The following is a 57671-nucleotide window of genomic DNA, read 5'->3' as shown; positions in this document are numbered from 1 at the left end:
AGTAATACTTTAGCAAATACATGGAAAGCAAATGGTGGATTAAATATTGAAAACCTTAAGAATTTTGGAATAGGAAATATAAAGGGATTAGAAAAGTTAAATATAGATACTAAAAAACCAATGGCTTCTTTCGGAAGAGCTATGGAAGCTTCAAAGGGAAAAGATACAGTAACAGGTCATTGGGAAATTGCAGGGGTAATATTAGATAAACCTTTAAATACGTATCCACAAGGTTTTCCTAAAGAAATAATGGAAGAATTTGAAGAAAAGATAGGAAGAAAGACTTTAGGTAACATCGTTGCATCAGGAACTCAAATAATAGAAGATTTGGGAGATGAACATGTTAAAACTGGATATCCAATAATTTATACTTCAGCAGATAGTGTTTTTCAAATAGCTGCCCATGAAGAAGTTATACCACTAGAAGAATTATATAAAATGTGTGAAATAGCAAGAGGATTATTAGTTGGTGAAAAGGCTGTTGGAAGAGTTATAGCAAGACCTTTTCTTGGTGAAAATGGCAAGTATACAAGAACATCTAATAGACATGATTATGCTTTAGATCCTTTTAATAAGACTATATTAGAATACATAAAAGAAAACAATATAAAAGTTAAAGCAGTAGGAAAAATTGAAGATATATATAATAAAAATGGTGTTACAGATGCTATTCATACAAAAAACAATATGGATGGAGTAGATAAAACTCTAGAATATATGAATGAAAATGAAGATGCATTTATATTTACAAACCTTGTTGATTTTGATATGTTATATGGACATAGAAATAATCCAGAAGGATATGGTAAAGCACTAGAAGATTTTGATAATAGATTAAATGAAATAATAGGTAAAATGAATGATGAAGATATGCTTATTTTGACAGCAGATCATGGATGTGATCCAACTACAGAAAGCACAGACCATTCAAGAGAATATATTCCAATATTAGTTTATGGAAAAAATCTTAAAAGTGGTGTTGATATAGGAACAAGAAAATGTTTCTGTGATATAGGAAAAACTATATTAGACTTCTTTAATATAGATAATGATTTAAATGGAGAAAGTTTTTACAACAAAATTAAATAATATATATTACACAGATATTTAGGAGGAAAAGCAGAATGGATTTAAAAAAGTTATATGAAAGTGTTGATTTTATTAAGGGAAAAATAAAGGATATGCCTGAGATAGGTCTTATATTAGGATCAGGTCTTGGAGATATGGCAAATGATATTGAAAATAAGGTTATAGTAAAATATTCAGAGGTTCCTAATCTACCAGTATCTACAGTAAAGGGTCATGCAGGACAATTTGTTTTTGGTGAATACAATGGTAAGAAAGTAGTAATGATGCAAGGAAGATTCCATTATTATGAAGGAAATAGAATGGATGAATTAGTGCTTCCAGTATATATAATGAAAAAACTTGGAGTAGAAAATATAATTGTTACTAATGCAGCTGGCGGAGTAAATGAAAGCTTTGTTCCAGGAGATTTAATGATTATAGAAGATCATATAAACTTTTCAGGATTTAACCCATTAATAGGTGAAAATTATGAAGAAATAGGAGCAAGATTCCCAGATATGTCTGAGGGATATAACAAGGAATTAAGAAAAGTAGCTTTTGAAGTAGCTGAAAAACTAAATATAAATGTAAAAAAAGGTGTTTATATAATGGCAACAGGACCATCTTATGAAACACCAGCAGAAATAAGAATGATGAGAAATTTAGGTGGAGATGCAGTTGGAATGTCAACAGTTCCAGAAGTTATAGCAGCTAATCATTGTGGAATGAAAGTTTTAGGTATTTCATGTATAACAAATATGGCAGCAGGTATTTTAGATCAGCCATTGAATCATGAAGAAGTAATAGAGACTTCTAATAAAGTTAAAAATGAGTTTATATCATTAGTAGGGGAAATATTAAAAAACATAAAATAATATAAAGGCAGGTAAACTCTATGAGAATGTATGACTTAATATTAAGAAAAAGAAACGGTGAGGAATTGACTACAGAAGAGATAAACTTTTTTGTTAATGGATACACAAAGGGAGAAATTCCGGATTATCAAGTATCCGCTTTATTAATGTCAATATTCTTCAAAAAAATGAATAGTAGAGAAACAGCAGATTTAACTATGGCTATGGTTAATTCTGGAGATATATTAGATTTATCTATGATAGATGGTGTAAAAGTAGATAAACATAGTACAGGTGGAGTTGGGGATAGTACAACATTAGTATTAACACCTATGGTTGCTTCCCTTGGAATTCCAGTAGCTAAAATGTCAGGAAGAGGATTGGGTCATACTGGTGGAACAATAGATAAGTTAGAATCCTTTAAAGGATTTTCAGTTGAGATGCCAAAAGAAAAATTTATGAATAATGTAAATACAATAAAGATAGCTTTAGCAGGTCAAACTGGAGATTTAGCACCGGCTGATAAAAAGTTATATGCTTTAAGAGATGTTACAGGAACAGTAGACAATGTTTCTTTAATAGCATCTAGTATAATGAGTAAAAAAATAGCTGCAGGAGCAGATTCTATAGTATTAGACGTAAAAGTTGGAGATGGAGCTTTTATGAAAACTAAAGAGGCTGCGTTTGAATTAGCTCATGAGATGGTTGAAATAGGAAAGAATGTAGGAAGAAACACTATTGCAGTTATTTCTGATATGGACCAACCTCTAGGATTAGCTATAGGTAATATATTAGAGGTAGAAGAAGCTATAAACACTTTAAAAGGTCAAGGGCCTGAAGATTTATTGGAGCTTTGTTTAACTCTAGGAAGTCAAATGGTAATTTTAGCAGGTAAAGCTAAAAATCCAGAGGAAGCTAGAGATATGCTTTTAAATACAATAAAATCAGGAGAAGCCTTAGAGAAGTTTAAAGAATTTATAAAAGCTCAAGGTGGAGAAACTGATGTAATAGATGATACTAATAAATTTGAGAAAGCTAAATATATTGTTCCAGTGAAAGCTGAAAATTCTGGAGTAGTTGAAAGAATAAATTCTCAGAAAATAGGCCTTATTGCTATGGAACTTGGAGCAGGAAGAGCTACAAAAGAAAGCATAATAGATTTAGCAGTAGGAATTGTGTTAAATAAAAAAAGAGGAGATCATGTTGAAGAAGGTGACATAATTGCTTATATACATTCAAATGATGAAACAAAAGCAGAAAAAGCTAAAAATGATATATTAGATAATTATGTTATTACTAAAGAATATAATAATGAGATTCCTCTTATATATGGTATTGTTAGATAGTATTTTATATAAGGCACATTCGACTTGTTGTTTTCTTTCATGTGCCTAAAGTGATTATTAGGTTCACATGGAATTTAATTAGATAATAAAGAAGTTATTACAATGTTTAAAGTATATTGTAATAACTTCTTTTTATTTTTTATGAAATTATGAGGTTATTCTTAGTTTCAGATGGAGTTTGCTTAAGAAAAGTACATCGTTTCAACTAAAGATTAGAGGAACTTATTTAGGGTCGTGATGGTACTTATATCCTAAAGAGCACACATCTATAGCTTGTAGAAGATTGGAGTGTTAGTGATACGTAATTTTTAAGTGCCAGCTAGTTTGCGTTGATTAGACATCACTTTTCGGTTTAAATTAATTCTCTTGTGTAGAGAATTATAGAAATTTTAAGTTGAAAAATTAAAGCTTTAATCAAAGATAAGTTAAAATGGGTATAATGTAAATATAATAATGAAATTTGTCATAATTTAATGAAAAATGGAAAAGATATATTTGAGAGGAGTGTATGATATGAAAGAATGTTTTAAAAGAAAAATTTCATTATTTTTAGTAGTAATTTTCATTATTTCATTAATAACTGGTGTTAAAGTAAATGCAGAGGAAAATAAAGGATTAGATGTTGAGGCTAGATCCGCTTTATTAATTGAACCTATTAGTGGAAATATACTTTATGAAAAAAATTCACATGAAAAATTTGCACCTGCATCTGTAACTAAAATAATGACTATGTTATTAACAATGGAAGCAGTAGATAGTGGCAAAATAAAATTAGAGGATAAGGTAACATGCAGTGAAAATGCAAAAAAAATGGGTGGTAGCACTATGTTACTTGATATTGGGGAAATAAGAACTGTAGAGGAACTGTTAAAAGGTGTTGGTATAGCTTCTGGAAATGATGCTGCAGTAGCTTTAGCAGAATATTTAGGTGGAAGTGAAGAAGCATTTGTTCAAATAATGAATAAACGTTGTGAAGAACTAGGAATGAAGGATACAATTTTTAAGAATTGTAATGGACTTCCAGCATCAGGACATGTAAGTACAGCTTATGATATAGGAATTATGTCTATGGAATTGCTTAAACATCCTACAATATTAAAATATACAGGTACATATATGGAAACCATATCTGAAGGAAGAAAAAGTCCAATAGAGTTGGTGAATCATAACAAGCTAGTAAGATTTTTTAAGGGCTGTGATGGATTAAAAACAGGATATACAGAAGAAGCTAAATATTGTATATCAGCCACTGCTGTAAGAGATAATGTAAGAATGTTAAGCGTAATTATGGGAGCACCAACATATAAAATAAGAAATAGAGATGCGAGCATGTTATTAAACCATGGTTTCTCTAAGTTTTATAGCAAAAAGTTAGCTACTAAGGATGAGGAAGTAGAAAAAGTTGTATTAGATAAAAGCGGAGAAAAATTCTTCATGGCTAAAGCTAATGGAGATTTAAATGTAACTTTAGAAAAAGGCAAAGAAGAAGAAGTAACTTCAAAAATAGAACTTAATGCTGATAGAAAATCCTATAAAGAAGGAGAAACAGTAGGCTCATGTAAGTTTTATATAGGAGATAAAGAAGTTGGGCAAGTTGAAATATATACTGATAGAGATATTAAAAAGGGCGGAGTTATAGATAATCTAAAGTATAACATAAAAAATATGTTTAACAATTAAATAAATATAATGTCTTTTTAACAATTTGTAATAAAAAACCTTTCTAAAGCATAATTAAAATGCTCTGGAAAGGTTTTTTATTGTTGATAACTAAATGTTATATTGATATTATATTTATGTAGCTAATATATATTAGGAGAGATAAAATAAATGCAACATCTAAACATAAAAATATCTAATTTCGAGGGGCCATTTGATTTATTATTACATCTCATAAAGAAAAATGAAATGGATATTTATAATATAAAAATATATGATATAACCAACCAATATTTACAATACATAGATGGAATGAAAGAATTAGATCTTGAAATTACTTCTGAGTTTATAGTAATGGCAGCTACTCTTTTAGAAATTAAATCTAAAACATTACTTCCTAAAGAAAAGAAAGAAGATGATGAGGAAGATGAAGAAGATTTAAAAAAAATACTTATGAATAAACTTATAGAATATAAGAAATTTAAAAAAGCTGCAGAGTATTTAGGAATAAAAAAAGGAGATGCTGGATTTATTTTTTCTAAAAAGCCAGAAATCATAGAAGATAAGAAGATTTTAACCAACGAAGAACTACTTAAAAATGTAACCATGCTTAAGTTATATAATTTATATAATGAATTAATAAATAGATATAATAATAAAAAAAATACTTCGAATGTTATATCAAGGGAAATTCCAGTTGATAAATATAAAATTGAAGATAAAATGAAAGAGATAAAAGAAAAGCTATATAGGACAGGCAGTACTAAGTTTTCAGATATTATGATGGAATGTGAGTGTAAGATTGAAATAGTTGTAACATTCTTGGCAATATTAGAGCTTATAAAAGACAGAATTATAAAAGTTGTACAAGAAGGGAACTTCCAAAAAATATACATTGAAGGGGTTTGGGAAGAAGATGAAAATTAAAGACAAGCAGTGCGAATTTGAAAGTTTATCAAGAAAAAAAGTATATATATCAGCAGTTGAATCATTACTGTTTGTAAGTGGAGAACCTATGAAGCTTAAGGATATTTCTAACATAATAGAATGTAGTACTTCTTATACTAAAGAAGTACTAGAAGAATTAAGTGTAGAATATAGTAAAGAAAAAAGGGGAATTAAACTAATACATATAAATGGCTCTTATCAACTTGTTACAAAGCCAGAAAATAGTCAATTTATACAAAAGATTTTAAAAACTAATGTAAGACAATCACTATCTCAAGCTGCACTAGAGACATTAGCTATAGTAGCATATAAACAACCTATTACAAGAATTGATATTGATGAAATAAGGGGAGTTAAAAGCGAAAGTGCAGTACAAAAGCTTATAGAAAGACAATTAATCAAGGAATGTGGAAGGCTAGATGTTATAGGAAGACCAATATTATATGGAACAACTAAAGAATTTTTAAAACAATTTGATATGGAAACATTAAATGAACTTCCTAATATAGATAATTTAATAGATGAAAATATAAGTTTAGAATTAGAAGATGATATTAAAGACATAGAGATTATTGAGGAATCTTCAAAAAAATAATAGACCAGTATTGTCGTCTATTTGGCATAATACCTAATCGTCAAAAGTCACACATAGCACTACTATGAGTAACTTTTAACTATTTGTCTTATACCAAATATACTTGTAATCTGTTGCCTATTATTTTTTAGATGCCTAACAAAGAAAAAGAACAGTAATTACTGTTCTTTTTCTTTTGCGTTTTTATTAAATATGGATGATACCATATCAATAACTTGAGGTACGGAATCTACAATTTTATCATAAGTATTGTCTGCATCAACAGAAAGCATTCGTATTGAATCTTTGCCTATAACTAAAAAGCCCACTGGTTTTACAGTTACGCCAGCTCCAGATCCTCCACCAAATGGTACTTTTAGGTTGCCTAGATTATTAGAAGAATTATGTTTTGTTAAAAATTCACTACCACCAGATGCAAATCCAAAGGAAACCTTTGAAATAGGTACAATAGTTGTACCTTCACCAGTTACTACAGGCTCGCCAACTATAGTATTAACATCTATCATATCTTTGATGTTTTCCATAGTACATTTCATTAAATTTTCAATAGGATGATTTTCCATAAGTTATGCCTCCTTAAATTTATTAGATTTTATTTTATTAAATTTATTATGCATAAGAAAAATAGAAATAATAGCTCCTATATATATAATGTTTGCAATACTTGCATAAATTATACTTTTAATTTCAACATTTAAGATTTTTTGGTTAAAATGAGGAGTTATTATAAAATTATAATCCTTTATGTTAAAGAATGAATTGAGTATTGCATAGATAATAGGAGAAAAATTATATAAACTTCCATATAGTAAAGCTAAAGTACAAGAATCTTCTAGTCCTAAGTGTAAAGATAGATAGTGTTTAATAGAAGGTTTAAACTTATTTGAAGAAATTCTTTGGAATATTTCTTGTATTTCAGGCAAAGATATATTTGAAGTATTTTTTCTTTTACTATTTTTATTTTTAATATTCTTAGAAACTTTAGGTTTATTTAATGTATCAAATAAAGTAAAGTTATATAATTTTATAACAATATGAGTATTTTCTATAAGAATTTTAAAGCTAATTGGAATCTTTAAAAATATTATTAAAGAAATTATGGAAATAACAACTAAAAAAACCATACTTATACCTCCAGTTATATTATTGACTTATAAATTTTGAAATATACTAATAATAAGGAGAAGATAACAATGAAAAGAATAATTTCTATGATGGTTACTATTTTCATAGTTATAAATTTACTCACTTTAAATTGTGTTGCAGATGAAAAAAAAGAAAAACAATTTGATGTAAGTGCACATTATGCTATAGCTATAGATAGTAAGACGAGAAGAGTATTGTATGAAAAAAAGGGAACAGCAATTGTTCCAATGGCTAGTACTACCAAAATAATAACATCTTTAGTAGCAATAAAATATGGAGATTTAGATAAGGAATTTGAGATAAGTAAAAATGCAGCATCAGTTAGAGGTTCAACGGTTGGATATAAAAAAGGTGAAAAAGTAACTTTAAGAGAACTCTTGGTTGGGTTAATGTTTAAATCAGGAAATGATGCAGCTATTGCAATAGCTGAAGGAGTAAGTGGAAGTGTAGAGGAGTATTGTAAAGTTATGAATGAGTATGCCATAGAGATTGGACTTATGGATTCTAACTTTGAATCTCCACATGGACTAGATAGCAATAGGCATTACTCAACTGCATATGATCTAGCTATGGCAACTGCTAAAGCTAAAGAGGATAAATTTTTTAATGACATTGTTGGAAAAAAAGAAATACCTCAAGGAGAATATAACTTTACTAGAAGTTATAACAATATAAATAAAATATTATGGCAAATACCAGGAGCTAATGGTGTTAAAACAGGGTATACAGGAGGAGCCGGTAAATGTCTTGTAACATCAGTTAAAAATGGACCTAGTGATGTAATAATAGTTGTATTAAATTGTCCAGAAAGATGGAAGGAAACAAGCAAAATTTTTAATTATGTACAAGATAAATATGAATATAAAAATATAAAAGATTTAAATAATATGGATGAAGAAAGTGATATGAATATATTTAATGAGGATATATTTGTACCAATAAAGAAGGGGTCAAACTCAATGTTTAAATTAGAAGTTAATGATAAAACTTCTGACAATGGAATAGTAGGAGAAATAAAAGTTTTTGAAGACGAAAATATAATTTATAAGCATGAAATTTATAAATAGTGTTGCTTATGTAGTGGGGAAAATCAAATTTAAAATAATAAAGGCTATGAAATTGTTTGTAATAATTTCATAGCCTTTAAATTTTAATATTTTAAAGATGAAAGTTGAACTTCTCTAGAAGATTTTTTGGAAGGAGAGATTCCTTTAGTTATAAATTTAAGCAGATCACTTTTATCTATTAAATACTTATTTATTATTAATGAAGATGTTAATCCAATTATTAAAAATGATACAGGTCCAACAAAATAACGTTGTACAAAGAAAGAACCTATAGGGTTATGGAGATACATTATAACTAATGAATTTTTACCAATATAACTTAAATTTTTATATTTACCCCAAAGAGTTATTCTATAGCTTAAACTTAAAATTAAAATAATAAATAGAAGTGGAACCACTAAGTCAAGTACAGGTTCCTTGTAATAAGAAAATTTCATATTCAAATAGTAGTAAAATTCCATTTCCCAATTTAAATAAGTGAAAATTAATACTCCTAAGATAGATAGAAATAAAGTAATTTTGCTTTCTACAAATGATATTATAGGTTTAGCGTAATATCCAATTATATAATAAGGGAGGGACATGAATATAACATCAAAATCCCATAATTTATAATTATCTAATGTAATATCTACAATATGCTCTGGAATATTATTAATAGAATATCTATGAGCCATTAAATAACTAATAACACCAATTAAAATGATAAAAAAGTTATTAAAATTCTTTTTAAGAAAATCAAATATAAGTTTTGTAAAAAATAATACTGGAATAAACCAAAATACTCCACCCGTTGCCTTACCACTATATAGATGCTTTGAAAAGTATGAAATAAAATTACTTAAAGATAGAGTTTCAGGAGATGTTAAAAAACAAAGAAGTATATCTACAAAAGAAAATGCCATATAAGGCAAGAAAAATTTTGTAAATTGAGTTTTGAAATCAAAATTATTTTTATATAATAAACCGCTTATAAAAAAGAATGCAGGCATATGAAACCAGTACATGTATTGTGCAAGTTCTGTTGGTGCATGAGATATTATTACAGTTAATATAAGGATACCTTTAGCGACATCAATATAATTTAATCTTTTGTTTGTGTGACCCAAATTTGCACCTCCTAAATTTATATGTTTAAATTTTACATTTAATGATAAATCTAACCATTAAATATAGTGTTTAATACTTTATATTATAACAATTTATCATTAATATTTAAATTGATAATAAGAAAACTTTTTATTAAATATTTTGTCGAAAACTTTTAAAGGATTGTTTAAATAGTATTAAATACAATTAATTATTTTAAAATATAAGACTCAATATAATAAAATTTTAGGTTTATAAATATAGGATATCCAATAATATATTTAAATATATTATTGGATATCCTATATTATAATTTAGAGTTAAAATATTAATATATGTATAAGGCACATTCAAAAAATAACAAGTCAGTATGCTAGTCTATTTTGTGCCATACTGTGTCAGCGATAGTAGCCCATAGCCTTATGCTATGAACTAATATCACTTCCTTGTTTGATATAAAATATACATGTCATCTTGGACTTGTTATTTTCTTTCATGTGCCTAATATAAAAAATAGTAAGTTAAGATGTTATACTTAGGATATGATAAAGTTTGATGAAAAAATGAGTATAAGTTTGACATTGATATATATAAAGAATAAAATTTAATTAATATAAAATTATGAATGGAGATATAAATTATGGATGATATTAATTTTTATACAAAAGGAGAGGAAATTGCTAATGCAATTACGCATGGAATAGGTACGTTACTTGCAATAGCAGCAGCAGTTTTGCTTATAGTATTTTCAGCACAATCTCATGATACTTATAAAATAGTAGGATTCACAATATTTGGCATAGCTTTAATAGAACTTTATTTAGGGTCAACCCTTTATCACAGCATAACAAATAAAAAGGCGAAAAAAATCTTTAGAATAATAGATCATTCATCAATATACTTTCTAATAGCAGGAACATATACGCCTTTTACACTGACAGTTTTACGTCCAACCGTAGGATGGTGGATATTTGGAGTAGTATGGGGACTTACTATAGTAGGGATAGTACTAAAGGCAGTTTGGTTTGAAAAATTAGATAAGGTAGCCACACTTCTTTATAATGTTATGGGATGGTCAATAATATTTGCGATTAAATATCTTGTTGCAGCCATAGCTACTCCAGGTATAGTCTTATTGGTTGCTGGTGGTTTGTTTTATAGTTTGGGATGTATATTCTTTATTAAAGATAATTGGTCATATAATCATGCTATATGGCATTTGTTTGTTATAGCGGGAAGTGTTTGTCATTTTTTCTGTATACTATTATATATATAGATTTTTTATTAGTTAATGATATAGAAAAACATACATGGTAAAGCATGTATGTTTTTCTATATGTGATTATATACTTTGGATATGATTAATTTAATAGTATATTAAGAAGTTTTTCAATTTTAATATTATTCTTTAGGGATTGTATAATAGAGGTTCACAGAGAGAATATAATAAAATCTTAAAATATTAGTTTTCATTAAATATCATAGTAATACTAATATTAAATAAGAAGTTTAAGGTTTAAAGAGAAAAAAATATATGGTAGAGTATATTTATATGAATTGAGTGTAGAAAAGAGGGGATATTTAGTGACAACATTATATTTAACAAGACATGGAGAAACTATTTGGAATATAGAAAAAAGACTTCAGGGATGGGGAAATTCACCACTTACAGAGCTTGGAAAGAAACAAGCTGAAAGTTTAAGAGATAGACTTAAAGATATGAAAATAGATATTATATATTCAAGCCCAATAGAGAGAGCGTATAATACTGCAACAATAGTAAAGGGAGAAAAAGAAATACAATTATTAACTCATGATGGACTTAAAGAGGTGAATTTTGGTTCTTGGGAAGGCATGACATTAGATGAGATTGGAGAACACAGAGAATATAAAGATCAACTTTATAACTTGTTTAATAACCCTAAAAAATATACTCCCTTTGATGGAGAAAAACTTAATGATGTAAAAGAAAGATGCCACAATGCAATTAAAGAAATTTTAGAAAACAATAAGGGCAAAAACATACTTGTTGTAACTCATGGTATGACATTAAAGCTTTTAATGTTATTATTTGAAGAAGTAAATGAGGATAAAGAGTTTTTGCAGAATGTTATGGGACAAGCTACATTAACAAAAATAGAAGTTAGTGATGAGGGGATGTATAAGGTTATATTAAGAGACGATAGAAGTCACTATAAAAAAGATTTTATTATAAAAGGATGGTAAAAATAATACACTTGGTATAAACCAAGTGTATTATCTTATAGTTATGTATTTAATTACATAATATGAGATGCAGATTTTACATTAGATAATTCAGTTTGGTTTTCTACAAGCTCTAATGCGTCGTCAGTAAATTTATATACTTCCATATGAGAAGTATCATTTTCAGGACACATTATAACGTAGTCGCTTTTATTAACTAAAAGATGTTCTTTAACAGTGTAATTAACTAGATTTCCATCCTCATCTCTAAAAGAATAAACCTTTCCTTTCATAATAAACACTCCTTAATTAAGATTACCCTAATATATTGTGTAATGTAGAAAGATTTTATTAATAATTAAGCACATTAAAAAAAATAACAAGTCAGTATGCTAGTACATTTGACTTGTTATTTTCTTTAATGTGTTTTATCTTTTCTCAATTGGCTTACAAATTATCTCATCTATTTTAGTTTCAAGTATAGATGAAGCATGGCTTGGTCTTATAATTATAGCAGTATCAGCACCATATGAGCTACCACCTATTGCTATAATTGGTTCGTTATAAGGTATTAAATTGCTATCTAAAGCCATAATAGAAATTTCTGTACAAACCTTAACGCCTTGACCAAACATTCTTAATGTATAAGCTATTATTTCAACTGGAGATATTCCACCAAATTTTTTGCTTAATCCTCTTTCAGCTCCACTTAAAACATGAGTGGTAGTTAAAACCTTAATGCCTTTTTCCTTTAACAAAGTTATAGATTCTTCTGGCATATCCATAGAACCATTTTCACGAAAACCATTTGAGTGGGATACACAAACTATATCTAAGTCCTTTTCATTAGAAAGTTTTAATGCTGTGTTTCCAGAAGAAGAGGCAACAACTATATTTTTAATATTTTTTTCCTTAGCAGTTTTAATTGCTAATTCTAGAGTTTTATCTGTATTATCTTTTCCAACTTTATCAAAATACATAAAATGTCCTCCTAAAATATATTATCTTTAATAATATATTTCTTAAGAGTAGAATAAAAATCCTTTAAAACATATAAATTTAATAAATATTTTATAAAAGTTGGATATTGTTTTCATTACATAAACTTAAAATTTCTTCTCCCCAAAATGATGATTGAACTTCTCCTATATGGGCTTTTCTTAAAAAGAACATACATATTCTTGATTGACCTATTCCACCACCTATTGTGTAAGGTAGTTTACCTTGTAATAACATTTGGTGAAAATTAAGATCTTTTCTTTTTTCTAATCCTCTAACTTTTAATTGTTTTAATAAAGCATCTTCATCAACTCTTATTCCCATAGATGATAGCTCCATAGATCTATCTAAAATAGGGTAGTGGAAAAGAATATCACCATTTAAAGTCCAATCATCATAGTCAGGAGATCTTCCATCATGAGGTTTTCCTGAAGTTAAACTTCCACCTATTTCCATTAAAAACACAGCACCTTTATCTTTACAGATTGCATCTTCTCTTTCTTTAGGAGTAAGGTATGGATATAGATTTTCTAATTCTTGAGAAGTTATAAAATGTATATTTTCAGGAAGAATTGGTTTAATGTCTTCATATTCACTATGAATATATTTTTCAGTATTTTTAAATACTTCATATATTGATGTCACTATACTTTTTAAGGTGTCTTTCTTTCTGTCTTCTTTAGAAATTATTTTTTCCCAATCCCATTGATCAACATATATAGAATGAAGATTATCTAAGTCTTCATCACGTCTTATAGCATTCATATCTGTATATAATCCTTCTCCAATATTAAAACCATATGTTGAAAGAGCAATTCTTTTCCATTTAGCTAGAGAATGAATTATCTCAACTTCAGTGCTGTTATCTTCTTTTATGTCAAAGGCAACAGGTCTTTCAACTCCGTTTAAATCATCGTTTATACCACTGTTTCTTTCAACAAATAGTGGAGCTGATACTCTTATTAAATTTAACTTCTCAGATAAATCTTTCTCAAAGTAGTCCTTTAATTTTTTTATTGCTATCTCTGTATCTTTTAGTCCTAAAGTTGTTTTGTAGTTTTGTGGTATTATTTGTGGTGTCATTATTATTCCTCCATTTACTTAAATAGTATTTTAATTATTTGTTTTAATAAGGTTTTAATAAGTACTAGCTAGCTTAAAATTCTATAAAAAAAACTCCTTCATCCTATAAAAATTATAGGACGAAAGAGTGTTATAACCTTCCGTGGTACCACCTATGTTAGCAAAAATGCTCACTTTATCAGTACGGAACATAGTAATAATATATTCGATACTGTCCTAAGTATAACGGTTAGGTTCCGTCCAAGTCTACTCTGGTATTAAACCATTTTGGTTGGAAGCTCCAGGATGTTCTTCATTATAGGTTTCGTGCTAATCTCTCACCATCATTAGCTCGCTTTGACTAAACACATATAAGTACTCTTCCTATCAATGCTTTTGTATTTATATTTGTTTAAATATTATATTAAATTTATGACAAAGTCAATAGTTATTTTTGCCATTTATAAGAATTATGCAAGATTATCAAAATAAAACATCAAAAATTTCTAAATTCACAACTGGTTATATATAATATAAATTTAGCATAAAAAATATACACAATAATATGACTGTATTTTGTCAGTATATAAAAATGCCTAAAAATAAAATTGTAAAGACTTTATTAGGTGAGTTTATTTTTGAATAAATATGTGTGGTAATGTTAGATTTTTTAAAACGAAGATAAAAAGTATTTATTATATAATATTTTAACTAGAAAGTATTATATTTTCTATAAATGATATTGAAAACAGACACTTAATTATAATATGTTAAAAATCATAAGGTAGTTTAATGTCTATCTGTAAGATAACAATACATTGAAAAAAATATGTATTTATCATAAAATTAAATAAAATAAAAATTTTGGAGGCAGAGGATGAAAAGGATTTTATTAACTGGAGGAGCAGGTTTCTTTTGTACAAGATTTACTGAAAGATATAAGAATGAATACGAAATATTATCATTAGGTAGACAAGATTTAGATATAACAGATGTGGACAAGACTAAAAATATTTTCAATAGTTTTAAACCAGATTATGTAATACATGCAGCAGCTATAGCTGTGACAGACTTTTGTAATAAGAATCCAGAAATAGCTTATAAGATAAATGTTGAAGGATCTGTAAATATAGCTAAAATAACTAAGGAAGTAGGGGCAAAACTTATTTTCATAAGTTCTGAACAAGTATTTAATGGAAATAAAGAAAGAGGACCTTATGATGAAAATCATAAGCCAGTACCAAATACTGTTTATGGGGAGAATAAGTTAGAAGCTGAAAAGTTACTAAAGGAAATAATAGAAGAGTTATGGATAGTAAGATTTACATGGCTTTTTGATCTTCCACAAAAAGGCTTAAATATGGCATCAAATATAATTTGGGAAGTAGTCTCTTCTTTGATAAAGGGGGAAGAAATAAAAGCATCTCCTGATGAGTTTAGAGGGATGACATATGCTAATGAGATGGTAGAAAATTTCAAGAGAATCTTTGATATACCTTATGGAACATATCATTTAGGTAGCAAAAATGATTTTAGTAGATATGAAGTTGTAGAACATATATTAACCACTATGGGACTTCAACATAGAATAAAAGATGTTGTTATTAAAGATAGTGAAAAATATAAAGATTTACCTAGAGATGTAAGGCTAAATACAGATAAAGCAGAAAACTATGGATTGAAATTCTCCTCAACTAAAGAGGGATTAAGCAAATGTATACACGATTATAAATTGAAATTTTAGATATCATTAAGAGATAAAATGATTTTAAAAGATAAGATTCAGTAAAAGTATATTTTTGACACATATCATAGCAAAAAAATAAATATAATATAAAAACACATAGTATAGATTAAATGCTATGTGTTTTTATATTATATTTAAACTTTTAACAAAGAATCATCTATTGGAAAAGTTAAACTTTTATGAAGAAAATTGTTTGAAAATATTCAATAAAAATTAAAAATCTATTAATAAAACATAGTAGTGTTAATTACCAATATAGGAATATTAAGATTAGGTTAAAAAAGGTTATATATAATTTAACTTGAAAAAAAATTGTGATATACTCGGAATTAGGTATTACAAAATAAGACAAAAATTTTTTTGCCATAGGGAGATGGAATTATATGTTCAACTTAAATCCAAAAGAGGATAAATTTTATAAAATGTTCTCAGATGCCTCAAAAAATGTATATGATGCCGCAATACTTTTAAGAAAATCAGTTGATTTCCTAGAGAACAAAGAAATAGAAGTTAAGGATATAGAAAGGCTAGAACATAAAGGGGATTCTATGGTTCATGATATAATTCAAGAACTAAATGTCTGTTTTATTACACCAATAGATAGAGAAGATATATATGCTATTGCAAAGAATATGGATGATATATTGGATTTAATTGATTCAACTATGCATAGATTTGTTATGTTTAATGTTGATGAGGCTACTAATGAATCTAAGGTTTTGTGTGATCTTATAGTTGATGCAACAAGAGAATTAGTAGACTTAATGAATGAATTAAAATTAATGAATAAGAGTAATAATATAAACCAAAAGATAATAAGTATAAATAAAATCGAAAATGAAGGAGATACATTCTTTAGAGATACAGTTGCTAAGTTATTTAGGAGCGAAACAGATACTTTAACAATTTTAAAATGGAAAGAAATATATCAAATGTTAGAGGATACAATTGACAGCTGTGAAAGAGTTGCTAATATAGTTGAAGGAGTTGTCATGAAACATGCATAGTGCTATGGGTATAACAGTATTTATAGTAATATTAGCTTTGGCTTTTGATTTTGTTAATGGATTTCATGATACTGCAACAGCTGTTGCCACATCTATAACAACAAGAGCTTTAAAGCCTAAACCAGCTATTTTATTATGTGCAGTTTTCAATTTTATTGGAGCTTTTTTAGGTACAGAGGTTGCTAAAACTGTTGGAGATAATATAGTCAGTCATACTGTAACACCACAATGGGTTATTATGGCTGTTTTAATATCATCAGTAATTTGGAATCTATTAACTTGGTATTTTGGAATACCAAGTAGTTCTTCTCATGCTTTAATTGGAGCACTAATTGGAGGTGCTATAGCATATAACCATAGCTTAAATGTTGTAAATTGGTACAACCTCTTCCATAGTGTTGTGTTATGGCTTATTTTATCGCCTATAATAGGATTTATAGCAGGATATATTTTAATGATTCTGCTAAATTGGGTATTAAAACCTTTCAAAGTGCATGTTGTGAATAAAGTTTTTTTAAAACTTCAAGTTGTAGCAGCTGGCTTTATGGCATTGAATCACGGAGGAAACGATGCACAAAAATCTATGGGAATTATAACTATGGCGCTTTTAAGTGGAGGATTCATAAGTGAATTTAAGGTTCCAGTTTGGGTTATATTTAGTTGTGCCTTAGCTATGGCATTAGGTACATCGATAGGCGGAAAAAAAATAATAAAGACTATGGGAAGTGGAATGGCAAAGTTAACACCAGTAAATGGATTTGCAGCTCAAACAGGAGCAGCAACAGTCATTTTGGGAGCAACGTTATTTCATGCACCAGTTAGCACAACTCATATAGTTACCACAACTATAATGGGAGTTGGGGCATCAAAAAGATTTAAATCTGTAAAATGGGGAATTGCAAAGAATATAGTTTGGGCATGGGTTTTAACAATACCTATAACAGCATTGTTTGCAGCAGCAGTAGTGTTAATAGGAAAAATGTTTTTTTTATAACTATTAACTAAAATAATACTGTGTTTTATAAGAAAAAATAACAATTGATATTATACTATATTATTTAGATAAACATTTGAATTTAATAAGAAATTAATATATATAAATCTTTATGAATAAGTATTCGTAAAGATTTTTTTTTGGTATAGAAAAATAAAGAAAAAGCTATTTTGGCAGAAAATATATCTAAATGAAAAAATAGATATATTTAAAATACAAAATTTTAATAAATAAGCAAAAATTTTTGCGAAAAATAAATATAATAGTTAAAATTAAAAAAAAAATCACGATATATCTAACAAGAAACGATTCTGATAGGAGGGTTTTTATGAAAAAGAGACTTAATATAAGAAAAGAAATAATTAGATTATGTATATTTACCTCTGTGATACCATTAATAATAGTAGCTTTATTTAATTTTTATACAATTAATCAAAGCATAAAAAGAGATGTTGAAAATATAAGTAAAAGCAGTTTAAGTATAGTTGGTGAAGCATTTTATGCCGAGTATAAATCATCTATTGATGATGTTAAACTACTGTCAAATGAAGAAAATGCAATGGGGAGTTTAACAAATGCTAATAATGAAGCAGGTTGGTTTGAAAAAACATTAAATAATTATGTTAGTAAAAAAGAAACTACATTTTCAGCGTATGTAGGTTTTGAAAATAGTAGTCTAATAGTTGCTCCTAAAGAAAACAGGAGCTCTGAGGAATATGATCCAAGAAAAAGACCATGGTATAAAAATGCAGTAGCAAATAAAGATACTGTAATTGTAAGTGATCCATATGAAGATATAGCAACAAAAAATATAATTTTAACATATTCTAAAACTATTTTAGATAATAATGGGCATGTTGTAGGAGTTATGGCTTTAGATAAGAAATTAGATTCAATAGTTTCATTGGTTCAAGGATTAAAGTTAAATAATAATGCCCATGCTGCACTTATAACTGAAAATGGATTTGTTATAGCAGATAAAAATAAAGATAATATAGGAAAAACAAAAGATGATATTCCTTGGGTAAATGATGTAGTAACCCTAAAGGATGATCAAGTTCAAGATATAACAGTAGGAAATGAAAAATATTTAGTTTCAAAAAGTAAATTAAATGGAACCTCCTTAGTTATGGCCAATTTTGTTCCAAAGAGTGAAACTAATAAAATATTATATAAAACTATGACACTTCCTATAGTAGTGCTTATAATAATATTAGTAGTTGTAATGATACTAGCTAGAAAAGTATCAGCAAGTATATCTAATGGGATAAGAGATTCTGCAAATGTATTAAACAAATTAAAAGATGGAGATTTTACCGATAAGGCATTAATAAAGAATAGTTATAATGAAGAAGTTTATTTAATTGTAACATCAGTAAATTTATTAATTGATGATATGGCTAAGGTGCTTAATGGGGTAAAAGAAGCAGCAGAAATAGTACAAACAGGATCCGAGTCATTAAGTTCTATTATTGATGAATCTTCAAAGGTTGGAGAGGAAGTTGCAAACTCTGTACAACAAATAGCAGAAGGTGCAGTAGATCAAGCATCTAGATTAGATGAAAGTGTAAGAACAACAGAAGAATTAGGAAATGAAGTTAATAAATCTAAAGAAAATTCAGAAAAAATGCATGAGGTATCAATAGAAGTTGAAAATGCATCAAAAGATGGAGTTGAAGCTATTAGTACATTAATAAAAAATTATGATATTAATGAAGAGGCTAATGAACATATAGCAGAGAAGGTTTCAATATTAACACAAAAATCAGATGAAATTGGTATGATAATAGACACAATAGAGTCAATAACAGAACAGACAGGGCTTTTAGCATTAAATGCAAGTATTGAGGCAGCTAGAGCGGGTGAGGCTGGTAGAGGATTCTCAGTTGTTGCTGATGAAGTTAGAAAGCTTGCAGATGAGTCATCCAAATCAGCTAAGGAAATAGGAAGAGTAGTAAATGAAATTAAAGATAGTATAACAGGACTTTATAAGGAAACAGAAAATACTAAAAAGTTAAATGAAATAACTAATAATAGCATAAATGTTACAGAAGAGAAGTTCAAAGAAATAGTAATGAGTATAGAAAAATTAAAATATAGTATAAGTGATGTGGCAGAGTCATTACATCATATAGAGGAAAGTAGAGATAAGTTTTCTAATGAAATATCAGGAGTTGCATCAGTTGCTGAAGAGACAGCAGCAACAAGTGAAGAAGTTAGTGCAGCAACTGAAGAACAATCAGCAGGTCTTCAAAATATGTATGGAGAAGCTCAAAGGCTTAAAGAGTATGCTGATAATTTAAATGATTTAGTAAAAGGATTTAAACTGTAAAATAGATTTCAAATCAACCATTTGGGAATGGACTTAATTAAATTATGTAAAAATGAGAGGGTAATATGAACAATTACCCTCTCATTTTCATTGCTTTTATAAAATTTATAGACTAAAAATAAAAAAATACAAAAAAAATTATAAGATAAATGTTAAAAAGCAAAAAAAAATATGTTAATTAAGTTGAATTTACATAATTTATTAAATGTCCTTGAAAGCACCATATAACTATAGTATTATTTTTATAAAGAAAATATTGGATTATAAATGAATCACTTGATTTAATTGTAAAAAATACAATTGAAATTTAAATTGTGATATAGTATAAGTATAATAAAAAAACCTAATTATATAAAATATATAAATATTTTCTAACAATATTCAAATAAACGGGTAATTATAGAAAGAATTTGCAAAAGTGGGGGGATATCATGGATTATTATGTATACGATGTATTTAAGGATCTTTTTAAAAGAGGTGAAAAAACTAGTCTAGATGATGAATTTATATTTGATATAGATAATTGTAGTCATATAGACAAATTAATTAAACAATGCAAAGATCATGATGAGGGAATTAAGGGAATTAAGGGTTATATAGAAGTAGATGAAAAAACTTATAAGGCTAAAGGGCTTGAAAATTATAACATACATGCTTACTTTAATATGATTAAGGATAGTATAATGCTGAAGATTAATAATGATGAGTTTGCAATGGGAAAAAGTATAAGAATACATGTGCATGCAAATCCTAATAATGACAATTTTAAAATAGCAATATGTAAATCATAATAATAGATATTGTTATAACCTATTTCATTTAATAAGAAATTGTTTTAAAAATAAAATAAATTTTTTAATGTTGTTAAATTATAAGCACTAGATTTTTCTAGTGCTTATAATTTATTTCATAGTAAGCTTAACAATGATATCCTCATATTTAGGATAAGTTTTTAATAAATCATCTCTTTTAAATAACTCAAAATCTTTAAAATCAAATCCAGGAGATACCATACAACCAACCAAAGAAAAACCTTCATTATTCATAGCTGATCCAAAAATATAATTTTTAGGAACTAATACTTGAGGTTTTTCACCTTTTTCAATATTAAGTCCAAGTTCTTCAGTTATAAGTTCTCCAGTGGGAGTTATCATGTAAATTGTTAATGGGGAACCTCCATGATAGTACCACATTTCATCAGACTTTAACCTATGGAAGTTAGAAACTTCTCCATTTCTAAGTAAAAAGTAAATGCTAGTCCATAGAATTCGTTCACCATCAAAATCAACTTTAAGTTCAGAATCTGAAATTTTTTCTGAAGAAGCATATGGCGATTTGTAGAATCCTCCTTCAGGATGTGGAATCATATCTAAGGTTTTAATAAAATAATCTGCTGAGTACATATAAACTCTCCCTTCTTTAGTGTTTCTTATCTGATGGATAATATCTGTAACACATCCATCCTCTTGTATGGTGGCGGTTAACAGGTGCGATAACCATAGATCATTTTTATTAATATTATCACAAATATTAATAGAATTCTATTAATGTTTGTTAAAATAAGAATTTAATATGTATAAATGAGAAATACTAATTGTAAGTTTAGTAAATTAAGAATGGAAGATTGAAAATGATGGATGTTTTTTCACTTTGATAAAAACTAATAATTAACTTTCTAATATTAGGTAATAATAAAATTTACAAATGAGAAAGGATGGTATTATTTAAGATGAATAGTAGTAGTGTAAAGGTGATTCCTTTAGGAGGAATTGATGAGATAGGTAAAAATATAACTGCTATTGAATATAAAGACGAAATAATTGTTATAGATTGTGGAGCAGGATTTCCAGATGAAGAAATGTATGGGGTAGATTTGGTTATTCCGGATATATCATACTTACTTGATAACAAAGATAAGGTAAAAGGATTTTTTATAACTCATGGACATGAAGACCATATAGGAGCATTACCTTATGTATTAAAACAATTAAATGCACCTGTGTATGGAACAAAATTAACTTTAGGAATTATAGAAAATAAACTTAAAGAACATAATATAATTTCAGAGTGTAATCTTAATAGTGTGAAAAATAGAGAAATTATAGATGTAGGAACATTAAAAGTTGAATTTATAAGGAATACACATAGTATCTCAGATTCATGTTGTATAGCAGTACATACACCAGAAGGAATTATTCTTCATACAGGAGATTTTAAAATAGACTATACACCAATCGATGGATTAGTTATGGATTTAGAACGTATATCTAAATTAGGAGAAGAAGGGGTTCTTTTGCTTATGGCGGATAGCACTAATGTAGAGAGAAAGGGTCACTCTATGTCAGAGAGAACTATTGGAGAAACTTTTAATAGAATATTTGATAAAGCGGATGGAAGGATTATAGTAGCAACATTTGCCTCAAATATTCATAGAATGCAACAAATAGCAGATGCATCTATAAGTAGAGGAAGAAAAATTGTTTTTAGTGGAAGAAGCATGGAGAATATATCTAATGTAGCTATGGGATTAGGATATTTAAATATACCAGAGGATTGTATTATAAATGTAGATGACATGAAAAATTATTCAAATAATGAGATAACAATAATAACAACAGGAAGTCAAGGAGAGCCTATGGCAGCTCTTGCTAGAATAGCATTCTCAAATCATAGAAAAATTTCAATAGAAAAGGATGATTTATTCATTATATCAGCATCACCTATTCCAGGAAACGATAAGATGGTATCCAAGGTTATTAATCAACTATTCAAAAAAGGTGCTGAAGTTATATATAAGGATTTAGAAGATGTTCATGTATCAGGTCATGCATATCAAGAGGAATTAAAACTAATACATACTTTGGTGCATCCTAAGTATTTTATGCCTGTCCATGGAGAGTACAGACATTTAAAACAACATGGAGATTTAGCACATAAGTTAGGACTTAATAATGAAAATATTTTCAAATTAGATACTGGAGAAGTCCTTGAACTAGAAAAAGACAAAGCTAATGTATGTGGCAAAGTAAGAACTGGTAAGGTGTTTGTAGATGGATTAGGTGTAGGTGATGTAGGAAATATAGTACTTAGAGATAGAAGAGCACTTGCAGAAGATGGAATGCTTACAGTAGTAGTAACAATAGAGAAAGAAACATACAGCATAGCATCTGGACCAGATATAATAACAAGGGGATTCGTGTATGTAAAGGAATCAGAAGAGCTTATTAAAAAGGTAAAAGATATTGCTAGAGATGAATTAGAAAAATGTTTAGATAATAAAATTGTTGAGTGGTATGTATTAAAAACATCTATGAGAAAAGCCATAGAAAAATTTTTGTATGAAAAAACTAAGAGAAGACCTAATATTATTCCTATAATTATGGAAGTTTAAATTAAATTTATAAATACATTATTAATTAAGCTAGGCTTATTTATACTTAAATAGGTCTAGTTTTATTATTTTCAAGAAAGCTTTTAAGGTGAGGTTATTAAGGTTACAAAAAATGGGATTTGTGATAAAATTAATTTGTAATATTTGTAAGGAGGGTTATTATGGTTAATATTGCTGTATGTTACGAGAACAAAGAAGATTTATATTATATGGCTAAAGTGATTTACAATAGCTTCAAAAATAAGGGGCATAATATAGAACTAGATGTGTTTTATGAAAGTGAGAGAATAATGAAATCATATGATAATACCGAATGCATTTATGATATTATTTTTGTTGGTGTGAATATGGCTACAAATAATGGGGTTAAATTAGCTGAGCATGTAAGAAAAAAGGATAGTAAGGTTATATTAATATTTTTAGGTACTATAAATGAAGACATAGTTGAAATTTTTAAATATAAACCATTTAGATTTATACGAAAAGATCATATAAATAAAGATATAGATGAGGCCATAAGTAGAATTACAGAAGAATTACAAGAAAAAAATGAGTATTTTTATTTTAAAACAAAATATGAAAAAATTAGGGTTAGAACAGAGGATATTGTTTATCTGGAAATTTCAAATAGAAAACTTAAAATTAAAACTATGAACAATTGTTATATATCTAACTTAAGAAAACTTAAGGATATTGCAGAGAAGTTAAAGGATAAAAATTTTGTAAAAATTCACAGAGGATGCTTGGTGAATGTAAAATACATTAAAAGTATAAGTAAACAAAACATAATTTTATATGATGCAGAGGAATTAATAGCAAGTAGATACAGAATAGGAGATATAGAGATGGCATTTGGTATATAAAAATATATAACTATTAAATCAAAAAAATTAACTATTCAAACATTAAGTACCTTTTTAAATTTATATATGGTATATTTTAACAAAAGATCGTGATTATATCTAAAACATATTTTAATTATAAGGTTGGTTATGTAAGTGGTTGTATATTGATTCAACCTAAAGTGATTAACTTATTATAAGATTTAAAGGGAGGAACATAAATGAAGATATCAAAGTATAATTTCTTTTTACCTTATGAGAGTGAGAAGGAAAAGTATATTGCCTATAATTCTTTAAGTAACTCTATGGCTTTAATAAATAAAGATGACTATGAAAAATATAGAGGACTTGCTGAAAATGATATTAAGATTAATAATAATGAATTAGTAGAACAGTTAAAATTAGGAGGATTTCTAATTGATGATGAAATAGATGAAAAAAAACAAATACAATTTAATATGTATAAGAATAGATTTGAAAATGACAAATTATCTTTAACATTAGCACCAACATCTGATTGTAATTTTAGATGTATTTATTGCTATGAAAAAGATAATATAAAAAATACCTATATGAATAAAGAGACCCAAGGAAATTTAATTAAACTAGTAAAAAATTATTCAAAAAAAATTTCTCATTTAAATATAGGATGGTATGGTGGAGAGCCATTGCTAGCAATGGACATTATTGAAAATTTAAGTAAAGAATTTATATCTATATGTAGAGAAAACAATATATCATATTATGCCTCAATGGTGACTAATGGATATAATTTGACTAGAGAAAATATAGAAAAAATTAATGAATTTAAAATATCACTATTACAAATAACATTAGATGGAGATGAGAAGACCCACAATAGTAGAAGGTTCTTAAAAGGTGGACAACCAACCTACAGTAGAATAATCAATAATATAATAAGTAATAAAGAAATTTTACCTGAAACAGCTATAAGAATAAATGTTGATAGTAATAATTCAAAAAAAATTAATGATGTAATTAATATCTTGGTTGAAAATCAATTGCAATCAAAAGTCAAGCCATATTTGGGGCATGTTATCAACACAAATGATTGTTATTCAGATAATAAATGTCTTAGATTTTCAGAATATTGTGACTTGGATTATGAGTTTGAATCATATCTTATTTCAAGAGGATTTACCAAAGCAAGCACAAAGAGATATCCTCAAAGAATAGGAACAGTCTGTGCAGCTGATACATTTAGTTCTCATGTTATAGATGCAAATGGAGATTTATATAGATGTTGGTCTGATCTTGGAGATATTTCGAAAAAAGTAGGTAATGTAAATAATAAAGAAGATATTAAGGCAGATAGAAAGATAATAGACTTTATGATATATGATCCTACAGAGGATGAGAAATGTAAGGAATGTAAACATCTGCCTATATGCATGGGTGGGTGTCCTATGAAGGTTAGAGATAATATTGAAGATAGATGTTCTGATACTAAATTTAAGCTAGAGTCATATTTAAATAATGTTGTTAAAGAATTAAAGAATACAAAATAAATTGGTTAATCATTACATTTAGTATTGATTATAAATATTTTTAAATGGGAGGTACGTAAATGGAGTATTTGGTAAAAGAAAAAGACAATAATGATAACTTTGGAATGGTGATTGCATTTAGTAGCTCAAGTGCAACTGATGGAGGAGGAGGAGGAACAGATTGTCCTAGATTAGGATGTTGTCCACGTGGAGGACGTTCAATTCCAATAACAGATGGATTATAATTCATTAAAAAACACTTTAATAAGACATATAAAACAAAAAAATATAAGGAGGTAGAATATGGAGTATTTAATAAAAGAAAATGATAATAAGGATAATTTTGGCATGGTTATTACATTAGAGCATACATGCCCAACAGATAATTGTGGAGGTGGGGCAACAGAGTGCCCAAGACTAGGATGCTGTCCACGTGGGGGACGTGCAGTTCCACCATGGGAAATATAAATAGCTAGAAAATTAGGAGATGTAGCCTTTTTAAAAGGGCTATATCTCTCTTATTATATTAAGAGATTAAATTATTTCTAAAGTTGAAGGTGGGGTATAATGAAAGTATTTAAATTCTGTAAAAAATACATATTACAGTACAAGACCCAAACATTAATATATGTTTTTTTAGGATGCTTATTAAGCATTTTATCAATAGCCACACCATATATATCAGGAAAATTTATTGATAATCTAATAACGGGAGGAAGCTTACAAAAAATATATATGTTTTGCATACTATTTGCATGTATAAGTTTAGGAAGAGTTATTTTTAGTTACATATCCAACATAATAGGAGCTAAATTAAAAACCTTAATGTCTTACGAATTAAATGCATATATGTTGAATCATATAAAAAAGTTGCCTTTATCATATTTTAACAATGTGAATGCTGTATATCTGAACCAAAGAGTTAATATGGATGCTAACAGTTTAATATCATTTGTTCTTACATCTATCGTTGATATACTGTATAACCTAATTACGGTAATAGGAGTTAGTGTATTGATTTTTGAAATAAATATAAAACTATTCATTAGTATAATTGTGCTAATTTGTATTTATTTTATATCATATAAAGCTTTTAAGAAAACTTTATATAAAAAAGGAATGAACTTTAAGGAAAATCAAGGAGAATTTTTTTCTAAACTAAATGAGCAATTATTCCAAGTTAGATTTTTAAAAATAAATTCCTTGGAAGATAGGTTAGGAGAAAAATTAGATAATAGCTTTGTGAAATTTTTTAAGTCTGTAATGGGCTATCAAAGAATATCCTACTTTTTTTCAAGTTTTGATAGTATAATAATGGCTTTAGCACAAATTAGTTTGTTTTTTATGGGTGGTATAGAGGTTTTTTATGGAAGAATAACTATAGGTGTATTCACTATAATTATTAATTATTTTTCTATTGCGTTAAATTCAGTTAGATATTTTTTCAATTTGGGAAAATCATATCAAGATAATTTAATTGCTTATGATAGAATGCTGGATATATTAAAAATTCCACAGCAAAGTAATGGGACAGAAGTGATTGAAACTATAGGAAATATCAATGTAGAAAATTTGACATTTAATTATGGTAGTAAGAACATATTTGAAAATGTAAATTTAAAGTTTTGTAAAAACAATATATATTGTATGATGGGCAAAAATGGAATTGGAAAGTCTACTTTAGTTAATATTATAATGGGACTATTTGTTAATGAATATAAAGGGAGAATACTATATAACAATTTAGATATTGACAAATTAGATATGGTCAGTGTTAGGAAAAATTTATATGGGGTTAGTGAGCAAGAACCTATTTTGATAAATGATACTATTTATAATAATATCATCTTAGGAGTAGATACAAATAAGGATGAAGAAATAAAAATACTAATGGAAGTTTTAAATTTAGGTAAATATATAGAGTCATTACCTTTAAAAATGAATACAATTGTTAATGAAGATTGTAGTAATTTATCAGGGGGGGAAAAACAAAAATTATCAATTTTAAGAACATTACTTAAAGATCCAGATATATTAATTTTAGATGAGCCAACATCAGCATTAGATCATGATACAAAAATCAATTTAATAAATTATTTGAAGAGTATAAAGGAAAAGAAAATAATAATTGTTATCACCCATGATGATTGCATTAAAAATGAAGCAGACCATGTTTGGGATTTTAATAAGTGTTTAAATGAAATCTGCAGTTGAAAAAGTTTAAGCTATCACTAAATTTAGCGATAGCTTAAACTTTTTTAATAATGTAATTCTATTATAGCTTTAAATAAATCTCCATCAAAATCAATGTACATAATGCCACCATGAAGTTCAACTATACTTTTTGCTATAGCAAGACCTAACCCATTACCTTCTATATTTGAATTTCTAGATTTATCCCCACGAGAAAATCTTTCAAAAATCTCCTCTTTATCAAAATCTAGATGAATAGAAGATGTGTTTTTGAAGAAAATTTTAATTCCATTTTTAGAAGGTTCAATTTCTACAAAAACACGGCTATCCTTTAAAGAATATTTTAAGGTATTGTTTATTAAATTTTCAAATACACGGGACATTCGATTTCCATCTAAATTCATTTCTATTATAGGCTCAAAGGATTTTAATAAAAATGTAAGGTTTTTACTACTATAAATTTCAGTGTCAGAATATTCAGCTATAGATTGATTTAAAAGCTCAACTATATCCACATTAGTTTTGTTTAAATCCACTTTACCACTATTTATTTTTGAAACTTCAAATAGATCCTCTATTAGAGTCTTTAGTTTTAAACTCTTTTTGTTTAAAATGTTAAGATATTCAGTTTGTTTCTCTTCAGTAATATCATCTCTTAATAATATATCAGTATAGTTTATTATAGATGTTAAAGGAGTTTTTAAATCATGGGAAACATTAGCAACTAATTCACTTTTCATTTTTTCATTTTTTATTTGTTCTTCAATGGATACTTTAAAACCTTTATTAATTTTATTTATATTTTCAGCTAGAGATAGCAATTTTTTATCCCCTTTTTCCTCTATCATGTAATCTAAGTTACCGCTAGTTATTTTATCAGCACCCTTAATTATTAAATCTAGATACTTACAAAATTTAATGAAATCAGGTATTACAGATATAAAATTAAACAGTATAACTATTAAAGAGAGGAGGGCTAAAGGAGAGGGAATATAACGATAACCATAACCAATATATAAAATTAGTATAATACTAAAATTTGCACACATTGATATAATAAAAAGTGTAAGTTTGAATAATGTACTTCTTTTTTGAAAGGAAAGTTTTATAGCTTTAAATGATCTGAAAATATAAGAGCTTTTCAAATTATTTATTAAATTTCTAATACCAATTTTATAAATAATAAATATATTAGCTATAAATAAAAGACCTAAGATAACTGCTACAATTATTAGAAACCTTAAAGAGTCTTTTTTAGAATTAAGAAAGCTTTCGTTGACTGATATGGATTTTTTAATATTATTAGATGTATCATCAAGAAGCTTAGATAGTATAGGTTTTGATTCGTCAGTTAATTTATATTCTTTAGGAAGCCAATAGGCTTCAACATAATTGTTAGCATTCATAATTGAATATGTTGAATATTTAGCAGTAGGAGATGTTCTGGAATCATAGGTTATATAATACCATTGAGCCATTGAATGAATATAATTAAATAGGTTACCATTCTCTATACTATAAGAATTTATATTTTGTGATATACTGCTTATATTTTCAAAATCATTGGTTATGAAAGTTTTAGAACTTTTATCTATTATTATATATTTTACTAAGTTATTGTATAAGAAATCTTCATTATTAGAACTAAATTTTTTGCTTAAATCATTTAATTCAGATTGGGATTTTTGAGATAAAAGACTTAAGTCATTAAAGTTTTTATATATATCTATATTGGTATTAGTAGCAAATTCTTTTATCCACAAATCATATGATATAGATAAATTGTCATTACCGTCCTCTATACTAGAAAGCTGACGGGTCATGTCATCTAATGAAGAGGTAGTGTTTTGTATGGTGTTATATGTACGATGAAGACTACTTATAAAGCCATAAAGTAAAAGTAATAAAATAAGTGGGAAAATTAAAATAAAGGGAGACAGTATTTTTGAAAATTTAAATAGTTTTTTCTCATCACTTTTCGATTTTGTATCCAACTCCCCACACCACCTTAACATATTTTGGGTCTTTAGTATTTATTTCTGTTTTTTTTCTTATTCTTCTTATGTGTACAGAAATAATGTTTTCAGCATTATAAGCAGGTTCATTCCATACTCTTTCATATATTTCACGAGAAGAAAACACTCTACCACGATTTTCAGCTAAAAGCAATAAGATATCATATTCAAGAGGAGTGAATTTAACCTCACACCCATCTAAAGTTATAATATGACTAATTTTATCAATTACTAAGCCATTAACCACAACAAGATCATTAGAACTTTGTGACTCTAAATCACCAAGTTTTATATAACGTCTAAGTTGAGACTTAACTCTTGCTACTAGTTCCAATGGATTAAATGGTTTAGATACATAATCATCTGCTCCTATGTTTAATCCTAGAATTTTATCCGTATCTTCACTTTTAGCAGATAACATAATTATAGGTATATTTCTTTGTTCTCTAATTTTCATACAGGTTCTTATTCCATCAAGATTAGGCATCATTACATCTAAAATAATAACATGTATATCATTAGTCTCTATAAGGGACAAAGCCTCAAGTCCATCACAAGCCATAATAATCTCAAGATTATCTATACTTTTTAGATAAACCTCAATAGCATCCCGTATTTCTTTTTCATCATCAACAACTAAAATATTATACTTACTCATAAAAAATACTCCTTAAAAATTTACTTATACATGAAAAAACTAAAAGGTTCTTTAGCATTGCCTTTAACCTCTATATTTTTTGTTATATTTCTTAAATGATAAATCATATTATCATAATCTTTTGATTGATTATCACATACATAGGCATAATCATATTTATTTTCATCTTTCCAACCCATAAATACATAGGTATGAGTGGGAATACCCCTTTTATTTAATTTTTCGTCTGTAGTAAAACAGATATCTCCAGGTTTGAGTTTTTTATAATCAGTTTCTTTTTTCCAACCATTCTTTTTCATTATATCTAATATTTGTGATGTATTACAAATTTCATGATTAATTTTTTCACCATTTGTACGCAAAACTTCAGATATAAAATACACACATGTATTAGAAGAATCCCCATTGTTAAGGTTAACAGCAGTATTATAAACTTTAATTCTATTTTCTCTAACATTCATTGAGGTATATATTTTTTGTCCAAGTTTACTAGGAGCTTTGTGTTCAGAAGAAAATTTTTTTATTACATACAATGTAGTTAATAAAAGTACAATAGAAATAATTACTATTATTATTTTTTTAAAATGCCTTTGGTTTAAAGTTTTCAATTTCATATTTCTGCCTCCTAATATACATAATTAACTTAAAGTTTACTATATATATACTATTTTAATAAATAAAAGTGAAGAAAACTATAAAATAAAAATGAAGACTTTATGACAAAATGCATCATGTTAAGAAAAACTGAAAAATAGAGTTATTTATAGAAGAATATAATTTTAAATTAATTAATATAAGGTACGTGAAAGAAAATAACAAGTCAAATATACTAGAATACTGACTTGTTATTTTTTTGAATGTGCCTAAATTAAGAAGAGCTAGATTTATGATTTACATAAAACCTAGCTCTTCTTAATTTAGGAACTTAACCTCTCATAGGAAGTTTTATTTAAGGATAAAATTCTTTTTAAAGAATTTAATATAAATAAGTTTGGACATATAACAAAATCTATACCTTGAAGTTTCATTGTTTCAATATTGTCTGAACAATTTGCTAAAGCCAAGGTTAGAGGCACATTATAATCAACTTTAGCCTTTTTACAGAAGTAGAAATTAAAATCATCTTCATCTGTTAAACATATTAATAAATCAGCTCTATATAATCCAATTTTCTTTAAATCAATTTCTAGCATATCTTTATCACAGTTTACATAATTAAAACCCAAGCCCAGTTCATCTAAAGATGATGACAAAGATTGTTTTAGATCACCATTACCAATAACAATAGCAAACATTTATAAAATCTCCTCATTAAAGTATTTTTTAAATATTTCATCTATAAACAAGCAATTACAGTTGCTTGTAACTAATTTATTTATAGATTTAGAATTAAAGATGGCATAAATATTATCTATATCTTTTAAAGATTCGGCTAACATTAAAGTAAGCATATCATTGTCAGTATAAATAATCGTTTTAGAATAATTTTTGCTTAAGATTTCATATCGTATTAGTTTAGAGTTTTTTATATCCAAAGATTTCTTTATAATAGAAGTGTCATTTTTGAATTTTTCCAAATCATCTTTATTTGAAATTAAAATAATATTTTTATTGGATTCAATAAAATTTTCAATTAGTAATTTAGTAAAAATACCAGTACCTATAATTGCATTATACATAGCAATACTCCTTGTTATAAATGTTGAAATTGTTCTTATAAAAATAATTTAAGATGTTTAAATCTTCTAAATCATATAGAGTGTAAAGAATTTCAAATGCACATTTATCGTTTATAAAATAATCATTAGGCAAATAGTTTAAAGTATCTCCTATATAACATAAATTAGTTCTGTGTAGAAAATATTTATCAAAACTACAATCTAGATATAAAGTTTTATTATTGGTACTTACTTTAACATAAATCCAGGGAATAACCTTAAATTTAAATTCTTTAAGCAAGTTATTAGTATCCTTTATAAAGGAACATACAAGAGTGCATTCGAGTTTGTTTAGTTTTAAAAGAGAATATAATAAAATATTCTTACTTAGGTTATTGCCATATCTATAAACTAAAGTTTCAGAGGCTTTTTCTATCTGTTTTGAATTATCAAAGCTAATCTGATTTTTAGTAAATAAAAATATATCATATATTTTATTAAGTGGATCTAGTAAAGAGTAAGATTTACTATGATTTACTAGAACTTTATTGTTAGTGTCTGAAACTATATCTAATAACATAAAACAATCTCCTTTATTAAAGAATAAATTCCTAATTACTATTCTAGAAGGATAAATAAATTCAATCAAATTTATAACATTAAACAAAAGAATTCTTTTGATAGTATTAAACAGTATTTTTATGGGAAAATATTCATATTACTCTCTGTATTTCCAATATGCTTGAGTTTAATATATACATAAGTAATTCGTTAAAATATATTTTTGTTATATATTAGTTAGTGAAGGGAGAAATTTAGTTTATCTGATGGCTACCACATGTAAAAGGTGGTAATACAATCCTAGATTAACCATTCTAATATTCAGATGGTGGAGAGAACAATACCTAAAGAAAGATTTGTTCTATAAGAGGGGGATATAGTTAAAGTGGGAAAAATAAAGTCTTTAAGAAAAAAAATAACATTGATTTATATTGGACTTGTAATAATAATAGCAATGGTAGGATTAATATCTGCTTTAAATGTATATAACTTAGGAAAATCAATAGATGGTTTAATAACAGATAATTATAAAAGTATTGATGCCTGTAAAAATATGATTAACTGTCTTGAAAGTGAAAATAGAGCTATTTTTAAATATATTCAAGGGGAAAAAGAACATGGGCTAGAACTTTTTTATAAAAGTAATGATGAATTTTATCAGTGGTTTCATATTGAAAAAAATAATATTACAGAAGATGGGGAAAGAGATGGAGTTGACAAAATTAATGAAGAATATGTCAACTTTATAAAATTATTTTCACAACTTCAGGAGTATACGTCTAATCATACTGAGGATGAAGTAAAGCGTTTTTATGAGGATGTTATATCAGATAGTATAGAAAATATAAAAAGTAATTTAAATAATGCATCAAAATTAAATGAAAAGGCTATGTTTGATAAAAAAATTAGTACAAAGTTAAATGCAGAGAATTCAACTAAATTAATTTGCACAGTATCTTTAATTGCCGCTCTCTTAGGACTTATAATAGCAATAATATGTACAAACAAATATTTAGGACCAATTCATCTATTAACTAATACTATAAAGTCTGTTAAAGAGGGGGAAATAAATAAACAAGCACCTATTATTTATAATGATGAAATTGGAATAGTTGCTAAAGAATTTAATAATATGACTAATAGATTATATGAGTTTGAAAAAAGTTCCAAGGGATCATTACTAGCAGAAAAAAATAAATTTATGACAATTATTAAAAGTATTTCAGATCCTCTTATGGTTTTAGATGGAAGTTTTAAAATAAAATTTGTAAACAATTCTTGTGAAACATTTTTAGGATTGAATGAAGAAAATATTATTAATAAGCATTTTCTTCAAGCTATAAATAATGGTGAATTGTATGATCATGCTTTTAAGATTATAAATAGGGATTTAATAGATAACGGAAAATTTATAGAAGTAGTTATAGGTGATAAAACATACTTTTTTAATGTAATAGTAACATCAATAAAAGATAAAGATCAAAAAGGCAATGGAGTAATTATGCTTTTTAGAAATGTAACAGAGCTTAAGCAAGTAGAAAAAATTAAAACAGAGTTTATAGGGACGATATCTCATGAATTAAAAACACCATTAACATCAGTAATGATGGGAGTTGGATTAATGTTAGATGAAAATTTAGGAACATTAAATGAAAAGCAAAATGGTGTTATTAGCACAATAAAAGAAGATGTTCAAAGACTTAGTGAATTAGTATCCAACTTGTTGAAAATTTCTAAAATACAATCAGATAAAGCTGTATTCAGTAGAAGAAAATATAACTTAAATAGTTTGATAGAGGAGTGTATAGAAAATAATATTACTGTTGCTAGAAATAAAAATATTATTTTAGAACTTAATCTTAATAATATTCCCAGGGCAATAATTGATAAAGAAAAGATGCTATGGGTATTAAATAATTTATTATCTAATGCAATAAGATATACAGATGAAAATGGAAGGATAATAATTGGATCAGGTATAGAAAAAAATAATATAAAAATATATGTTGAAGATACAGGAAGAGGTATTCCAGAAAATTGTTTAGATAGAGTATTTGAAAAATTTTTTAGGGTAGAGGAATTTGATATATTACCAGAAAGTACAGGCCTTGGACTATCTATAGCAAAGGAAATAGTAGAAGCCCATGATGGACAAATATGGTGCGAAAGTATTCTAGATAAAGGAAGCAAGTTTACATTTACCATACCTATTGTGGAGAATGAAATAAGTGGCTTTAGATAAAAAGAAATTTTAAAAAGAATTTTTAAAAAGAATTTAATCACAAAAGGAGCATTTTTATGGGGAAGGTTTTAATTGTTGATGATACAAAGAATATAAGATTATTGCTTACAACATGTTTAGAACTAAGAGGTTATGATGTAATGACAGCAGAAAATGGTAAAGTAGCTCTTGAAATTTTACAAAAAGAAAAAAATAATATTGATTTGATTTTTTTAGATGTAAGAATGCCTGGGATGAGTGGTACAGAAGTTTTAAGAAATTTTTCTGATTATGGTGTAGAATGTAAAGTTGTTGTTATGACAGCCTTTGCTACAGTTAAAAATGCAGTTGAATGTACAAAATTAGGAGCAAAATTATATCTTCAAAAACCATTTTCACATGAGAGAGTAAATTCAATATTAGATGAAATAGAGATGGAAAATAATGAGGCGAAAAATATTTTGTGTGAAAATGAAAATAATATCCAAGTATATATAACAAAGGCAGAGAAGTTAATAAGTGAGCAAGAATATAATGAAGCTATTGAGAATCTTAAAAATGCTTTAGCTATTAATCCATATGTAAAACATATATATTATTTGATTGGTAAGGCTAATGAAGGCATCGGAAATAATATTGAGGCTAAAAGATTTAATATTATTTCTAAACTCTTTGATTAATGTTTCTAGATTTTTAAACTTAGGCACATTTCATGCGCCTAAGACAATTTATAATGGATTAATAAAGATGATGGATTTATATCTTCATTGAGGATATAATTAAAGTTATAGAAAAACTAAATGATAAATATAAGGAGCTAAAGGTGATACTATATGAGAAATATAAAAATGACTATAGAATATGATGGAAGTAGATATAAAGGATGGCAAAAACAGTCTAAAGAGACTGTTACAATACAAGGAAAAATAGAAAGTGTATTGGGAAAAATGACAGGAGAAGAGATTCAATTAATAGGCTGTGGAAGAACTGATATAGGAGTACATGCTGAAAATTATATAGCTAACTTTCATACACAATGTGGATTAAGCACAGAAAGTATGATGGATTATTTATATGAATTTTTACCAGATGATATAGTGGTAAAATCTCTAGAAGAGGTAGGACAAAGATTCCATTCAAGATATAATTTTAAATCTAATACTTATGTTTATAGAATAAATACTAATAAATTCAGAAGTGTATTTAATAGAAAATACGTTTATCATATTGAAGAAAATCTTAATATAGAAAATATGATAGCTAGTTCAAAATGTTTAATAGGTACTAAGGATCTTGAAAGTTTTACAAATCTTAAGCCTAAGAATAAATCAACGTTAAGGACAATTAATTATATTAATATAAAGGAAAATAAGGGTACTGTTGAGATAGAAATCAATGGAGATGAATTCTTATGGAATACAGTTAGAATGATTGTAGGAACTCTTATAGAGGTTGGTAAGGAAAACATTAAGGTATCAGATGTTGAAAATATTTTAAATGAGAAAGTAAGATATGAAAAGTGCCAAATAGCCAGAGCTAAAGGATTATGCTTAAAGGAAGTTAATTATTAATATGTCTTATAGAAATAGATAGATTTTTTTAAGAAGGCTATGAAATTATAGTGAAAGTTAAAATTTCATAGTTTTTGCTATGTGATTTAATGGATATTAGGATTTGAAAATGAATATTAATAAAAATATCCGTAAACAATTAAAATGGTTAAGTTTTAATTGAAAATTTATTATAAATATAGTTATGTTAAAAAAAATTAACTAAAAAATATTTTACTAAAAGAAAAAAATATGTAATAATATAAGGTATGTTTTATTATAGAAAGAGGTATGGCGCATATGAAAATAGGATTTGATCATGAAAAATATCTTGAGGAACAATCAAAGTATATTTTGGAAAGAGTTAACAATTACGATAAATTATATTTAGAATTTGGGGGTAAACTTTTATTTGATTTACATGCAAAAAGAGTTTTACCTGGATTTGATGAAAATGCAAAAATAAAATTACTACACAAATTAAGAGAAAAAGTTGAGATAATTATTTGTGTATATGCAGGAGATATTGAAAGAAATAAAATAAGAGGAGACTTTGGTATTACTTATGACGTAGATGTTTTAAGATTAATAGATGATCTAAGATGCTATGATTTGGAAGTAAACAGTGTTGTAATAACAAGATACAGCGGACAACCAGCAACAACTGTATTTATAAACAAACTTGAGCGTAGGGGAATAAAGGTTTATAAGCACGAGGCTACAAAAGGATATCCTACAGATGTAGACACAATTGTAAGTGATGAAGGATATGGAAAAAATCCTTACATAGAAACAACTAAACCAATTGTTGTTGTTACAGCACCAGGACCAGGAAGTGGAAAGCTTGCTACATGTCTTAGCCAACTTTATCATGAAAATAAACAAGGAAAAGTTGCTGGATATTCTAAATTTGAAACTTTCCCAGTATGGAATGTACCATTAAAGCATCCTTTAAATATTGCTTATGAAGCAGCTACAGTAGACCTTAAAGATGTTAATATGATAGATTCATTCCATATGGATGCATACAATAAAGTATCAGTAAACTACAACCGTGATATTGAGACATTCCCTGTACTTAAGAGAATTATAGAAAAAATAACAGGTGAAGAAGCAGTATATAAATCACCAACTGATATGGGTGTTAATAGAGTTGGATTTGGAATTGTTGATGATGAGGTTGTAAAAGAGGCTTCTAGACAAGAAATAATAAGAAGATACTTTAAAACAGGTTGTGAATATAAAAAAGGATATGTAGACAAGGAAACATTCCAAAGGTCAAAACTTATAATGGAAGAACTTAACTTAAAACAAGAAGATAGAAAAGTTGTTGTTCCAGCTAGAGAATATTCAGCTCAGTTAAAACAAAAAGCTGAAGCAAAGAATGAAATATGTCCGTCTGTAGCATTAGAACTTGAAGATGGAACTATAATGCTTGGAAAGAGTTCAGCTGTAATGGATGCAACAGCAGCAGTAATATTAAATGCTGTTAAGCATTTTGCAAATATAGATGATGAAATACATCTTATTTCACCAGTTATTCTTGAGCCTATTATAAATTTAAAATCTAAAACACTAAGCAGCAAAAACACGGCTTTAAGTTGTGAAGAGGTGTTAATAGCTCTTAGTATATGTGCAGCTACAAACCCAACAGCACAGGTTGCATTAGAAAAATTACAAATGCTAAAAGGATGTCAAGCACACTCAACAACAATTATACTTGGAAATGATGAGCAGACATTTAGAAAATTAGGAATAGATATAACATGTGATGCGGAATACCCATCAGAAAACTTATATTATAACTAATAAGTTTAAATATGTTAAAGGAGTATGGATTTATCTATGCTCCTTAATTTTATTATATAAATAAAATTGTATTTATAGTATTCTTTGTAAAAGTAAAAAATCAGGAAAATCATGTGATTTGTAATTGACATGTAAAAAATTTTTTGAAAAATAATAAAAGTATGTTATAATTCCAATATATCATACAAAAAGCTCGTATATCATCGGAGATATGGTCCGAAAGTTTCTACCTGTTAACCATAAATTAACAGACTACGAGGTATTGTGTTTTTAATTATAGGTACAGTTTATATCTATATGGAACTCAACACCTCAATTTTATAATTGAGGTGTTTTTTTATTCTTAAATTTAAGAATAAAACATAAGAAACTGTATATGTCTTGCGATGCTCTATGTATGGTTAAATTAAGTGATTTTTAGGAGAACTTATCCAAGGATGTAGTTAATGTCATCTCCATATTTTTAGAATAATGTAAGGAGTATTACGGAAACTAGTCATAAGATAAAATTTTAAAGATAGCATAGAGGAGAGGAATTATGGAGACAGTTAAAAACAATGATACAGAAATTAAATTACTTTATGGGGTGAATGATAAACCTAAAATATTAACACAAATTTTATTAGGAATTCAACATATTTTTGCTGCTTTTGGTGGAATTATTGTAGTACCTATTGTTATATCTGGTGCTTTAGGATTGGATATGACAACATCAACTGCACTTATAAGTGCATCAATTTTAACTGCTGGAATAGCAACGTTTATTCAGTCAAGAGGGATAGGACCTGTTGGATCTCGTGTTGCTTGTATTATGGGAACGGATTTTACATTTGTAGCACCCTCTATATCTGTTGGAGCTCAATTTGGACTAGCAGGTATATTTGGAGCAACAATCTTAGGCGCTTTTGTGGAAATTATATTAAGTTTTTTTATAAAGCCTTTGATGAAGTTGTTTCCACCTATAGTTACAGGAACAGTAGTATGCTTAATAGGATTGACATTATTACCAGTATCCATTGATTGGGCGGCTGGAGGAGTAGGGGCTGCTGATTATGGAAGTTTAAAAAACATAGCTATAGCTTTGTTTATATTAATAGTTACATTGATGCTAAATCATTATGGAAAAGGATTATTAAGTAGTGCATCGGTTTTAATAGGAATGATTCTTGGATATATTATATGTATACCACTAGGTATGATTGATTTTTCAGCTATAGGTGAAGCAAGCTGGGTTTCACTTCCTAGGATTTTTCAATATGGAATTACATTTAACTTAAAAGTGCTTTTACCTTTTATACCAGCATATTTTGTTGCAACAATAGGTACTGTAGGCTGTTTAAAAGCTGTTGGAGAGGTATCAGGAGTTAATACAGATGAAAAATGTGTTGGTGGAGGAGTTTTATCTGACGGAGTAGGAAGCATGATTGCAGGTTTTTTAGGAGCATTTCCTAATACAGCATTTTGCCAAAATGTTGGGTTAATACCTTTAACTAAAGTAGCTAGTAGGTATGTAGCTATGATGGCAGGAATAATATTAGTTATTTTAGGATTATTCCCTAAATTTGCAGCATTGATTAATTTAATGCCTCAGCCAGTTTTAGGAGGAGTAGGAATTGTTATGTTTGGAACAGTTGCAGCAGCAGGAATTCAAACATTAAGCCGTGTTAAATTAAATAATCGTAACTTACTAATTATAGCAACATCAATAGGATTAGGGTTAGGGGTTACATTTAGACCAGAGTTTATTGCTCAATTGCCAGAAGGATTAAAGATGATTTTTTCATCAGGAATATCAACAGGAACAATAGTAGCATTAGTACTAAATTTATTACTAAAAGAAGATTAACAAGGGAAAATTTACGAGGTGAAATAAATGGAAGAATTAAAGAAACGTATTTTAAAAGATGGTCATGCATTAAGTGAAACAGTATTAAAGGTTGATTCATTTTTGAATCATCAAGTTGACCCAGAATTAATGTATGAAATGGGAACTTATTTTAAAAACTATTTTAAAAATCATGGAGTTACTAAGATATTTACAATTGAAAGTTCTGGAATTGCTCCAACAGTTATGACTGCTATGCAAATGAACTTACCCATGGTAACTTTAAAAAAGCAAGGATCAAAAATTTTAAAGGGTGATGTATATCAAACAACTGTACATTCATTTACTAAATCTATGGATTACGAGTTAACTTTATCTAAAAAATATATAACAGAAAAAGATAATATATTGATTATAGATGACTTTTTAGCTAATGGTGAAGCGGCTTTAGGAGCAGCTCGTCTTGTTGAAGAAGCAGGTGCAAAGGTTGCAGGTATAGGAATTGTTATAGAAAAATCATTCCAACCAGGACGTAACATACTAGATGATAAGGGATATGATGTATATTCTTTAGCAAGGGTTGGAAAATTAGGAGAGAATTTAATTGAATTCCTTGAGTAAGGCACATCTAAAGTTTTAAATAAATATATAAAGAGGCTTAGAAAAATCCAAATTTTTAAATGTTAGGGTTTTCTAAGCCTTTTTGGTTTAAGGATTGTATAAGATTATATATATTTATAAAAGTTAAATTTCTATGATATAATTGTTTTCGTGTGAAAAAATATAGTAACGAAAGGATAGAATATAAAATGAAAAAACTAATGATTTTACTAGGCGTAAGTATACTTATTTTTTCATTAGCGGCATGTGAGAAAAATTATGTTAATGAAGAAAAAAAGAGTATAACAATATCAGCAGCGGCAAGTCTTAAGGAAGGCTTAGAAGAAATAAAACCTGAGTTTGAAAAAAAATACAATGTAAATATAGCATTTAATTTTGGTGGATCTGGAACTCTTCAAAAACAAATAGAGGAGGGTGCTCCAGTAGATGTGTTTATATCTGCAGGTAAAAAGCAAATGGATGAACTAGAAGATAAAAAACTTATTGAAGAAAATAGTAGAAAGGATTTATTGGAAAATGAATTAGTGTTAGTAGCTTCTAATAATTATAAAGATAAAATAAAAAATATTAATGATGTTGTTATTAATGATGTAAATATGAGTATAGGGACCGTAGAATCAGTACCAGCTGGACAATATGCTAAGGAAGCACTTACTAAGTTAAACTTATGGGATAAAATTAGTAATAAACTTGTATATGCTAAAGATGTAAAACAAGTTGCAAATTATGTGGATAGAGGGGAAGTAGCAGCTGGTATTATATATAAATCAGATGCAATGGTTTTGAAAAATAGTGTAATAGCACAAACCTTTGATGAAGAAACTCATAGTCTTATAGTTTATCCTTGTGGAGTTATAAAAAACAGTAATAATAAGGATTATGCAGAGGAATTTTTAGAATATTTAAGTAGTGATGAGTGTAAAAGTATATTTGTTAAATATGGATTTAAACCACAACAATAAGAGTAGGTGTAAAGATGATATTAGAGCCAATAATAATATCACTAAAGGTATCAATTATAGCAACAATAATTACTTTAGTGATAGGGGTATCCTTAGCTAGAGTATTTACAAAATATAATTTTTTAGGAAAAGATATTTTAGAAACATTTATAATAATGCCAATGATTATGCCACCATCTGTTACAGGATATGGTTTACTTATTTTGGTAGGAAGTAATGGCTTTTTAGGAAAACTATTTTATAACTTTTTTGGTGTAAAGCTTATATTTAATATAACAGCAGCATGTATAGCATCTACTATTGTTGCATTACCACTAATGTATCAAAGTGCTAAGACTGCTTTTTTAAGTGTAGATAACACATATGAAAATGCAGCTAGAACTCTTGGAGCTAATGAAAAAACTATATTTTGGAAGGTAGCTTTTCCATTGGCATTACCAGGAATAGTTAGTGGAGTGGTGTTGTCTTTTGCAAGGTCAATAGGTGAGTTTGGTGCAACACTTATGGTGGCAGGAAATATACCAGGAAAAACTCAGACAATACCACTTGCAATATATTTTGCAGCAGAAAGCGGAGATAGTAAAACTGCAAATATATTAATGGCTATAGTTGTGGTTTTTAGTTTTATAATTGTCTATTCATTAAATAGCTGGCTGAAGAAAAAAAGAATATAAACTTTCAACTTTCCACCCTCAATTCTCAACTTTTATTAGTTAGTAAGTTTGTGACTTTCAACAACAATTGTCAATTGTCAAGTCTCAATTAAACGTGGCGTAGCCACTTTTAAAAATAGGAGAGTTTTATGATTAATGTAGATATATTTAAAAAGTTAAATTATTTTGATTTAAATGTAAAATTCCAGGTTAAGAAAGAAGTTTTAGTTATACAAGGAGCTTCTGGTTCAGGAAAAACAAGTATATTTGATTGCATATGCGGAATAAAAACCCCTGATAAAGGAAATATACAACTTAATGGAAATGTAGTATATTCACATGAAGAAAAAATAAATTTACCTCTTAGAGAAAGAAACATAGGATATGTGTTTCAAAACTATGCTTTATTTCCACATATGACAGTTAAGGAAAATGTCTTATTTGGAATTTTATATAATAAGAATAGTAAATCAAATATAGAATATGGGAATTATATAATGGAAGTTTTAAAAATAAAGCATTTAGAAAATAGATATCCTAAGGAAATATCAGGAGGAGAGAAACAAAGGGTGGCTTTAAGTAGAGCTTTATCAATAAAACCTGATATTATGCTTTTGGATGAACCATTTTCAGCATTAGATTCTGAAACAAAAGAAATAGTTTATAAAGAATTTATAACATTTAAAGAAATATGGGATGTTAGTGTAATACTAGTTACCCATGATAATAATGAAGCTAGGCTACTAGGTGATAGAATTATAAATCTAAAAGATGGAAAAATTTTAGATTAAAAGTTAAGATGTTTTTGAAATTGATAATTGTAAATTTTATAAATAATAAAAAAATTCAAAGAAAAAATATATAAATAGTAAAAATTATGAGTATAGATACGAAAACGGAATATATCCATTGAAAAAGATATTATTTTGATAATAAGTATAAAGTTTTAGTAAATATGACTTTAAAATAGTAAATTATACATAAAGAGCAAGTTTGACTGTGAAAAATTCATACTTTACAATAGTTATATGATGGATAATTGTGTTGAAAAACAGAAAAAAATGCAATAAATTGCAAAGAAGGAGAACCTTATGGAAGAAAAAATATTAACTGTGTGTCCATATTGTGGAGGTGGCTGTCAATTATATTTGGTAGTTAAAGATGGACAAATAGTAAGAGCTGAAGCAGCTAATGGAAGAACTAATGAAGAAAATTTATGTCTTAAAGGATATTATGGTTGGGACTTTTTAAATGATCCTCAACTATTAACATCAAGACTAAAACACCCTATGATAAGAAAAAATGGGGAATTAGAAGAGGTTTCATGGGATGAAGCTATTAAATTTATAGCTGAAAGATTACTTAAAATAAAGACTAAGTATGGTCCAGATGCTATCATGGGAACAGGGTCAGCTAGAGGACCAGGAAACGAAGCAAACTATGTAATGCAAAAATTTATGAGAGCGGTAATAGGAACAAATAATATAGATCACTGTGCTAGGGTCTGACATGCTCCTTCAGTAGCCGGTCTGGCTTACTCATTAGGAAATGGTGCAATGTCTAACGGAATACCAGAAATAGAAGATACAGATTTATTATTTGTTTTTGGATATAATGCAGCGGATTCGCATCCAATTGTTGCAAGAAGAATTATTAAGGCGAAGGAAAAAGGTGCAAAAATAATTGTAACTGATCCAAGAATAACAGAAACAGCTAGAATATCAGATTTATGGTTACCACTAAAAGGTGGAACTAATATGGCACTTGTTAATGCTTTTGCTAATGTATTAATAAATGAAAAACTTTACAATAAAGAATATGTTGAAAATTATACAGAAGGATTTGAAGAGTATAAAAAACAAGTAGAAAAATATACTCCAGAATATGCAGAAAAAATAACTGGAGTTAAGGCTGAGGATATAAGAAAGTCCATGAGAGAATACGCTAAAGCAAAAAATGCTATGATTCTTTATGGTATGGGCGTATGTCAATTTTCACAAGCTGTTGATGTTGTTAAAGGATTAGCATCCCTTGCACTTTTAACAGGAAACTATGGAAGACCAAGTGTTGGTATTGGACCAGTTCGTGGACAAAATAATGTTCAAGGTACATGTGATATGGGAACTCTTCCAGATGTATTCCCAGGATATCAGAAGGTTACAGATGACAAAGCAAGAGAAAAATTTGAAAAAGCTTGGGGAGTTTCACTTCCAAGTAATCCAGGATATAAATTAACTGAAATACCTCATTTAGTACTTCATGAGGATAAAATAAAGGCTTATTATATATTTGGAGAAGATCCAGTTCAAAGTGATCCAAATGCAGCTGAGGTAAGAGAAACTTTAGATAATATAGATTTAGTAATTGTTCAAGATATCTTTATGAATAAAACAGCACTTCATGCAGATGTAGTTCTTCCTGCAACAGCTTGGGGAGAACATGAAGGAGTTTATTCAAGTGCAGATAGAGGATTCCAAAGATTTAGGAAAGCTGTTGATGCAAAGGGTGAAGCAAAACCAGATTGGCAAATTATATGTGAAATTGCAACTGCAATGGGGTACCCTATGTCATATAAAAATACAGAAGAAATTTGGGATGAAATGAGAGGTCTTTGTCCAAGCTTTGCAGGAGCAAGTTATAAACATATGGAGGAGCTTGGAAGTATACAATGGCCATGTCCAACAGAAGATCATCCAGGGACACCTTATTTATATGAAGGAAATAAGTTCTCAACTCCAAGCGGGAAGGGAAATTTATTTGCAGCAGAGTGGAGAGCGCCTGGTGAAATGCCAGATGAAGAGTATCCTTTAAGTTTATCTACAGTAAGAGAAGTAGGACATTACTCTGTAAGAACTATGACTGGTAACTGTAGAGCACTTAAAGAATTGGCAGATGAACCAGGATATATACAAATAAGTGTTGAAGATGCAGAAGATCTAGGAATAGAAAGTGAAGAACTAGTAAGAGTCACTTCTAGAAGAGGAACTATAATAACAAGAGCATTAGTTACTGAGAGAACTAAAAAAGGTGCAACTTATATGACTTATCAATGGTGGATAGGTTCTTGTAATGAATTAACAAGTGATTATGTAGATCCTATAACAAAAACACCAGAGTTTAAGTATTGTGCAATAAAGGTTGAAAAAATAGAAGATCAGGCTAAAGCAGAAGAATATGTTAAGGAAACTTATAGCAATATAAGAAAACAAATGAGAGTTACAAAAAATTAATATAAAAATTAAGTATTATTAGCTCATAAATTTTTAGATGTATATTTAGAAATTTTGAGCTAATAATTGAGTTAGGATAATTTAATTCATTTGTTGGAAAGGAGAAAAAATGATTACCATAGAAGAAGCATTGAGAATTATTGATGAAGAAGGAAAAGTTATTGGTACAGAAAGAGTAGAATTAACAGATGCTCTTAATAAAGTTTTAGCAGAGGACATTTATTCAAAGGATACATTACCACCATTCAATAAATCAGCTATGGATGGATACGCTATAAAGTTTAGGGATACTGAGTGTTGTCAATGTGGGAATGAAATAGAACTTTATGTAAAGGCATTAGTAAGGGCAGGAGATTACTATGAAGGAACCCTAAATAGTAAAGAAGCTATAAAAATTATGACTGGAGCACCAGTTCCTAATGGATCAGATGCAGTTATTCAAATTGAAAAAGTAAAAGAGAATGGAAATAAAGTAATTATATCGGATTATATAAAAGAAAATACTAACATTATAAAAATGGGAGAAGAAATAAAATCTGGTGAATTAGCCCTTGAAAAAGGAAAGATAATAAGACCGACAGAAATAGGTTTTTTAGCATCATTAGGCTATAGCAAAGTAGTAATACAAAAGAGTCCTAAAGTAGCATTAATAACAACAGGTGATGAACTTTTAGATATAACAGCTTCATTAGAAAAGGGAAAAATAAGAAACTCAAATGAATATTCTTTAATGGCATTGTGTAAAAATTCACAAGTTGACTTTATATCTTTAGGGGTAGTTTGTGATGATAAAGAAGCTTTAAAAAAGAAAATTCTTAAGGGGTTAAAAGAAGCAGATATAGTTATAACCTCTGGAGGAGTATCTGCTGGAGATTTTGATTTTGTAGAAAATGTATTAGAAGAAATAGGAGCTAAAATAAATTTTACATCTGTAGCTATTAAACCGGGAAAACCAGTAACTTTTGCAACAATAGATAATAAACTATTCTTTGGATTACCTGGAAATCCATTATCGGTAATAACAACATTTGAGGAATTTGTAAAGCCTGCAATTAAGAAAATGAAGGGCTATAAAGAGGTTTATGAAGAAAAAATGTTAGTTACGGCAGGAAATGATTTTAAGGCTAAGAAAGATAGAAGAAAGTTTATATATGTAAATATAATCAATAAGGGTGGAAAGTATTATGCTTATGACCTAGGTTCTCAATGCTCTAATCATTTAATGACAATGAGTAAGGCGAATGGAATAATAATAATGCCTGAAGGTGTGAACAAAATAACAAAAGGAGAAGTTGTGAATGGAAGATTTATCTTTAAATAAAAGCAACCATCCTAAGGTTATTTCTATAGTAGCAACTAAGTCAGGAACAGGAAAAACAACTTTAATAGAAGGTGTAATTAAGATATTAAAGGGCAAAGGTTATGAAGTTGGTGTTTTAAAGCATGATGCTCATAAATTTGATATAGATAAAAAAGGAAAAGATAGTTATAGATTTACAGAGGCTGGTGCTGACAATGTAATTGTAGCATCTTCTGAAAAATTAGCAATGATACAAATTCTAAAAGAGGAAAGAACAATTGAAGATATTCTTCCTCTTTTTCAAGGTGTAGATATAGTAATTGTAGAAGGCTTTAAAAATAATAATTATCCTAAAATAGAAGTACATAGAAAAGAAGTGGATACTAATCTACTATACAATGATAAAAATTTCAATAATGCTAGCTTTGTAGCAATAGCAACAAACGAAGATCTAAATGTTGATATTCCAGTGTTAAATATAAATAATATAGATGAAGTTGGGAATTTTATAGAGAACATTTTAAAATATTAATTAAAAAAATTATATATTATTATAATGATGTAGATATTAGGAGATTATTATATGGATAAAATATTGAAATGTAATGTCATAAAGTTAGAAGAAGATAAGGAATATATTTGTGAAGAATCAATAGTTTGTGAGTATCCTTTAACTATATTTCTTAATAAAGAAAAGCTTGCAACTCTTTTATGTAGTCCAGAAAATCTTAAAGAACTAGTTATAGGTTTTTTTAGAACGGAAGAATTAATTAAGGATTTAAATGAAATAGAAAAAATAAATATTGATGAAAGTATGGGAATTGCACAAGTTGAAACAAAGGGTCACTTAAAAATAAACAAGTTTCAATGCAAGAAGCTTGAAATTCAAGATAACAATATGAGTTATGAGGATAACGTTAAAGAGTTTTTAGAGTCAATGTCATGCAATGCTATAAGTACAAAAGTTAAAATACAAAAGAAAAAGATATACGAATTTATGAATAAAAATCTTAATCACTCCAGTACCTTTAAAAATACAGGGGGAGTGCATACAATAGCTTTGTGTGATGAGGATGATGTTTTAGTAATATGTGAGGATGTTGCACGTCACAATGCTATGGATAAGGTTATAGGTTCATCGATTATTAAAAGTATAAATTTAAAAGATAAAATAATGATACTTAGCGGAAGAGTATCACTTGAAATGATATTAAAAGCTGCTAGACTTGAAATTCCTATTATTATATCAAAATCAGCTCCAACTAGTTTATCTTTAGGCCTTGCAAAAAAGCTTAATATAACTTTAGTTGGATTTGTTAGAGGGAATAGAATGAATATATATGCTAATGGGGATAGAATAATTGAAAATAACTAAAATATGTTTTGAAAAAGTTTATTCATTTGAATTTAAACTGTGATTTTAGTAATTCATAACAATGTAAGTTAGCAAATTATGAATTTTATTAATTAGAACTTATAGACTAAAATAAACATAAATGAAAGGTGATAAGAGTTATGAAAACTACACTTAATTCTTTTGTTGTAGCTAATCCTAAGAAGTGTATAGGATGTAAAGCTTGTGAAGTAGCTTGTTTTGCAGTGCACAATAAAAATAACAATGTTGGATATGTAGCAGGGACAGTTACAACTCCAATTGTGCCAAGATTATATACTATAAAAACAGATAAATTTGTAATGCCTATCCAATGTAGACATTGTGAGGATGCTCCTTGTGCTAATAGTTGTCCAATTGGAGCTATAAAACAAGAAAATGGTTCTATAATTGTGGATGAAAATGCATGTATAGGATGCAAAAGCTGTATTATTTCATGCCCTTTTGGTGCTATAGAATTAATGCCACAGTATGATAATGGACAAGAAGTTATACAGAACAATTTAAAAGAGTTTGGAGAAGAAACTTTAGAAAATGCAAAAAAAATTATAGCTTATAAATGTGATTTATGCAAAGAGAGTGGAGAGCAAGCATGTATAAAAGCTTGCCCTAAGAGTGCATTAACACTTGTAACTCCAAAGAATGAAAAAAAACATCGTAATATAAAGGCAGCAGAAAGTTTAATGCAAACAATATGTGGCTATAAGTAATAATTTTAAGTGAAGTTAATCTTAAGCTAAGAATCACTTAGTGTTAAGTCATAAGAATACATGGAGGATAAAAAATGGATGTTAACTTAATTAATATAGATAAAGATCTTTGTACTGGATGCAGACGTTGTGCTGAGGTTTGTCCTGTGAATGCAATAGATGGCGAACAAGGAAGACCCCAATCAATAAATACAGATAAATGTGTTTTATGTGGACAATGTATACAAACATGTAGTGTTTACGCATCAAGTCTTACTATGGATTTAAATATACAAGATAAATTAGAAGAAAGAAAAATCCTTGAGGGGGTTAAGGAGCCTATTTTTGCTGCTTATAATTTAGGGCAAGCAATAAAGGTTAAGAAAGTATTAAGTGATTGTAATTCTTATAAGGTTGTACAGTGTGCTCCAGCAGTTAGAGTGGCATTGGCAGAAGAGTTTGGAATGGACCTTGGAAGCTTAACACCAGGAAAATTAGCAGCAGCTCTTAGAAAATTAAATTTTGATAGAGTTTATGATACTAATTTTGCAGCGGATTTAACTATAATGGAAGAAGGAAGCGAATTAATAAAGAGGGTAACAGAAGGAAAAAATCTTCCTATGTTTACTTCATGTTGTCCAGCTTGGGTAAAATTTGCAGAAGATACTTATCCAGAATTATTAAACCATCTTTCAAGTTGTAAATCTCCTCAACAAATGGCAGGGGTAATGTTTAAAACTTATGGAGCTGAAATTGATAAAGTAAATCCAAGTAAGATTTTTAGTGTTGCAGTAATGCCTTGTACATGTAAGCAATTTGAGTGTGATAGAGAAGAGATGAATGGTAGTGGGTATAAAGATGTAGATGTTGTTATAACAACTAGGGAGTTAGCACATTTAATAAAAGAAGCCAATATTGATTTTGTAAATCTTCAAGATGAAGAGTTTGATGCACCACTTGGAACTTATACTGGAGCAGGAAATATATTTGGTTCTACAGGTGGAGTTATGGAAGCGGCTATTAGAACAGGATATGAGCTTATAACTAAAAAGCCTATAGATAATTTAGAATTGGAATTTATAAGAGGAAGTGAAGGAATAAGAACTGCTAGTGTTAATATAGAAGGCCTTGAATTAAAAGTAGCAGTTGTTTCAGGATTAAAGTATGTTAAATCTTTACTTGAAGATGTGAAAAATGGAACTTGTGATTACCATTTTGTAGAGGTTATGACTTGTCCTGAAGGATGTATAAGTGGAGGCGGACAGCCAAAATTACTTTTAGATGAACATAGACAAATAGCATATAAGAGTAGAAAAAAATCAATATATAAACATGATTCTAATATGAAAATAAGAAAATCTCATGAAAATCCAGCCATAATAAAAATATATGATGAATATTTAGGAGAACCATTAGGTCATAAATCACATAATTTATTACATACAAAGTACGGAATGAGAAAGGAGCAAAAATAATGAATACTTTTGTTGTAGCAAACCCTGAAAAGTGTATAGGATGCAGAACTTGTGAGGTAGCTTGTGTTGTTGCACATTCAAAAAAAAATATATTCACACAAGAGAGTAATAATATAGACTTTAATCCTCGTTTAAGTGTTGTAAAAACAGCTAAAGTAAGTGCTCCAATACAATGTAGACAATGTGAAGATGCTCCATGTGCAAATGTATGTCCAAATGGATCAATAACTAATAAAAATGGAGTTATAACTATAGATAAAAATACTTGTATAGGATGTAAAACTTGTCTTATGGCCTGTCCTTTTGGAGCTATAGATTTAGTTGAAGCTTATAAAAATGGAGAAAAGGTTATACAAAACGGGCTAAAATCGGAAAAAGACAACAAATTATTTTTTAAAGAAAAGATGATTGCCAATAAGTGCGATCTTTGTGAAGGAAGACAAGGTGGACCTGCATGTGTAGAAATATGCCCAACAGGCGCATTTAAAATAGTTAAAGGTAAAGATGTAGAAAAATCTGTTAAAGATAAGAGAAAACAGGTTATTATGGAACTTGCAAATATAGCTAAATAGAGTTATACACATTCAAAAAAATAACAAGTCAGTATGCTAGTCTATTTGACTTGGTGTTTTCTTTCAAGTGTCTTATATATTTATTATGGCAATTGCAGTTGATGAGAAGTGATTATATACCACTTGAGAAGTGTGAGTATTAACAATAGTAGTGGTTAAATAAAGTTTACCCTTGGGGATAGTTTAAAAACTCCTCAAGGGTATTATACTAAGTATACAGTGGCTTTTAAATTAAAAGTTATAAGGGTATTCTATTATGATGTTTATGGAGGATGAAATAGATATGTTTAAAATTGGAATAATAACTTGTAGTGACAAGGGATATGAAAATAAGAGAATTGATGAAAGTGGAAAAGTTATAGAGGAAATAGTGAAAAGCAAAAACTATAAGGTTGAAAAATATATAGTTCTTCCAGATGATAAGAAAATTATCGCAAAAGAAATGATACATATGAGTGATAATATTAAAGTTGACTTAATACTTACAACTGGGGGAACTGGTTTTAGTGAAAGAGATGTAACTCCAGAAGCTACATTAAGTGTAGTAAATAAATTAGCTCCAGGAATATCAGAAGCTATAAGAATGTATAGTTTAACTATTACAAAAAGAGCCATGCTTTCAAGAGCTGTTTCAGGAATTAGAAATAAAACTCTAATAATTAACTTACCAGGAAGTCCAAAGGCAGTTAGAGAATCTTTAGAGTATATTATTGATTCATTACAGCATGGACTAGAAATACTTACAGGAAAAGCTAGTGAGTGTGCTAGATAACTTATGATAAAAAATAAAAATATGGATTTAAAAGAAGATACAAGATTTAATGAAATAGCACAAACAGCCATAATTCTTGCTGGAGGAAAAAGTTCTAGAATGGGTTTTGATAAACAATTTCTAGAGATAAATAATAGAAGGATATTAGATGTCCTATGTGATAAGTTAAAAGAAGAGTTTAGAGAAATAATAATTGTGACAAATAAACCTGAGTTTTATAAGAGCATGTCATACAGGGTAGTTTGTGATGAGATAAAAGAAAGCGGTCCATTAGGAGGAATCCATATAGGACTTAAAACTAGTAGTAGTAAATTTTCATATTTTATAGCCTGTGATATGCCTAATATAAATTTAAATTATATAAGGGCTATGAAAAAAAATATAATAGAGCTTAACAAAGATGCATGTATAACAAAAAGAAAAAATGGAAATATAGAACCATTTAATGCGTTCTATTCAAAGAGTATAATAGAACATATTGAAAAACAACTTTTAGACAATAAAAGAGCTATTAAATATCTTATCGATACTATAAATGCTGTTTATATAGATGAAGAATATGCAGAAAAATTTAATTCAACATTAGATATGTTTGTAAATTTAAATACAAAAGAAGATGTAAGTAGCTATGCTAAGGCACATGAAAGAATTAGATTAGTTTACAAATGGAGGAAATGATGAAGGATTCATATGGACGAGATATAAATTATTTAAGAATATCTGTTACAGATTTATGTAATTTAAGATGCAAGTATTGCATACCTAAAGATGGAATTGAAAAAATAGATTATAGTGAAGTATTAACTTTTGAGGAAATAGAACAAATAACAAAAACTTTTGTTGAATTAGGTGTAAAAAAGGTTAGAATTACAGGTGGAGAACCTCTAGTAAGAAAAGATATACTAAATCTTATAAAAAAAATAGGAAGTATAAGTGGAATAGAAGATTTTGCAATAACAACTAACGGAACACTCTTAAAGGAATATGCAAAAGAGCTAAAAGAATCAGGGGTAAATAGATTAAACATAAGTTTAGATACTTTAGATCCCAAGAAATATAGAGATATTACAAGAGGTGGAGATCTTAAAGAGGTAATAAATGGAATTGAAGAGGCACTAAAATTAGGAATATACCCAATAAAAATAAATGTAGTTTTAGCAAAAGGCTTCAATGATGATGAAATAGAGAAACTTGTAAATATAACTAAAAATAATAATGTGGAAATCAGATTCATAGAACTTATGCCAATAGGACAGTGCAAGGAATGGTCTCTAGGAAAATTCATGCCAAATACAATTGTATTAGATAAAGTAAAAGAATTAAAAGAAGTTCCAAGAGAAGATAAATCCTCTCCAGCAAAGTATTATAAATTGCCTAATTCAAAGGGTAAGATAGGACTTATAAGCCCTATTTCATGTAAGTTTTGTGAAAATTGTAATAGAGTTAGACTTACATGTGATGGAAAGTTAAAACTTTGTCTTCATTCAAATGAGGAATTAGACTTAAAGACACCTTTAAGAAGAGGACAAGATATAAAGGAATTAATACTTAATGAAATAAATAAAAAACCAGAAACTCATAATTTAGAGGACGGAGAATATATAGGAAGAAATATGGTTGAGATAGGAGGATAATTTATATGGAATTCACACATTTTAATGAAAGTGGAAGAGCTCATATGGTAGATGTAGGAGAAAAACAAGATAGTAAAAGAATAGCTACTGCCATTGGGTCAATAAAGATGAAAAAAGAAACCGTGGATCTTATAAAAGAAGGTCTTATAAAAAAAGGGGATGTTTTATCTGTATCTCAAATAGGTGGTATTATGGGAGCGAAAAAAACATCGGATTTAATACCAATGTGTCATAACATATTTTTAACTGGTTCAGATATAAAGTTTAATGTGTTAGAAAATGAGATAGAAATAGAAGCTACTGTTTCTACGATTGGAAAAACAGGAGTAGAAATGGAAGCATTAACTGCTGTTTCTATGGCCGCGCTTACAATATATGATATGTGTAAAGCTGTAGATAAGAATATGGTTATAGGAAACATAATGGTTGTAGAAAAGATAGGCGGGAAAAGTGGACATTATAAAAGAAAATAGAAATATAGTATAGATAATTAAATAGTATTTATAGTACGCTTTTATAGGATTATACAACTTAAATTACTATATAAATAGGGGAGATGAGTTAAGATGGAACAAAATAGGCTAGGAAAAGTAATATCAGTTAACATAAGTGATAAAAAAGGGGTAATAAAAGAGCCAATAGAATATGGGGTATTTGAAGTAGGACATGGACTTAAAGGAGATGCCCATGCTGGAGACTGGCATAGACAAGTAAGTCTTCTTGGAAATGAAAGCATAGATAAAATGAGAAATATAGGAATTGAAGGATTAGTACCAGGTAAATTTGCTGAGAATTTAACCACAGAGGGAATGATTTTATATGAATTACCTGTTGGAACTAAACTTAAAATAGGAGAAACACTTCATGAGGTTACACAAATAGGTAAAGAATGTCATAGTGGTTGTGCAATAAAAAAACAGGTTGGAAAATGTGTAATGCCAAAAGAAGGCATCTTTACAATTGTATTAAAAGGTGGAAAAATTAAAAGTGGAGATATTATAGAAGTTATACATGAGTAAGGAACATGAAAGAAAATAACTAATTAAATATACTAGAATACTAAGTTGTTATTTTTGAATGTGCCTAAATCTAATTATAGAGTTTATATATGTAAATTAATAAGTTGAGGTATAAAACAAAACTAGGGATAATTTAGTGGGATCCCTAGTTTTAATATATTTTATAGTAAATTATGTTATAGTTAAATTAAAAATATATATTGAAAAAATCATTAGGTTTACCTAAAATAGTATAGTATATTAAATTTGAAATTTATAAGTTATAATAGTATTTTATGCAGTATAAAAGTATTATGTTAAATTAAGTTAAAAACAAGATTAAGACATGCATATTTAAGGTTATAATTTACAGTGAATATAATTATCAAGTTAATAAAGTTAACGAGAGATAAGAGGAGAGTATATGACTAAAAATAGATTTTTACCAATTAGCAAAGAAGATATGATTGAAAGAGGATGGGATGAAGTTGACTTTGTTATAGTTACAGGGGACGCTTATATAGATCATCATAGTTTTGGAACGGCAATCATTTCTAGAGTTTTAGAAGATGCAGGATATAAAGTAGGTATAATAGCTCAACCAGATTGGAAAGATGCTGAAGACTTTAAAAAATTAGGCGAGCCAAGATTGGGCTTTTTAGTTAATGGTGGAAACATGGATTCCATGGTTAATCATTATACAGTAAGTAAAAAGTTAAGACAAAAGGATCTTTATTCCCCAGGTGGAAAGATGGGATTAAGACCTGATAGAGCTACTATCGCTTATTGCAATAGAATAAGAGAGGCATATAAACACACTAATGTTGTAATTGGTGGTATTGAGGCTAGTCTTAGAAGATTTGCTCACTATGATTATTGGAGTGATAAGGTAAGAAAATCAATGCTTATTGATAGCGGAGCTGATCTTTTAGTTTATGGAATGAGTGAAAAGCAAATAGTAGAAGTTGCAAATTACTTAAATGATGGATTTGAGGCAAAGTATATAAGACATATACCAGGAACTTGTTACATTGCTGATGACCTAGAAAATGTAAGTGACTATATTGAGATACCATCATATAAAGAAATATGTGCAGATAAGAAAAAATATGCAGAGGCTTTTAAAATTCAATACGAAGAACAAGATCCTGTAATAGGAAAAAACTTAGCTCAAAAGCATGCAAATAAATATGTGGTTCAAAATAAACCGGAAATGCCATTGACTAGAGAAGAGTTAGATAAAGTTTACGCACTACCATATGAAAAAAATTATCATCCTATATATGAAAGTGAAGGTGGAATAGCTGCTATTAATGAAGTTAAATTCAGTATAGTTAGCTCAAGAGGATGTTTTGGAAATTGTTCATTCTGTGCAATAACATTCCACCAAGGTAGAATAGTACAAAGTAGAAGTGAAAAGTCTATAGTGGAAGAAGCAAAAGAAATAACAGAGCTTAAAGACTTTAAGGGATATATCCATGATGTAGGAGGCCCTACTGCAAACTTTAGAAAACCAGCTTGTAAAAAACAGTTAAAGTTTGGAGCATGTAAAGATAAGCAATGTTTATATCCAGCACCATGTAAAAACATGGATGTTGATCATAGTGAATATTTAGAAGTACTTAGAAAAGTAAGAAAACTACCAAATGTAAAAAAGGTGTTTGTTCGTTCAGGTTTAAGATATGACTATATTATGGCAGATAAAAATGATAGATTTTTAAGAGAGCTCATAGAACATCATGTAAGTGGACAGCTAAAGGTTGCTCCAGAGCATGTTGCACCTGAAGTTTTAAAATACATGGGTAAGCCAGCAGGAGCAACCTATGAAAGATTTAGAGAAAAATTCTTTAAAATTAATAAGAGAATAGGAAAAGAGCAATATATTATACCTTACTTAATGTCAAGCCATCCAGGAAGTACATTAGATTCAGCAATAAAACTTGCTGAATATTTAAGAGATATAAAATATCAACCAGAACAGGTGCAAGATTTTTATCCAACACCAGGAACATTATCAACAACAATGTTTTACACTGGTTTAGATCCATTAACTATGAAAGAAGTATATGTTCCAAAATCAAAACAAGAAAAAGCTATGCAAAGAGCTCTTCTTCAATTTGGAAATCCTAAAAATTATCTTTTAGTATATGAAGCTTTAACTGAGGCAGGAAGATTAGATTTAATAGGTAATGGACCAAAATGTTTAATAAGAGAAAAAGGCAGTAGAAATCACAGCTTTTCATCAGAAAAAAGACATACATCTTTTAAAGATAATTCTAGAGGAAAAACTAAAAACGGAAAAGACTCTAGAGGATCAAATAAATCACAGGATGATAGAAAAGAATCAAGAGGTAAAACCTCAAAATCAAAGGATTCAAGAGGAACAAGCAACTTTAAAGAAACTAAAAGAGATGATAAGAGAGGAAATAGTAACTTTAAAGAAACTAGAAGAGACGATAAAAGAGGAAATAGTAACTTTAAAGAAACTAGAAGAGACGATAAAAGAGGAAAAAGTAGCAAAGGTAAAGCAAAAGCAAGGAGAAGATAAACTGAAATTTTCTTAATAGGTATATGTTAAAGGTTGGTGGCTATAATGAGCACAAACTAGCTGGCTGCACTTAATATTAAGTTGAAAGTTGAGTGTTGAAAGTGGAAAGTCAAGGTTGAAAACCACAGGTTTTCTTAAAAAATATTTTTATTTTAGAAATCTTATTAAGAAGATTTCATCCTCGGATTGCTCCCCGCTATCTGGACTAAAGTTACTCATTCTAAAGTTTTCTCAAAATTTTAAGTTAAGCTGAAATTTTATTTTTATAATATTCATGTGGGGATACATATCCTATAGAGGAATGTATCCTTTCATGGTTATATCTATAAACATAATCATTTAAATCAATTTCTAACTCTTTTAAGCTCCAATACATTTCATTATTAAGGCACTCTTCTTGAAGATATCTGTGATATGACTCAATAAAAGCATTGTAATTAGGACTCCTTACTGGAATCCTTTCATGAACTACTTT

The 57671-nt window shown here is 28.0% G+C and carries 56 protein-coding genes, 1 riboswitch and 1 other annotated feature (1 of these 58 running past the window's edge); of the genes, 42 read left to right on the top strand and 14 right to left on the bottom strand.

Features of this window, described 5'->3' with window-relative positions:
* The 6 genes from BM119_RS04025 to scpB all read left to right on the top strand — a co-directional run.
* Positions 1-1089: the 3' portion of a phosphopentomutase gene (locus BM119_RS04025; protein ID WP_090039127.1), read on the top strand. Its footprint begins 84 nt before the window's first position; only the last 1089 of its 1173 coding nucleotides appear in the window; the start codon falls outside the window, past its left edge; the stop codon is at positions 1087-1089.
* A gap of 35 nt (positions 1090-1124) precedes the next feature.
* Positions 1125-1943: a purine-nucleoside phosphorylase gene (locus BM119_RS04020; protein WP_090039126.1), complete on the top strand. Its 819-nt coding sequence runs from the start codon at positions 1125-1127 to the stop codon at positions 1941-1943.
* A 20-nt stretch (positions 1944-1963) separates the two neighbouring features.
* Positions 1964-3268: a pyrimidine-nucleoside phosphorylase gene (locus BM119_RS04015; RefSeq protein WP_090039124.1), complete on the top strand. Its 1305-nt coding sequence runs from the start codon at positions 1964-1966 to the stop codon at positions 3266-3268.
* 513 nt (positions 3269-3781) lie between these two features.
* Positions 3782-4948, top strand: coding sequence for a D-alanyl-D-alanine carboxypeptidase family protein (locus BM119_RS04010; RefSeq protein ID WP_090039122.1), 1167 nt, complete (start codon positions 3782-3784; stop codon positions 4946-4948).
* A 150-nt stretch (positions 4949-5098) separates the two neighbouring features.
* Positions 5099-5854 carry a segregation/condensation protein A gene (locus BM119_RS04005; RefSeq protein WP_090039121.1) on the top strand — a complete coding sequence of 252 codons (756 nt, stop codon included), beginning with the start codon at positions 5099-5101 and terminating at the stop codon, positions 5852-5854.
* A complete protein-coding gene (scpB, locus tag BM119_RS04000; RefSeq protein ID WP_090039118.1) occupies positions 5844-6470 on the top strand; it encodes an SMC-Scp complex subunit ScpB in 627 nt (208 codons plus the stop codon). The genes BM119_RS04005 and scpB overlap by 11 nt, the downstream gene beginning before the upstream one ends.
* Positions 6471-6628: 158 nt before the next feature.
* Here the strand turns inward: scpB and ytfJ are convergent, their stop codons facing one another.
* Positions 6629-7033: a GerW family sporulation protein gene (gene ytfJ / locus BM119_RS03995; RefSeq protein WP_090039117.1), complete on the bottom strand. Its 405-nt coding sequence runs from the start codon at positions 7031-7033 to the stop codon at positions 6629-6631.
* Between the two features lie 3 nt (positions 7034-7036).
* Positions 7037-7594, bottom strand: a complete 558-nt coding sequence (locus BM119_RS03990; RefSeq protein ID WP_090039115.1) for a DUF2953 domain-containing protein — start codon at positions 7592-7594, stop codon at positions 7037-7039.
* Positions 7595-7663: 69 nt separating this feature from the next.
* Between BM119_RS03990 and BM119_RS03985 the strand changes: the two genes are divergently transcribed.
* The gene (locus BM119_RS03985) at positions 7664-8683 is read left to right on the top strand and encodes a D-alanyl-D-alanine carboxypeptidase family protein (protein ID WP_090039113.1); all 1020 of its coding nucleotides are present in this window, start codon (positions 7664-7666) and stop codon (positions 8681-8683) included.
* Positions 8684-8766: 83 nt separating this feature from the next.
* On the opposite strand, the gene BM119_RS03980 is transcribed toward BM119_RS03985, so the two are convergent.
* Positions 8767-9792 (bottom strand): acyltransferase family protein, encoded by a 1026-nt coding sequence (locus tag BM119_RS03980; RefSeq protein WP_177199306.1) that lies wholly within the window; start codon positions 9790-9792, stop codon positions 8767-8769.
* 620 nt (positions 9793-10412) lie between these two features.
* Between BM119_RS03980 and trhA the strand changes: the two genes are divergently transcribed.
* On the top strand, positions 10413-11048 hold the full coding sequence (trhA, locus tag BM119_RS03975) for a PAQR family membrane homeostasis protein TrhA (RefSeq protein WP_090039110.1): 636 nt from the start codon (positions 10413-10415) through the stop codon (positions 11046-11048).
* Between the two features lie 308 nt (positions 11049-11356).
* Positions 11357-11998: a histidine phosphatase family protein gene (locus BM119_RS03970; protein ID WP_090039108.1), complete on the top strand. Its 642-nt coding sequence runs from the start codon at positions 11357-11359 to the stop codon at positions 11996-11998.
* A 53-nt stretch (positions 11999-12051) separates the two neighbouring features.
* On the opposite strand, the gene BM119_RS03965 is transcribed toward BM119_RS03970, so the two are convergent.
* The 3 genes from BM119_RS03965 to asnA all read right to left on the bottom strand — a co-directional run bounded on the left by BM119_RS03965 (position 12052) and on the right by asnA (position 14059).
* Positions 12052-12270, bottom strand: a complete 219-nt coding sequence (locus BM119_RS03965) for a hypothetical protein (RefSeq protein ID WP_090039106.1) — start codon at positions 12268-12270, stop codon at positions 12052-12054.
* 135 nt (positions 12271-12405) lie between these two features.
* A complete protein-coding gene (locus tag BM119_RS03960) occupies positions 12406-12957 on the bottom strand; it encodes a pyruvate kinase alpha/beta domain-containing protein (RefSeq protein ID WP_090039105.1) in 552 nt (183 codons plus the stop codon).
* Between the two features lie 91 nt (positions 12958-13048).
* Positions 13049-14059: an aspartate--ammonia ligase gene (gene asnA / locus BM119_RS03955; protein ID WP_090039103.1), complete on the bottom strand. Its 1011-nt coding sequence runs from the start codon at positions 14057-14059 to the stop codon at positions 13049-13051.
* A 112-nt stretch (positions 14060-14171) separates the two neighbouring features.
* Positions 14172-14438 (bottom strand) — a binding site (T-box leader).
* A gap of 477 nt (positions 14439-14915) precedes the next feature.
* Between asnA and BM119_RS03950 the strand changes: the two genes are divergently transcribed.
* The 5 genes from BM119_RS03950 to BM119_RS03930 all read left to right on the top strand — a co-directional run bounded on the left by BM119_RS03950 (position 14916) and on the right by BM119_RS03930 (position 20909).
* Complete coding sequence (locus BM119_RS03950) at positions 14916-15782, top strand: SDR family oxidoreductase (RefSeq protein WP_090039102.1); 867 nt, start codon at positions 14916-14918, stop codon at positions 15780-15782.
* Between the two features lie 386 nt (positions 15783-16168).
* Entirely contained in the window at positions 16169-16792 is a 624-nt protein-coding gene (locus BM119_RS03945) for a DUF47 domain-containing protein (protein ID WP_090039100.1), read from the top strand.
* Positions 16785-17786, top strand: coding sequence for an inorganic phosphate transporter (locus tag BM119_RS03940; RefSeq protein ID WP_090039098.1), 1002 nt, complete (start codon positions 16785-16787; stop codon positions 17784-17786). The genes BM119_RS03945 and BM119_RS03940 overlap by 8 nt, the downstream gene beginning before the upstream one ends.
* A 328-nt stretch (positions 17787-18114) precedes the next feature.
* Complete coding sequence (locus BM119_RS03935; RefSeq protein WP_090039097.1) at positions 18115-20118, top strand: methyl-accepting chemotaxis protein; 2004 nt, start codon at positions 18115-18117, stop codon at positions 20116-20118.
* Between the two features lie 431 nt (positions 20119-20549).
* Positions 20550-20909: a hypothetical protein gene (locus BM119_RS03930; RefSeq protein WP_090039095.1), complete on the top strand. Its 360-nt coding sequence runs from the start codon at positions 20550-20552 to the stop codon at positions 20907-20909.
* Between the two features lie 111 nt (positions 20910-21020).
* On the opposite strand, the gene BM119_RS03925 is transcribed toward BM119_RS03930, so the two are convergent.
* Positions 21021-21521 (bottom strand): cupin domain-containing protein, encoded by a 501-nt coding sequence (locus BM119_RS03925; protein ID WP_090039094.1) that lies wholly within the window; start codon positions 21519-21521, stop codon positions 21021-21023.
* Between the two features lie 326 nt (positions 21522-21847).
* Between BM119_RS03925 and BM119_RS03920 the strand changes: the two genes are divergently transcribed.
* From BM119_RS03920 to BM119_RS03905, 6 genes are all read left to right on the top strand, one after another.
* Entirely contained in the window at positions 21848-23509 is a 1662-nt protein-coding gene (locus tag BM119_RS03920; protein ID WP_090039092.1) for a ribonuclease J, read from the top strand.
* 161 nt (positions 23510-23670) lie between these two features.
* Positions 23671-24372, top strand: coding sequence for a LytR/AlgR family response regulator transcription factor (locus tag BM119_RS03915; RefSeq protein WP_090039091.1), 702 nt, complete (start codon positions 23671-23673; stop codon positions 24370-24372).
* A 200-nt stretch (positions 24373-24572) separates the two neighbouring features.
* Positions 24573-25880, top strand: coding sequence for a radical SAM/SPASM domain-containing protein (locus tag BM119_RS03910; protein WP_090039089.1), 1308 nt, complete (start codon positions 24573-24575; stop codon positions 25878-25880).
* A gap of 59 nt (positions 25881-25939) precedes the next feature.
* Positions 25940-26104 (top strand): hypothetical protein, encoded by a 165-nt coding sequence (locus BM119_RS19755; RefSeq protein ID WP_177199305.1) that lies wholly within the window; start codon positions 25940-25942, stop codon positions 26102-26104.
* 58 nt (positions 26105-26162) lie between these two features.
* The gene (locus BM119_RS19750; protein WP_177199304.1) at positions 26163-26327 is read left to right on the top strand and encodes a hypothetical protein; all 165 of its coding nucleotides are present in this window, start codon (positions 26163-26165) and stop codon (positions 26325-26327) included.
* Positions 26328-26426: 99 nt separating this feature from the next.
* Entirely contained in the window at positions 26427-28073 is a 1647-nt protein-coding gene (locus BM119_RS03905) for an ABC transporter ATP-binding protein (protein ID WP_090039088.1), read from the top strand.
* 44 nt (positions 28074-28117) lie between these two features.
* Here BM119_RS03905 and BM119_RS03900 read toward each other — a convergent pair whose 3' ends face one another.
* From BM119_RS03900 to BM119_RS03875, 6 genes are all read right to left on the bottom strand, one after another.
* A complete protein-coding gene (locus BM119_RS03900; protein WP_242948311.1) occupies positions 28118-30046 on the bottom strand; it encodes a sensor histidine kinase in 1929 nt (642 codons plus the stop codon).
* Positions 30024-30725: a response regulator transcription factor gene (locus BM119_RS03895; RefSeq protein ID WP_090039084.1), complete on the bottom strand. Its 702-nt coding sequence runs from the start codon at positions 30723-30725 to the stop codon at positions 30024-30026. The genes BM119_RS03900 and BM119_RS03895 overlap by 23 nt, the downstream gene beginning before the upstream one ends.
* Before the next feature lie 20 nt (positions 30726-30745).
* Positions 30746-31339 (bottom strand): hypothetical protein, encoded by a 594-nt coding sequence (locus BM119_RS03890; RefSeq protein ID WP_090039082.1) that lies wholly within the window; start codon positions 31337-31339, stop codon positions 30746-30748.
* Positions 31340-31642: 303 nt separating this feature from the next.
* On the bottom strand, positions 31643-32020 hold the full coding sequence (locus tag BM119_RS03885) for an NAD-binding protein (RefSeq protein WP_090039080.1): 378 nt from the start codon (positions 32018-32020) through the stop codon (positions 31643-31645).
* Positions 32021-32404, bottom strand: coding sequence for a hypothetical protein (locus tag BM119_RS03880; protein WP_090039079.1), 384 nt, complete (start codon positions 32402-32404; stop codon positions 32021-32023). It abuts the gene before it with no gap.
* The gene (locus tag BM119_RS03875; RefSeq protein ID WP_090039077.1) at positions 32397-32963 is read right to left on the bottom strand and encodes a hypothetical protein; all 567 of its coding nucleotides are present in this window, start codon (positions 32961-32963) and stop codon (positions 32397-32399) included. The genes BM119_RS03880 and BM119_RS03875 overlap by 8 nt, the downstream gene beginning before the upstream one ends.
* A gap of 366 nt (positions 32964-33329) precedes the next feature.
* Between BM119_RS03875 and BM119_RS03870 the strand changes: the two genes are divergently transcribed.
* From BM119_RS03870 to BM119_RS03765, 22 genes are all read left to right on the top strand, one after another.
* Positions 33330-35186, top strand: a complete 1857-nt coding sequence (locus BM119_RS03870; RefSeq protein ID WP_090039075.1) for an ATP-binding protein — start codon at positions 33330-33332, stop codon at positions 35184-35186.
* A 56-nt stretch (positions 35187-35242) separates the two neighbouring features.
* Positions 35243-35845 (top strand): response regulator, encoded by a 603-nt coding sequence (locus BM119_RS03865; protein ID WP_090039073.1) that lies wholly within the window; start codon positions 35243-35245, stop codon positions 35843-35845.
* A gap of 153 nt (positions 35846-35998) precedes the next feature.
* Entirely contained in the window at positions 35999-36736 is a 738-nt protein-coding gene (gene truA, locus BM119_RS03860) for a tRNA pseudouridine(38-40) synthase TruA (RefSeq protein ID WP_090039072.1), read from the top strand.
* A 279-nt stretch (positions 36737-37015) separates the two neighbouring features.
* Complete coding sequence (locus BM119_RS03855) at positions 37016-38524, top strand: DUF1846 domain-containing protein (RefSeq protein WP_090039070.1); 1509 nt, start codon at positions 37016-37018, stop codon at positions 38522-38524.
* Between the two features lie 173 nt (positions 38525-38697).
* Positions 38698-38799, top strand: a riboswitch (purine riboswitch).
* Between the two features lie 263 nt (positions 38800-39062).
* A complete protein-coding gene (locus BM119_RS03850) occupies positions 39063-40370 on the top strand; it encodes a nucleobase:cation symporter-2 family protein (protein WP_090039068.1) in 1308 nt (435 codons plus the stop codon).
* Between the two features lie 27 nt (positions 40371-40397).
* On the top strand, positions 40398-40970 hold the full coding sequence (locus BM119_RS03845; protein WP_090039066.1) for a xanthine phosphoribosyltransferase: 573 nt from the start codon (positions 40398-40400) through the stop codon (positions 40968-40970).
* Between the two features lie 188 nt (positions 40971-41158).
* A complete protein-coding gene (gene modA / locus BM119_RS03840; RefSeq protein ID WP_090039064.1) occupies positions 41159-41932 on the top strand; it encodes a molybdate ABC transporter substrate-binding protein in 774 nt (257 codons plus the stop codon).
* Between the two features lie 14 nt (positions 41933-41946).
* Entirely contained in the window at positions 41947-42606 is a 660-nt protein-coding gene (modB, locus tag BM119_RS03835; protein ID WP_090039062.1) for a molybdate ABC transporter permease subunit, read from the top strand.
* 128 nt (positions 42607-42734) lie between these two features.
* Positions 42735-43376 carry an ATP-binding cassette domain-containing protein gene (locus BM119_RS03830; RefSeq protein ID WP_143087288.1) on the top strand — a complete coding sequence of 214 codons (642 nt, stop codon included), beginning with the start codon at positions 42735-42737 and terminating at the stop codon, positions 43374-43376.
* Between the two features lie 300 nt (positions 43377-43676).
* Positions 43677-45815, top strand: a complete 2139-nt coding sequence (gene fdhF / locus BM119_RS03825; RefSeq protein WP_090039060.1) for a formate dehydrogenase subunit alpha — start codon at positions 43677-43679, stop codon at positions 45813-45815.
* 109 nt (positions 45816-45924) lie between these two features.
* Positions 45925-47136 (top strand): molybdopterin molybdotransferase MoeA, encoded by a 1212-nt coding sequence (locus BM119_RS03820; RefSeq protein WP_090039058.1) that lies wholly within the window; start codon positions 45925-45927, stop codon positions 47134-47136.
* The gene (mobB, locus tag BM119_RS03815) at positions 47114-47647 is read left to right on the top strand and encodes a molybdopterin-guanine dinucleotide biosynthesis protein B (RefSeq protein ID WP_090039056.1); all 534 of its coding nucleotides are present in this window, start codon (positions 47114-47116) and stop codon (positions 47645-47647) included. The genes BM119_RS03820 and mobB overlap by 23 nt, the downstream gene beginning before the upstream one ends.
* Positions 47648-47698: 51 nt before the next feature.
* Complete coding sequence (fdhD, locus tag BM119_RS03810; RefSeq protein WP_090039054.1) at positions 47699-48490, top strand: formate dehydrogenase accessory sulfurtransferase FdhD; 792 nt, start codon at positions 47699-47701, stop codon at positions 48488-48490.
* A gap of 140 nt (positions 48491-48630) precedes the next feature.
* Complete coding sequence (locus tag BM119_RS03805; protein WP_090039052.1) at positions 48631-49218, top strand: 4Fe-4S dicluster domain-containing protein; 588 nt, start codon at positions 48631-48633, stop codon at positions 49216-49218.
* Between the two features lie 74 nt (positions 49219-49292).
* Positions 49293-50672, top strand: coding sequence for a [FeFe] hydrogenase, group A (locus BM119_RS03800; RefSeq protein ID WP_090039050.1), 1380 nt, complete (start codon positions 49293-49295; stop codon positions 50670-50672).
* Positions 50672-51244: a 4Fe-4S dicluster domain-containing protein gene (locus BM119_RS03795; RefSeq protein ID WP_090039049.1), complete on the top strand. Its 573-nt coding sequence runs from the start codon at positions 50672-50674 to the stop codon at positions 51242-51244. Before BM119_RS03800 ends, BM119_RS03795 begins: the two co-directional genes overlap by 1 nt.
* A 283-nt stretch (positions 51245-51527) precedes the next feature.
* Entirely contained in the window at positions 51528-52016 is a 489-nt protein-coding gene (locus BM119_RS03790) for a MogA/MoaB family molybdenum cofactor biosynthesis protein (protein ID WP_090039355.1), read from the top strand.
* Between the two features lie 3 nt (positions 52017-52019).
* A complete protein-coding gene (locus BM119_RS03785) occupies positions 52020-52694 on the top strand; it encodes a molybdenum cofactor guanylyltransferase (RefSeq protein WP_242948309.1) in 675 nt (224 codons plus the stop codon).
* Positions 52694-53650 carry a GTP 3',8-cyclase MoaA gene (gene moaA / locus BM119_RS03780; protein ID WP_090039046.1) on the top strand — a complete coding sequence of 319 codons (957 nt, stop codon included), beginning with the start codon at positions 52694-52696 and terminating at the stop codon, positions 53648-53650. The genes BM119_RS03785 and moaA overlap by 1 nt, the downstream gene beginning before the upstream one ends.
* 5 nt (positions 53651-53655) lie before the next feature.
* Positions 53656-54123, top strand: coding sequence for a cyclic pyranopterin monophosphate synthase MoaC (gene moaC, locus BM119_RS03775; RefSeq protein WP_090039044.1), 468 nt, complete (start codon positions 53656-53658; stop codon positions 54121-54123).
* Positions 54124-54216: 93 nt separating this feature from the next.
* Positions 54217-54669 (top strand): MOSC domain-containing protein, encoded by a 453-nt coding sequence (locus tag BM119_RS03770; protein ID WP_090039043.1) that lies wholly within the window; start codon positions 54217-54219, stop codon positions 54667-54669.
* Between the two features lie 403 nt (positions 54670-55072).
* Positions 55073-57196, top strand: a complete 2124-nt coding sequence (locus BM119_RS03765; RefSeq protein WP_090039041.1) for a YgiQ family radical SAM protein — start codon at positions 55073-55075, stop codon at positions 57194-57196.
* Between the two features lie 244 nt (positions 57197-57440).
* Here the strand turns inward: BM119_RS03765 and BM119_RS03760 are convergent.
* On the bottom strand, positions 57441-57671 hold a 231-nt coding region (locus tag BM119_RS03760), incomplete at its 5' end, for an integrase core domain-containing protein (RefSeq protein WP_143087287.1).

Origin of the sequence: Clostridium frigidicarnis (genome assembly GCF_900111985.1) — a bacterium.
Lineage (GTDB): Bacteria > Bacillota > Clostridia > Clostridiales > Clostridiaceae > Clostridium_Z > Clostridium_Z frigidicarnis.
This window is presented reverse-complemented; position numbering and strand designations above follow the sequence as displayed.

Bases quoted from the DNA above. Each gene is read 5' to 3' on its own strand.
- BM119_RS04020 (WP_090039126.1), top strand. From the start codon at position 1,125: ATGGATTTAAAAAAGTTATATGAAAGTGTTGATTTTATTAAGGGAAAA.
- BM119_RS04015 (WP_090039124.1), top strand. From the start codon at position 1,964: ATGAGAATGTATGACTTAATATTAAGAAAAAGAAACGGTGAGGAATTG.
- BM119_RS04010 (WP_090039122.1), top strand. From the start codon at position 3,782: ATGAAAGAATGTTTTAAAAGAAAAATTTCATTATTTTTAGTAGTAATT.
- BM119_RS04005 (WP_090039121.1), top strand. From the start codon at position 5,099: ATGCAACATCTAAACATAAAAATATCTAATTTCGAGGGGCCATTTGAT.
- scpB (WP_090039118.1), top strand. From the start codon at position 5,844: ATGAAAATTAAAGACAAGCAGTGCGAATTTGAAAGTTTATCAAGAAAA.
- ytfJ (WP_090039117.1), bottom strand. From the start codon at position 7,033: ATGGAAAATCATCCTATTGAAAATTTAATGAAATGTACTATGGAAAAC.
- BM119_RS03990 (WP_090039115.1), bottom strand. From the start codon at position 7,594: ATGGTTTTTTTAGTTGTTATTTCCATAATTTCTTTAATAATATTTTTA.
- BM119_RS03985 (WP_090039113.1), top strand. From the start codon at position 7,664: ATGAAAAGAATAATTTCTATGATGGTTACTATTTTCATAGTTATAAAT.
- trhA (WP_090039110.1), top strand. From the start codon at position 10,413: ATGGATGATATTAATTTTTATACAAAAGGAGAGGAAATTGCTAATGCA.
- BM119_RS03965 (WP_090039106.1), bottom strand. From the start codon at position 12,270: ATGAAAGGAAAGGTTTATTCTTTTAGAGATGAGGATGGAAATCTAGTT.
- BM119_RS03960 (WP_090039105.1), bottom strand. From the start codon at position 12,957: ATGTATTTTGATAAAGTTGGAAAAGATAATACAGATAAAACTCTAGAA.
- asnA (WP_090039103.1), bottom strand. From the start codon at position 14,059: ATGACACCACAAATAATACCACAAAACTACAAAACAACTTTAGGACTA.
- BM119_RS03950 (WP_090039102.1), top strand. From the start codon at position 14,916: ATGAAAAGGATTTTATTAACTGGAGGAGCAGGTTTCTTTTGTACAAGA.
- BM119_RS03945 (WP_090039100.1), top strand. From the start codon at position 16,169: ATGTTCAACTTAAATCCAAAAGAGGATAAATTTTATAAAATGTTCTCA.
- BM119_RS03940 (WP_090039098.1), top strand. From the start codon at position 16,785: ATGCATAGTGCTATGGGTATAACAGTATTTATAGTAATATTAGCTTTG.
- BM119_RS03935 (WP_090039097.1), top strand. From the start codon at position 18,115: ATGAAAAAGAGACTTAATATAAGAAAAGAAATAATTAGATTATGTATA.
- BM119_RS03930 (WP_090039095.1), top strand. From the start codon at position 20,550: ATGGATTATTATGTATACGATGTATTTAAGGATCTTTTTAAAAGAGGT.
- BM119_RS03925 (WP_090039094.1), bottom strand. From the start codon at position 21,521: ATGTACTCAGCAGATTATTTTATTAAAACCTTAGATATGATTCCACAT.
- BM119_RS03920 (WP_090039092.1), top strand. From the start codon at position 21,848: ATGAATAGTAGTAGTGTAAAGGTGATTCCTTTAGGAGGAATTGATGAG.
- BM119_RS03915 (WP_090039091.1), top strand. From the start codon at position 23,671: ATGGTTAATATTGCTGTATGTTACGAGAACAAAGAAGATTTATATTAT.
- BM119_RS03910 (WP_090039089.1), top strand. From the start codon at position 24,573: ATGAAGATATCAAAGTATAATTTCTTTTTACCTTATGAGAGTGAGAAG.
- BM119_RS19755 (WP_177199305.1), top strand. From the start codon at position 25,940: ATGGAGTATTTGGTAAAAGAAAAAGACAATAATGATAACTTTGGAATG.
- BM119_RS19750 (WP_177199304.1), top strand. From the start codon at position 26,163: ATGGAGTATTTAATAAAAGAAAATGATAATAAGGATAATTTTGGCATG.
- BM119_RS03905 (WP_090039088.1), top strand. From the start codon at position 26,427: ATGAAAGTATTTAAATTCTGTAAAAAATACATATTACAGTACAAGACC.
- BM119_RS03895 (WP_090039084.1), bottom strand. From the start codon at position 30,725: ATGAGTAAGTATAATATTTTAGTTGTTGATGATGAAAAAGAAATACGG.
- BM119_RS03890 (WP_090039082.1), bottom strand. From the start codon at position 31,339: ATGAAATTGAAAACTTTAAACCAAAGGCATTTTAAAAAAATAATAATA.
- BM119_RS03885 (WP_090039080.1), bottom strand. From the start codon at position 32,020: ATGTTTGCTATTGTTATTGGTAATGGTGATCTAAAACAATCTTTGTCA.
- BM119_RS03880 (WP_090039079.1), bottom strand. From the start codon at position 32,404: ATGTATAATGCAATTATAGGTACTGGTATTTTTACTAAATTACTAATT.
- BM119_RS03875 (WP_090039077.1), bottom strand. From the start codon at position 32,963: ATGTTATTAGATATAGTTTCAGACACTAACAATAAAGTTCTAGTAAAT.
- BM119_RS03865 (WP_090039073.1), top strand. From the start codon at position 35,243: ATGGGGAAGGTTTTAATTGTTGATGATACAAAGAATATAAGATTATTG.
- truA (WP_090039072.1), top strand. From the start codon at position 35,999: ATGAGAAATATAAAAATGACTATAGAATATGATGGAAGTAGATATAAA.
- BM119_RS03855 (WP_090039070.1), top strand. From the start codon at position 37,016: ATGAAAATAGGATTTGATCATGAAAAATATCTTGAGGAACAATCAAAG.
- BM119_RS03850 (WP_090039068.1), top strand. From the start codon at position 39,063: ATGGAGACAGTTAAAAACAATGATACAGAAATTAAATTACTTTATGGG.
- BM119_RS03845 (WP_090039066.1), top strand. From the start codon at position 40,398: ATGGAAGAATTAAAGAAACGTATTTTAAAAGATGGTCATGCATTAAGT.
- modA (WP_090039064.1), top strand. From the start codon at position 41,159: ATGAAAAAACTAATGATTTTACTAGGCGTAAGTATACTTATTTTTTCA.
- modB (WP_090039062.1), top strand. From the start codon at position 41,947: ATGATATTAGAGCCAATAATAATATCACTAAAGGTATCAATTATAGCA.
- BM119_RS03830 (WP_143087288.1), top strand. From the start codon at position 42,735: ATGATTAATGTAGATATATTTAAAAAGTTAAATTATTTTGATTTAAAT.
- BM119_RS03820 (WP_090039058.1), top strand. From the start codon at position 45,925: ATGATTACCATAGAAGAAGCATTGAGAATTATTGATGAAGAAGGAAAA.
- mobB (WP_090039056.1), top strand. From the start codon at position 47,114: ATGGAAGATTTATCTTTAAATAAAAGCAACCATCCTAAGGTTATTTCT.
- fdhD (WP_090039054.1), top strand. From the start codon at position 47,699: ATGGATAAAATATTGAAATGTAATGTCATAAAGTTAGAAGAAGATAAG.
- BM119_RS03805 (WP_090039052.1), top strand. From the start codon at position 48,631: ATGAAAACTACACTTAATTCTTTTGTTGTAGCTAATCCTAAGAAGTGT.
- BM119_RS03800 (WP_090039050.1), top strand. From the start codon at position 49,293: ATGGATGTTAACTTAATTAATATAGATAAAGATCTTTGTACTGGATGC.
- BM119_RS03795 (WP_090039049.1), top strand. From the start codon at position 50,672: ATGAATACTTTTGTTGTAGCAAACCCTGAAAAGTGTATAGGATGCAGA.
- BM119_RS03790 (WP_090039355.1), top strand. From the start codon at position 51,528: ATGTTTAAAATTGGAATAATAACTTGTAGTGACAAGGGATATGAAAAT.
- BM119_RS03785 (WP_242948309.1), top strand. From the start codon at position 52,020: ATGATAAAAAATAAAAATATGGATTTAAAAGAAGATACAAGATTTAAT.
- moaA (WP_090039046.1), top strand. From the start codon at position 52,694: ATGAAGGATTCATATGGACGAGATATAAATTATTTAAGAATATCTGTT.
- moaC (WP_090039044.1), top strand. From the start codon at position 53,656: ATGGAATTCACACATTTTAATGAAAGTGGAAGAGCTCATATGGTAGAT.
- BM119_RS03770 (WP_090039043.1), top strand. From the start codon at position 54,217: ATGGAACAAAATAGGCTAGGAAAAGTAATATCAGTTAACATAAGTGAT.
- BM119_RS03765 (WP_090039041.1), top strand. From the start codon at position 55,073: ATGACTAAAAATAGATTTTTACCAATTAGCAAAGAAGATATGATTGAA.